The sequence below is a fragment of the Streptomyces sp. CB01881 genome (genome assembly GCF_002953255.1).
In the GTDB taxonomy this organism is placed as follows: Bacteria; Actinomycetota; Actinomycetes; order Streptomycetales; family Streptomycetaceae; genus Kitasatospora.
The window spans coordinates 1,994,060-2,039,770 of sequence record NZ_CP026498.1; the positions used below are offsets into that span (position 1 = coordinate 1,994,060).

The window sequence follows — 45,711 nt, forward strand, 5'->3', positions numbered from 1 at the left end:
GCCTGGGCCGTGGCCGGCGGGCAGCCCGCCGCGTACCGGGCGGCACTGGCGGCCGGCTGGTGGCTGCTCGGCGGCTGCACCCTGACGCTCGCCGCGGCCGGGCTGCTGGGCCGGTACGTGCTCACCCGGCCGCACTGGCGGCTCACCGCACTCGCCGGGGGCGGCGCCGGGCTGCTCGCGGGCGCCTGCGGCCTCGCGGGGAACGCCCTGCTGGGCAGCCGGCTCGACGGGCTGGACGGGCTGGACCGGTTTGGCGGGCCGGGCGGGCTCCGGGCACCCGGTGCCGGCACCGGCTCCGACACCCCGTTCGCCGCCGCGTCCGCACTCGCCACCGTCATGTGGCTGCTGCTCCTGCCGGCCGGGGCCATCGCCGTGGTCGTCGTCACCGCCACCCTCCACCGCGCATTGCGCGGCGTGTTCCGGCGCCCGCCCGAGACCGCCACCGGGCGCACCGGGGCCCCGGACCCTCCCGGGACCCCTGGCGTTCCCGGGGCCGCCGGCGCTCCCGGGGCGGAGGCGCCCGCACTGGTCCCGCCCTGGCCGGTGGCCACCGCCCGCGGCGGGCACTGGCCGACCGGCCGCCGCACGCACCCCCCGCTCGACCACCGGGCCCGCTGGCGCAACGGCGCCGTGGTGCCGCCCGGCCGCGAGCACGCCCGGCTGGGGTTCTGCGTCTCCGGCGGCGGCATCCGGTCCGCCTGCATCACCCTGGGCGCTCTCCAGTCGCTGCGCCCCTGGCTGAAGGAGGCCCGGTACCTGGTCTCCGTCTCCGGCGGCGGCTACACCGTCGGCGCACTGCAACTGGCGCTCAGCGACGCGGCGCCCGGCGGCCCGGTGCGCGCCGTCTCCGGCCTGACGGCGGACGACGTCCTGGAGCCCGGCTCCCCGGAGGAGGACCACCTGCGCCGGAACGCCAAGTACCTGGCGGACGGCACCGGGCAGTGGCTGGTCGCCCTCGGGACACTGCTGCGCGGCCTGGTCGCGGCGCTCACCCTGCTGCTCGCCGCCGTCCTGGTGCTCGGCCTCGGGCTCAGCCGCTTCTACCATCTCGTGCCACTGGCCGACCTGGACGGCCTGGCCGCGGTCGGCCTGCGCACCGGCGGGGGCGGCCCGCCCGGCCCGTTCGCCGTCCGCGAGCCGGCCCTCCTGGCGCTGCTCGGACTGCTCGCGGCCGGCGTCGCCTGCTGGCTGCTCTGGCTGCTGGTCTTCTCGCTGCTCGGCTGGAACACCCTGCTGCCGCGCACGCTGCGCCTGCTCTCGTACGGCGCGCTGGCACTGGCGGCGCTGCTGGCCGCCGGGGTGCTGGTGGTGCCCGGGCTGGCCTGGGCCGCGGTCCGGCTCCAGGAGTCGCTCTCGGTCGGCGCGCGGCAGACCGGTGCGGGGCTCAGCCTCACCGTCCTGCTCAGCTACCTGGCGCTGCTGCTCGGCATCCTGTGGCACGGGCGCCGCGCCGTCGAGCAGGGCGCGGCGGCACTCGGCGGGCTGATGCACGACGCCAGGCGCCTCGGCGGCGGGCTGGGCGGCCGGATCACCGAGTACCTGCTGGTCTGGTCGGCACTGGCCGCGCTGTCGGCCGGCGCACTGCTCGCCCTCGGCTGGGCGGTCGCCACCGGGCACGCCTGGCCCGTCGCCGCGCAGGTGCTGCTGCCGCTCGTGCTCGGGTCGGTCGGGCTCAACCTCGACCAGACCTGGATGGGCCTGCACCCGTTCTACCGGCGCCGGCTCGCCTCCGCGTTCGCCGTCCGCCGCTCCACCGAGGACGGCGAGGTCCTGGCCCGGCCCTACCACTTCTTCCGCGAGCAGACCCGGCTCAGCCACTACGGCGCCCGGCACCCCGGCTTCCCGCAGGTGGTGTTCGCGGCGGCGGCCAACCTGTCCGGCAACTCCCGTACGCCGCCCGGGCGCAGGGCGGTGTCGTTCACCTTCTCGCACGACTACGTGGGCGGGCCGGACGTCGGCTACGCGCGGACCGACCTGCTGGAGCGGCGCACCCGGCGGCACATCGCCCGGGACCTCACCGTGCAGTCCGCGATGGCGGTCTCCGGCGCCGCGTTCTCCTCGGCGATGGGGCGTCAGTCCCGCGCCTACCAGGGCCTGTTCGCCGTCACCAACGCCCGGCTCGGCACCTGGCTGCCCAACCCCGCCGTGCTCGGTCCGCTCTGGGCGGCCGAGCGGGACTGGCGGCGGGCACCACAGCCCGCCGTCCGCCGGCTCCCCTACCAACTGCGCGAGCTGTGCGGGCGGTTCCCGATGGACGACCGGTTCCTGCTCACCACCGACGGCGGCCACTACGAGAACCTCGGGCTGGTCGAGCTGCTCCGGCACGGCGTACGCACCGCGGTCTGCATCGACGCCAGCGGGGACACCTCCTACGCGGCCACCCTGGCGGCGGCGATCACGCTCGCCCGCGAGGAGCTGGGCATCACCATCACCCTGCACGAGCCCGAGCTGCTGATCCCGGGCAGCGCGGGCGGGCAGCCGCTGCGCGGCCTGGCGGCGCGGCTGGCCGACCGGCTCTCCGCCCGGACGGTGATCACCGGCGACATCCACTATCCGGACGCGCTCATCATCGCGGACGAGTACGACGAGGAAGGCGAGGAGGCCAGGCGCGGCGAGGACGGCAGGCACGGCGAGGATGAGGAGAACGACGCGGACCGCCGAGCCCGCGGGGCCTGCGGGGCCTGCGGGGAGCACGGAGGTGGCGGGAGCCACGGCACCCTGATCGTCGTCCAGGCCGTGCTGACCGCCGACATGCCGTACGAGCTGCACTCCTACGCGGTGGCCAACCCGGCCTTCCCCAACGACTCCACCGGCGACCAGTGGTTCGACCACCGGCAGTTCGACGCGTACCAGACGCTCGGGCGCCATCTGGGCGAGCAGGCCGCACCCGTGGTGAAGGCGGCGCTGGCCGGCACCCGCCCGGGCGCGGAGGCCCCCGCGACCCCGCCGCAGGCCCCGCCGGACAGCACGCAGGGCAGCGCGCCGCACATCCCTCCGCCCGCCCCGGCGCCGGCCCCGCCCGCACCCAGGCGCGCCACGCAGGGGTGACGGGCCTCGCTTGACTCGCGCCCTTCCCGTCGGGAAAGATCCGGCGCATGGACTCCGGCACCACTCTGGTCTGCCGCCTGCACGTCGATCTGCGACGCCAGGCGAGTTCCATCTGTGCCTGTTGACCCTGCCTTTCCCCGCCGGTCCCGCCCTGTGACGTCTTCCAGGACCCGCACCGCGCACCCGTACTCCTGACGCGCCCCGCCCGGCGCACCCGTGCCCGTCGGCACCTCCGCGGCCGCACCCGGGTCCGCACCCGAGCACGGCCCCCGCCCTCCACTCGCTCCGCCTTCCCCGAGGACGCCCACATGAGCCTGGACCTCGCCCCCGGCACCGCCGACCCCACAACGTCCGCCGCCACCACCACCGCAGTGGTGGCACCCGCCACCACCGGCGGGGCCCGTGCCCCGCTGACACCCAACGTCCTGCGCGGGATCGTCCGCGAGCTGGCCGAGCAGCCCGACCGGTGGATCCACCACGTCCGCCTCTCCACCGACGAGCGCTGGTACCGCCGGCTGGTGGCCGACGAGGAGCACGAGGTCTGGCTGATCAGCTGGCTGCCCGGCCAGTCCACCGGCTTCCACGACCACGGCGGCTCGCGCGGCGCGTTCACCGTCGCGCTCGGCGAGTTGGAGGAGCTCTCGCTCGGCGGGCCCGAGCAGGGCCTGCTGATCCGCCGGGTGCCCGCCGGCACCACCCGGGCCTTCGGCCCCGAGTACGTGCACGACGTCCGCAACACGGCCTCCGGCCCGGCCGTCACCCTGCACGCCTACTCGCCGCCGCTGAGCTCCATGGCGCACTACGACCTGCGGGCCGGCGGCCTGGTCCGCACCTCCCAGGAAGGACCGGAGCAATGGTGACCACCGTCGACGACCTGGTGGAGCGCGCCCGCGGGGGCGTCCACCGGCCCGGGGCCAGGGAGGCCCGCCAGGCACAGCTGAACGGCGCGCTGCTGGTGGACATCCGGCCGGCGGCGCAGCGGGCGGCCGAGGGGGAGATCCCGGGATCGCTGGTGATCGAGCGCAACGTGCTGGAATGGCGGCTCGATCCGACCGGAAGCCACCGGATCCCGGAGGCGACGGGATACGACGTGGAGGTGGTCGTGGTCTGCTCGGAGGGCTACGCCTCCAGTCTGGCCGCGGCCTCGCTGCGCGAGCTGGGGCTGCACCGGGCGACCGACCTGGACGGTGGCTTCGTCGGCTGGGCGGCCGCCGGACTGCCGACCCGGCCGGGCGGCTGAGGGCCCGCCCGGGTGGTGCGTCAGAGACAGGAGATGATTCAGGTCACAGTCTGATCAGGGTTTCCGCCGGCCCGTTCCTGGGCAGCCACGCGGGCGGAAGAACGTCCGGGCGGTTGATATGACAGACGGACAGCTGCAACACGCACCGTCAACTGTCGACAAGCCGCCACCGACCGACAGACCGCCACCATCGGCGCCGCCACCGCGGGGCGCCGAGACGAGGAAACTCCCCGTGATCAGATTCGACGGCGCCGGCAAGCGCCACCCCGACGGCACCATCGCCGTCGGGGGCCTGGACCTCGACGTGCCCACCGGCCGGATAACCGTGCTGGTCGGCCCGTCCGGCTGCGGCAAGACGACCCTGCTGCGCATGGTCAACCGGATGGTCGAGCCGACCTCGGGCCGGGTGCTGCTGGACGGCACGGACGTCGCCGAGCTGGAGCCCGCCAAGCTGCGCCGCGGCATCGGGTACGTCATCCAGCAGGCCGGGCTCTTCCCGCACCGCAGGGTCATCGACAACATCGCCACCGTCCCCTACCTGCTCGGCTGGGACCGGAAGAAGGCCCGCGCCCGGGCCGCCGAGCTGCTGGAGCTGGTCGGGCTGGCGCCCGAGACCGGCAAGCGGTACCCGTTCCAGCTCTCCGGCGGCCAGCAGCAGCGCGTCGGCGTGGCCCGGGCCCTGGCAGCGGACCCGCCGGTGCTGCTGATGGACGAACCGTTCAGCGCCGTCGACCCGGTGGTCCGCGCGGGGCTCCAGGACGAGCTGCTGCGCCTCCAGTCCGAGCTGCACAAGACGGTGCTGTTCGTGACGCACGACATCGAGGAGGCCGTCCGGCTCGGCGACCAGGTCGTGGTGCTGCGCGAACAGGGCCGGATCGCCCAGCTCGCCGACCCGCACACCCTGCTCACCGCACCCGCCGACGACGACGTGGCCGCCTTCCTCGGCCGCGACCGCGGCCTGCGCGGGCTCGGCCTGCGCCCCGCCTCCGCCGTCACGGTCCGCCCGGTGGCCGACGGGCTGCGCCACGGCGGCTGGGAGTTGGCACTGGACGACCAACGCCGCCCGATCGGCTGGATCGACCGGGACGCGCCCAGCGCCACCCTGCACCCGGCGGCCGGCTACCACCCCGGGACGGACACCCTGCGCAGCGCACTGGACGCCGCCGTCCTCTCCCCCGCCGGGGTCGCCGTCGCGCTGGACGCCGACGGGCGGGCCACCGGGACGGCGAGCCGTGAGGCCGTCCTCGCCGCCCTCACGGACACTCCCGCCGCCGTCACCGGCACCCCCGCCGACCTCCCGGACACGCCCGCCGCCCTCACAGGAACCCCCGTCACGTCGGCGGGTACCCCCGTCAAGTCGGCGGGGACCGTCGTCCAGCCGGCGGCGACCGGCGTCCAGCCCGCGGGGAGCCCCGGGGCGACGGCCGGACCGGACGGCGCCGACCGGGCCGCGACGGACGGGGCCACCGGTGGACGATGAACCGATCGTCCGCTGGTACTGGATCGGCGACCACCTCGGCTACCTCGGCGACCTGCTCGCCGACCACACGGTGATCGCACTGCTCCCGGTGCTGATCGGCCTGCTGCTGGCCGTCCCGCTCGGCCTGGTCTGCACCCGGTACCCCCGGCTCTACCAGCCCTTCGCCGCCGTCTTCAACGTCGTCTACGCACTGCCGTCGGTGGCCGTCTTCGTGCTGCTCATCCCCTACACCGGGCTGGCCACCCAGGCCACCGTGATGATCCCGCTCACCTTCTACGCCGTGGCCGTCCTGCTGCCGACCACGGTGGACGGGCTGCGGGCCGTCCCCGAACCGGTCCGGCAGGCGGCCACCGCGATGGGCTACGGACCCTGGCACCGGCTCGCGGCCGTCGAACTGCCCGCCGCCGTGCCGTACCTGGTGGCCGGTCTGCGGGTGGCGGCGGTCTCCAGCATCTCGCTGGCCAGCGTCGGCGCGCTGATCGGGCGCGGCGGGCTGGGCTACCTGTTCATCGACGGCTTCCAGCGCACCTTCCCGACCCCGATCGTGGCCGGCATCGTGCTGATCGCCGCCCTGGCGCTGGCCGTGGACCTGCTGCTGCTCGGCGCGCGGCGGCTGCTCGCACCGTGGGCCGTCCGGGAGAAGGGGGCGGCCCGGTGAACTGGCTCTCCTGGCTGGGGGACTTCTTCTCCTCCCCGGACCGCCGCAGCGGCCCGGACTCGATCGTGCACCGCGTCACCGAGCACCTGCTGCTCTCCGGCGAGGCGCTGCTCTGTGCGGCCCTGCTGGCCGTCCCGCTCGGCCTGCTGATCGGCTACACCGGGCGCGGCGCCGCCGCCGTCACCTCGCTGGCCGGCGCCGCCCGCGCACTGCCCACACTCGGGCTGGTGACGCTGGCGGTGCTGCTGGCCGGGGTGGGCGACACCGCCGTCCTGCTGCCGCTGATCGCCCTCGCCGCGCCGCCGCTGCTGGTGGCCGCCGTCGAGGGGGTGCGCGGCACCGACCCGGACGTCCGGGACGCCGCGCGCGGAGTCGGGCTGACGCACCCGCAGGTGCTGTGGCAGGTCTGCCTGCCGTCCGCACTGCCGACCCTGCTGGCCGGGTTCCGGACCGCGTCCGTGCAGGTGATCGCAACGGCCACGGTCGCCGCGTACGTCGGCCTCGGCGGCCTCGGCCGGTACGTCATCGACGGGCTGGCCACCCGGGACTACGCCGTCACGGCGGGCGGCGCGCTGCTGGTGGTGCTGCTCGCGGTCGGCGTCCAGCTCTTCTTCGCCCTGCTCACCCGGTACGCGCTCCCGCCCGGGCTGCGCGGCCGGCGCCGGGCCGGCTGATCGTCCCCCACACCCGTGGACGGGCTGATCCTCGTCCACGCCCACGCAACGGCCGCTCCCGCTCACGCCCGGCGGCCGCACCGATCCTCGTTCACGCTCCTGAAGGGACACACATCACCATGTCGACTTCCGCACACCGGAGAAACGTCCGCCGGGTCCTGGCCCTCGGCACCCTCGCCGCGCTCGCCCTCGGCGCCACCGCCTGCTCCTCCTCCGGCGGGGACCCGCTGGGCGGCGGCTCCTCGTCGGCGGCGGCCACCGGCGCGGGCTCCGGCTCCACCGTGGTGGTCGGCTCGGCGAACTTCCCCGAGAACGTGCTGCTCGGCTCGATCTACTCGCAGGCGCTCAAGGCCAAGGGCGTCAAGGTCGAGGAGAAGTTCAACATCGGCAGCCGCGAGGTGCTCTACGGGCAGCTGCAGAACGGCAGCCTCACCGTGCTGCCCGAGTACAACGGCGCGCTCCTCGCCTACCTGGGCGGCAAGGCGTCCGCGCCGACCAAGGAGGAGGTCAACGCCGCGCTGGCGAAGACCCTGCCGGCCTCGCTGGCACTCCTGGACTCCTCCCCCGCCGAAGACAAGGACACCCTGAGCGTCAGCCAGGAAACCGCCGACAAGTACGGCCTGAAGAGCATCGCCGACCTGGCCGCCAAGGCGGGCGAGCTCACCATCGGCGGTCCGCCGGAGTTCAAGAACCGCCAGGAGCAGCCGCTCAAGGACGTCTACGGGCTGTCCTTCAAGGAGTGGAAGCCGACCGGCGAGACCACCGCCAACGCGGTCAAGGACGGCACCATCCAGATCGGCAACGTCTTCTCCACCGACCCGAAGATCTCCCAGCTGAAGCTCGTGCCGCTGGCCGACCCGAAGGGCCTGTTCGGCGCGCAGAACGTCACGCCGCTGGTCAACAAGGCGGGGGTGGATGCCAAGGCCACGGCCGCGCTCAACGCGGTGTCGGCCAAGCTGGACACGGCGGGGCTGCTGACGCTGATGAAGAAGGTCGCCGTCGACAAGGAGGACCCGTCGGCGGTGGCCAAGGACTGGCTGAAGGCCAGCGGCCTGAGCTGAGCCCGGTCTCCTGCGGGCGGCGGCTCCGGGCCTGTCCCGAGCCGCCGCCCTCCCTCCCCGCTTCCGCTCCTGGCTTCCCGCTTCCGGATGCCCGCTCCCGGCTGCCCCCTGGCTGCCGCCCCGGTTCGCGCCCGGTTTCTCATTTCTGAGGATCTTCCCTTGGGCGGCGCGAACATGACAGTGTGGCGGGATGCGCACTCGTCTTCTCGCCGCCACCCTCACGGCATTCGCCGCGGTGAGTCTCGCCGCCTGCTCCAGCTCGGGCTCCGGCACCACCGCAGCCGGCAGCACCGCGAGCGGCACCCCCACCGCCTCGACCGCCGCCACCACACCCGCCGCCACCGCCGCGAGCACCCCCGCCACCGGCGACACCGCCGCGGCCACCCCGGGCACGCCGACCACCCCCGCCGCGGGCGCCTCCGACGGCCCGGCCCCCGGTGCCGCCACACCCGGCGCCCCCGACGCCCCCAACACCCAGGCGCCGTCCAAGCCCGCGCCGCCGGCCGACGCCGGACTGCCCACCAAGCCGGGCAGCGACGTCACCGCCAAGCTGGTCGCCGCCCTGGACGCGATCGACCCGGCGATCGTCGGCGGCAAGTCGGACCAGGCCGTCGACCGGGCCCGCACCCAGTGCCAGTCGATGTACCAGTTCCCCAAGGACCGGACCAAGCTGGTCGAGCTCGCCAACCAGCGCTTCACCGCGCCCGACCACCCCCAGGGCTTCGGCGACGAGAAGGCCGGAAAGATCCTCGACGCGCTGCGCGCCACCCTCTGCCCGCCGGCCTGAACAGACCGGGTGCCTGAGCAGGCCCGAGCGGGCCCGCTCACGCCACCCGATGAGCGGCCCGGTGTCCTGAGCTCCGGGCAGCCGTGGCCGCGCGCGACGCCCGCGCGCGGCCACGGCGCACCATGCCGCCGTTACCGCCGTTACCGCCGTACCGCCATGCCACTCGAACTCCCCTGCAGGGGGCCGCGAGGAACCGCAGCGCGGGCGGTCGCCGACGGGCTGGAGCACCGCCTCCCGCCGGCGGCTTGACGGGGCGCAGGCCGGCCGGAACGACGCCGGGTGAGACCCCCGGACTCGCAAGGCCTCCCACCCGGAAGGCCTCCCACTCGCCATGCCTGACGCCACATCAGGCACGCCGTTTCAGCACGCGAAGCAGGTCACGCGAAGCGCGAGCTGCGGACCGGGCCGCTGGAGCGGCAGCGGTCGCGCGGACCGGCCAGCCACCGGCGCCCGACGGCGCGGGCGAAGGCGGCCACCGCCTCGTCCGGGTCGGCCGGGGTCTCGCCGTCGCCGTCGCCGTCGTCGGGCGTCGGGTCGGCGGCGAGGATGTCCGCCGCCAACTCCTCGGCGGTGCGCCCGTCCGGCTCGCCGCCGAACGGCTCCCAGGGGGCACACACCGTCTGGCCGAGCAGGCCGCAGACGTCGGCGGCAGCGCCCGGCGGGCTGGTCCAGCACGTCGCGTGCTCGTACAGCACCTCACCGGGCGCACGCTCGCGCAGCAGGGCGACCAGTTCGTCGTCCACCTCCCCCAGGTCGTACGCCACCACGACGGAGTTCCCGGTGCCCGGCCGGTAGGGCTGCACGGGCAGGCCGAGCACCTCCGCGGCGGCCAGGCCGAGGGCACGGTCGGCGCGCCCCGGCAGCAGCGAGACCGAGTGCGGGCGGGTCCCGGTCGCCTCCAGCACCAGCCGCAGCCGCTCCAGCGCGCGGCGGCAGAGGCCGTAGTCGTCCTGGATGAACGCGTAGCGACCGGTCATGCCCGCGCTCCAGCCGTACGGCGAGAGCGTGGCCAGCAGGCCGCCGGTGAGGGTGAAGTGCCAGGCGCGCAGGGCCTGGTGGCCGAGTGGGTCAGGACCGCCGGGCCGTGTGGTGGCGACGACGGCGTCGGCGCGCTCCAGCGAGCGGCGCAGCCGGTCGGCGGCGGGCTGCCACCGCCCGGCGTCGGCGGGCAGGCGGTCGAAGTCCGCGCGGGCCGCGGCGGCGTCGCCGGCCATCAGGGCGTTGTAGGCGAGCAGGTAGCGCTCGGGCCAGTCGCGGAGCAGGGCGTCGTGTTCGCGCAGCACCGTGACGGCCTCGGCGTGCCGCTCCTCGTCCTCCAGGGCGGTGGCGAGTTCGGCGAGGACGGGCAGGCGCTGGTCGGTACGCCCGCGGCCCCGGGCGAACAGGCCGCGCTTCGGGGCGGCGGCCAGGCGCAGGGCCTCGGTGAGGGCGGGGACGGCCAGGAAGGCGGCGCCGCGTCCGACGCAGGCGTAGCCGTACTCGTAGAGCGCGACGGGGTCGGCGGGCGCGGCGACGAGGGCGCGGGCGGCTGCGGCGAGGTCCTCGAAGCCGCCGTCGACGGCGAGTCGTTCGACCAGCGGGGCGGCCTTGGCTGCGGGCACCTCCGTTGCGGCCGAGCGGAGTTCGCGCAGGGCCGCGTCCGGGTCGCCGGCCTCGACGAGGCTCCAGGCGGTCTCCAGCGGGGTCGTCGTCACAGGGTTTCCTCCAGGGGATCGAACGGGCGCGGGGCGAATGGGAGCAAGGCGTGCGGGAAGAGCGGCGGACGTCGGCCTCGCGGTCACCGGCATCGCGGCCACCGGCATCGCGGTCACCGGCATCGCGGACGACTCACCGCAGGCGGCCCGCCGCGGGCGGCGGGCGGCAAGGAGTTGGGCGCGAACAGCGAATCCGCCACGGCCCTCGGGGTTCCGGCTTCCGGCTTCCGGCTTCGGGTGCAGGTGCGGGCTTCGAGTGGCGGGTGGCGCGGGGCGCGGGGCGGGCCGTGTGTGGCCGGCGTCGGCGGGTGGGGCTCACCTGCCCGGGCGGCGGTCGCCCTTCCTGTTGAGGTCGCACATGGGAACGATCATGTCGAACGGCACCGTCGCCCGCAAGCGGATTGCCCGCCCCGCAACGGCCGGACCAGTACGCTGACGAACTGTCAGGACTCTTGACAGAGGACTGGTCTAGTCCAACCATAAGCATGTCGATCCGACCGGGATGCACTGTGGGGGTGTGACCACCGGCGGCTGAGGCACTGCCCTGCCCTGTTCCGCCCCGCCCCCGACCGCACCGTTCCGCATGCCCGCACACCGGCATGCCCGTTCCGCCGCGGCTCCCGCACGCCCCCACCCCCCGCAAGTCCGCAGGCCTGCAGGCCTGCGAGGTGCAACTCCGCAACGCCTCCATCCAGCAAGGCCGTTACCGAGCAAGACCGCACCTCCGCATTCCCGCAGCACCGCTCAGTACTTCACCAACGTCCTGCCCCACCACGTCTGTTGGAGAATCCATGCGTCTACGCAGAACGATCCAGGCCGCCCTGACCGCCTGTGCCACGCTGGTCGCGTCGGCCGGGCTGGTCGCCGCCGGGACGGGCCCGGCCGAGGCCGCGACCCCGCTGCCGAGCCGGGTGTTCGCCCCGTACTTCGAGTCCTGGACCGGCCAGAGCCCGGCGGCGCTGGCCGCGCAGTCCGGCGCCAAGCACCTGACGATGGCGTTCCTGCAGACCGCCACCAAGGGCTCGTGCACGCCGTACTGGAACGGCGACACCGGACTGCCGGTCGCCTCGTCCTCGTTCGGCGCCGACATCACCACCATCCGGGCGAACGGCGGCGACGTGATCCCGTCCTTCGGCGGCTACACCGCCGACAACACCGGCACCGAACTCGCCGACAGCTGCACGGACGTGAACCAGATCGCGGCCGCCTTCGAGAACGTCATCACCACCTACGACATCAGCCGGATCGACCTCGACATCGAGGACAACTCGCTGACCAACACCGCCGGCATCGACCGCCGCAACAAGGCGATCAAGCTGGTGCAGGACTGGGCGGCCGCCAACGGCCGTTCGGTCCAGTTCTCCTACACGCTGCCGACCACCACCAGTGGCCTCGCCTCCAGCGGCCTGGCGGTGCTGAAGAACGCGGTCGGCAACAACGCCCGGATCGACGTCGTCAACATGATGACCTTCGACTACTACGACAACGCCGCCCACGACATGGCCGCCGACACCCAGACCTCGGCGACCGGGCTCTACAACCAGCTGGCCAAGCTCTACCCGGCCAAGACCCCCGCCCAGCTGTGGGGTTCGATCGGCATCACCGAGATGGTCGGCATCGACGACTTCGGCGCGGCCGAGACCTTCACCGTCGCCAACGCCACCACCGTCTACAACTGGGCGGTCTCGAAGGGCATCAACACGCTCTCCTTCTGGGCCCTCCAACGTGACAACGGCGGCTGCCCGGGCACCGGCGGGCGGGACGACTGCTCGGGGATCAGCCAGGGCACCTGGGACTTCACCCACATCTTCGCGCCCTTCACCAGCAGCACCCCGGTGGGCAACGACTTCTCGGTCGCCGTGAACCCGAACTCCGGTACCGTCACCGCCGGTTCCTCCACCAGCACGACCGTCTCCACCGCCGTGACGGCCGGTTCCGCGCAGAGCGTCAACCTCACCGTCACCGGCGCCCCCGCCGGCGTCACCGCCACCGTCACCCCCGGCAGCGTCACCGCCGGCAACACCGCCACCCTCAACATCACCACCACCAGCGCCACCACGCCCGGCACCTACCCGCTGACCGTCACCGGCAGCGCCGCGTCCGGCACTCACACCGGCACCTACAACCTGACGGTCACCGGGGTCACCCCGCCCGGCGGCCTGGTCAACGGCGGCCTGGAGACCGGCGGCCTCGCCCCCTGGACCTGCCAGAGCGGCGGCGCGGTGGTCTCCACCCCGGCCCACTCCGGCTCCTACGCCCTCCAGGCGGCGGCCGGCGCCGGCCAGACCGGCCAGTGCTCGCAGACCGTGACGCTCCAGCCCAACACCTCGTACACGCTGAGCGGCTGGGTCCAGGGCAGCTACGCCTACCTCGGCGTGAGCGGCGGCGCCACCGCCAGCACCTGGACGAACGCCTCCGGCTGGACCAGGCTGAGCGTCCCGTTCACCACCGGTGCCTCCGGCACCGTCACGGTGCACCTGCACGGCTGGTACGGCCAGGGCAACGTCTACGGCGACGACTTCGCCATCGCCTGACCCGCCTGACCCGCCTGACCCGCCTGACCCGCCTGACCCGCCTGACAGCATCCTGCCCGACCCGGCAGGCCGCGCCCGGCGCGCAGTAGCCGACCACCCCGCCGGGGGTGCCGCGACCACCCGTCGCGGCACCCCCGGCGGCACGTTCTGCGGGAGGGGGTGAGCGGCCCGGGTCAGCCCGCCGCCGCGGCATCCGCGGCGTCCGGCGCCGGCCCGCGGCCGCAGAGCGCGAGGTAGCAGACGGCGGCGAGGACCGCGCAGACGAGGACGACGGTGGCGAGCAGGACCGCCGAGGGCGAGCCGCCGAGGCTGCTGAGCGGGGCGACGACGGCGCCGCAGACGAAGTTGCCGGTGCCGAGGAGGGCCGAGGCGGAGCCGGCGGCCTGCGGCGGGACGAGGCTCAGGGCCTGGGCGGCGGTGTTCGGGAGGATCACGCCGAGGCTGCCCATCAGCACGAACAGGGCCGAGCAGACCCCGGGCAGGCCGAAGTCCCAGACGGCGGTGACCAGGAGCAGCGCCACCCCGGCGACGATCGCCGCACCGAGCCCGGCGAGCATCAGCGCGCCAGGGGTGAAGCGCCGGGCGAGCACGCGGCCGTTCAGCTGGGTGACGGCGACGATGGCCAGCGAGTTGACGCCGAAGAGCAGGCTGTAGGTCTGCGGCGAGACGTGGTAGACGTGCTGGAGCACCACCGAGGAGCCGCTGATGTAGCCGAACAGCGAGCCGAAGGCAAAGGCGCTCGTCAGGACGAGGCCGAGGAACGGCAGGTTGCCCAGCAGGCCGCCCATGGTGCGCAGGGTGCCGGCGAGCCCGCCGCGGTGGCGGTCGGCGGGCGGCAGGGTCTCGCGCAGGGCGGCGAAGGCGATCAGGGTGAGCAGCAGGCCGAGGGCGGTGAGAGCGCCGAAGGTGCCGCGCCAGGAGGTCACGCGGAGCAGCTGCGCGCCGACGAGCGGGGCGAGGATCGGGGCGAGGCCGGAGATCAGGCTGACCGAGGCGAGGAAGCGGAGCATCGCGATGCCCTGGAAGCGGTCCCGGGCGACCGCGCGGCCGATGACCAGGCCCGCCGCCCCGGCGGCGCCCTGGACGAACCGGGCGGCGACCAGGACGGGCAGGGTGGGCGCGAACACGCAGACGACGCTGGCCACGGTGTAGACGACGAGGCCGACGAGCAGCGGCGGACGGCGGCCGAAGCGGTCGCTGAGCGGTCCGAGGATCAGCTGCCCGGCGGCCACGCCGAACATCGAGAACGTGAGGGTCAGCTGGACGGCCGCCGGCTCGACGGCGAGGTCCCCGGCGATCGCGGGCAGGCCGGGCAGGTAGAGGTCGGTGGTGAGCGGTCCGAGGGCGACCAGGCCGCCGAGGACGGCCACGGTGGCGCGGCCGGGGGCGGTGCCGGTGCGGCCGGAGCCGGCGCGGGTGGTGGAGGCGGTCGACGTCTCGCCGGCGGGGCCGGCGGTCGGACCAGGCATGGGGCTCCTCACGGGACGGTCGCTGGGTTGCTGCTCGCTCCGTCCTACCCCAGTGGGACCGGCCCGCGATACCCGGCCTTCGCCGCCCGGCCTTCGCGGCCCGGCCGGGCCACGCGCTCGGCCCGGGCCCGGTGCAGTGCCGGCCTCAGCACCCGGCCGGGGTCAGTGCTTGGCCGGCTGCCCCGCGCGCTGGGCGGCCTGGACGGCGGCGCCGTCCTGCCAGGCGTACAGCTGGTTGCCGGTCAGCGTGACGTTGTAGTGCCCGCAGCTGCCGGTGATCTTCGAGGCGACGCCCTCCGGGAACCACCCCGCCTTCAGGGTGGCCGGCACCGGGTGGGCGCTGCGGCCCGGCGTGGTGGTGGTGCAGCCCGCGGGCAGCCGGCCCTCCGCCAGGGTGGCGCGCAGCAGGCGGTCGTCGCCCGTGGTGGACCGCATGTACTGGACGGAGGACGCGTTGTCGGGCAGCCAGCCCGGCATCGTGTGCGCGCTCGCCTTGGCGGCGCTGCCGGTGGCGTAGGTGGCCTGCTCCTGGTGGCGGCCGTCGTACCACTCGGAGACCCGCGGGCCGACCGCCACGGCCGCGACGGCCACGACCATGCCCGTGCCCGCGATCCCGAGTGCGACCTTGCTCACGATGCCGTTCATGCCCCGCCCTGCCCTCTCCTGTCCGGTGCCACCGCTGCCGGTGTCCGCCGTCTGACGCGTTTGCGACGCCCGGTCTCCCGGGGTCACTCCATCCTGACCCGTCGTGGGCTGCCGGGGCGTCACCTGGAGGTCGCGGCCGTTCCTCCGACCGCAGGGGTACGGTCTCCACCTTCAGGGGGACACGCGGCTCCCCCCGCCTCAGGGTTCGCCGGCCCGGGCGGGGCCCCCGACAGCCCCTGTGACCAGCGCTTTCAGACGCCTGCCGGGACGGGTCGGGCGACCGGGAACGGGCGGCCGTCCAGAGTCCAGTGCGGGTCGATGGGCCGTCCGAGGGCCGCGTACACCTGGGCTGCGACGTCCGGGTGGCGGATCTCGCCGGCCGGTGGGGCGGCGGGGATGCCGGGGCCGGCGCAGGCCACCCAGGCGGTGCGCTCCTCGGGCGTGCGGCCGCCGTGGCCGCCCCCGTCGACGTGGCCGTGGTCGGTGACGACGATGACCGTCCACGCCTCGTCGGCGTGGCCGGCCCGGGCCCGGACGGCGTCGAGCAGCCGCCCGAGGCGCTGGTCGGCGGCGCGCATGGCGGCCCGGTACTCCTCGCCGCAGCCGAGGAAGTGGGCGGTCTCGTCGACGGCGCCGAGGTAGACGAAGGACGCCTCCGGGTCGGCGGTGGACAGGACGTGCACGGCCTCCCGGGTGACCTCCTCGTCCACGGCCTCCCAGGCCTCGGGGCTGTCCTCGGCGGGGGCGACGTAGGAGAGGCGGCCGGGGGCGCGGAACAGCGGGCCGCCGGACTCGTTGATCACCAGCGGGTCCCAGCCCGCGGCGACGAAGGTGCGCCGGCGGTCCTGCCGGGCGAGGCGGGTGGCGAAGTCGGGGAAGACGTCGAGCCGGTTGCCGGCCAGGTGGTTGCCCCAGACGCCGTGCTTGGCGGGCTCGACACCGGTGACGATGGTGGCCCAGCAGGGTCCGGACATGGTGGGCGTGGACTCCGCCACGGTGACGGGCGCCAGGAACCCGGCCTCGGCCACCTCCGCGAGCCTCGGCATCGGGACCTGCTCCAGCAGGTCGTACCGGACGCCGTCGATCCCGACGACGAGGACACGGGATCGGGGCGGCGGAGCTGTGGCCATGGTGAGGGGGTTCCTTTCGCGGTGCGCCCGGCCGCGCCCCGCAGGCGCCGCCGACCGCGACATGCTGCACCGCCCGGGGTACCGGTTGGTGTCCCCGGATGGAACGGGGGATGTCCGGCCGGTGGCAGGGGCCTGCCGGGCGGCGGGAGGACGGCGGGAGGCCGGCCGGGGCCCGTCAGCCGGCGGTGCGGACGAACCGGCGGTCGGCCGGGCGCAGCGCCGCGGCCGGGCCGGCGGCGCGCAGGACCACGTCCAGTACGCGGGCCGGATCGGCCGCGTAGCAGTGGGCGAACCACGGCAGGTTCGCCTCGACGACGGCCCAGCGCGCGACCGGGTCGTAGGGGTCGAGCAGGGGGCCGACGTCGAGGGCGACGGCGCTGGGCAGGCTCGCACCGGCGGCGGCCAGCAGCCGGCCGGCGAAGGCGGCGGCCCCGGGGGTGAGCGGGCCGGGGTCGAGCCGGCCGAAGCGGGCGTAGCGGCTGCCGGTGACGACCTCGCCGTCGAGGACGAAGAGCCGGTACTCGGTGCCGAACGTCACCGGGTCGCTCACCAGCACCGGGGTGTCGGGGCCGATCCGCTCGCCGTGGCGCGGCAGGCGGGAGCCGTCGGGATAGACGGCCGGCGGGAGGGACTTGTCGGCGGGCGGCTTCACGAAGGCGGGCCGGGTGAGCGTCCACGCCTCGGAGAGGGTGGTCAGCTCGATCCGGCGGCCGGTGAACTCCTCGGGCAGTCCGGGCAGCCAGTCGTCGGCGGGTTCGAGCAGGGCGAGGCCGAGCGGGCCGGCGACCCGGGCGGCGGCGAACGGGCCGCCGTACCAGTGGACGGGCCGCCCCGCCAGCCGGTCGACGGTGGCCGGGCCGGCGAGGACCGCGGTCTCCAGGCCGCGGGCGGCGGCGGCCTCGGCGAGCAGCACGGTGGTGCTCGTCGCCTGGGCCGAGGTGAGCAGCACGGGCGCACCGCCCTCCCGCACACCGCCCTCCCCCGCGCCGTCCGTCACGGCGCCGTCCGCCACGGCACGGGCGCTCACGGCACGGGCCGGAACTCGTGGACGACCTCGATGCGGCCGACGATGTGCCGGTTGAACTCGGGCAGCTCCTCGGCGGGCACCCAGAGTTCGAGGATGGTCCGGCCGCCGGCCTGCTGCACGGGGTAGCGGGCCAGGAAGGCGGTGTCCACCTCGAAGCAGGTGACGTAGCCGACGCCGGACGCGGGGACGTTCCAGTCGCGGGCGATCCGGATCGCGTAGTCCTCGTTGAGCACCGGGTAGAAGATCGGCTGGTCGGGCAGCCGGGGCGGCCAGGCGCGCCGGTCGGCGGCCTCGACCAGCGCCAACTCCTCCGGCCCGGTGGGCCGCCAGAGGGTCGTGGTCGGGGAGGTGGTGGGCGTCCGGCTGGTCATGGGGGGCGACGGTAGCCGGGCCGGTGCCGGCCCGGCCACCGGTTTTCGGGGCGCACCGGCCGTCAGCGGTAGGCCGACTCGCCGGTGATGGCCTCGCCGAGGACGAGGGTGTGGATCTCGCTGGTGCCCTCGTACGTGAGCACCGACTCCAGGTTGTTGGCGTGCCGCAGCACCGGGTACTCGGTGGTGATGCCGTTGGCGCCGAGTACGGTGCGGGCGCTGCGGGCGATCTCCAGCGCGGCGCGCACGTTGTTGAGCTTGCCGAAGCTGATGTGGGCCGGGCGGGCCGCGCCCTCGTCCTTGAGCCGGCCGATCCGCAGCGCGACCAGGTAGGCCTTCTCCACCTCCAGCATCATCTCGACCAGCTTCTGCTGGGTGAGCTGGAACCCGGCGATCGGGCGGTCGAACTGGACGCGGCTCTTCGCGTAGTCCAGCGCGGCGGTGTAGCAGTCGCGGGCGGCGCCGACGGTGCCCCAGAGGATGCCGTAGCGGGCCTCGTTGAGGGAGGAGAGCGGTCCGCGCAGGCCGGTCACGCCGGGCAGGACGGCGTCGGCGGGCAGCACGACCTCGTCGAAGGACAGCTCGCTGGTGACCGAGGCGCGCAGCGAGAGCTTCCCGTGCACGTCGGTGGCCGTGAAGCCGGGGGTGCCTGGCTCCACGAGGAAGCCGCGGACGCCGTCCTCGGTCTGCGCCCAGACGACGGCGACGTCGGAGATGCTGCCGTTGGTGATCCACATCTTGGAGCCGGAGAGCACCCAGTCGGCGCCTTCGCCGGCGCCCTTGCGGCGGGCGCGGGTGCGCATGTTGGCCGGGTCGGAGCCGAAGTCGGGCTCGGTGAGGCCGAAGCAGCCGATGAGCTCGCCGGCGGCCATGCCGGGCAGCCAGCGCTGCTTCTGCTCCTCGGACCCGTAGGCGTGGATCGAGCGCATCGCCAGCGAGCCCTGGACGGAGACGAAGCTGCGCAGCCCGGAGTCGGCTGCCTCCAGTTCCATGCAGGCGACGCCGTAGGCGACGGCGGTGGAGCCGGTGCAGCCGTAGCCGTCGAGGTGCATGCCGAGCACACCGAGGGCGCCCAGTTCGGGGGCGAGTTCGCGGGCCGGGAAGACACCGCGCTCGAACCAGTCGCCGAGGTGCGGGCGGATCCGCTCCTCGGTGAACTTCCTGACGGTGTCGCGGATCAGCCGCTCCTCGTCGGTGAGCAGGTCACCGACGGCGAGCAGGTCGGCCGGGTCGATCCGGTTCGGCTTCGCCATTGAAGCTCCTTGTCGTGCTTGTAGTCTCGGCGGTCACCGGTCCGGGCCGGTGGCGTCCGGGCCGGTCGGGGTGCCGCTCCGGGGCCGGCGGGGGTACCGGCCGTCGCGGGTACCGGCGAGTATTCCGCACGGGGCCCGGCTCCGGACGGTCCGAGGCGAGGGAGTGAGCATGTACACAGTCGAGCTGTTGACGGCGGAGCAACTGGCGGACGCGTCGGGGCGGCTTGCCGGGCTGCTGGTGGACACCGTCGACGGCGGCGCCTCGCTCGGCTTCCTCGCCCCGCTCGACCACGACGCTGCGGCCGCCTGGTGGCGTTCGCTGGTCCCGGACGTCGCGGCCGGACGGCTGCTGCTCTGGGTGGCCCGCGCGGACGAGCACGGCGGGAACGGCACGGACGCCGGGGGCACCGGCACGGAGGACGCCGGGGGCGCGGGCCGGATCGCCGGGACGGTGCAGCTGCGTCCCGCGGCGCCCGCGAACGGCCGTCACCGCGGCGAGGTGGCCAAGCTGATGGTCGATCCGAGGGACCGCGGGCAGGGCCTGGCCGGCCGGCTGCTCGCCGCCCTGGAGTCGGCCGCCGCCCGGCGCGGCATCCGGCTGCTGGTGCTGGACACCGAGACGGACAGCCCCGCCGAGCGGATGTACGAGGCCGCGGGCTGGACCAGGGTCGGCACGGTGCCCGACTACGCGACCGACCCGGCGGGCGTCCCGCACCCGACCACCATCTTCTTCAAGGCGCCCGCCCCGGCGGTGCCTTCGCCCGTCTCGGTAGGATGACCGCTTCCGCAGGCTTCGGAAGCTGAACTGAGGGGTGGGGCATGGCGCGCTGGGCACTGGTCGTCCAGGAGACCACGGGCGTCGGCAACGACCGGATCTGGGGCACCAACGTGCTCGCCGAGATCGAGGGCAGCCGCGAGGAGGCGCTCGCCGAGCTGAAGCGGCTCGTCCCGACGTACACGCCGCAGCACCCGTTCAACCCCCGCCAGCGCACCGTCCTGCGGGACGGCGACACCTACCTGCTGATCTCCAAGGGCAGCATGCGGGACTACCACTGCGTGTTCAAGGCGTGGGAGCTGCTCTGGGACAGCAAGCGGCCCGAGATCCAGCAGGAGCGCCTGGCCGACGGCGCCACCGGCTGAGTCCCGGGCCGCGGCGCTCCGGGCCGTGCTCAGGCGGGCGGGTCCGAACGGCTGCGGAGTTGAAGCCCGCTTGGGGTCAAGGGCCGGGAGGGCGGTGGCGGCAGGCGCCCTGTCAGGCGATCCCGCAGAGCCGGAGCACCGCCGTGGTCGCGGCACCGGCCACCACCACGACCGGGAACGGCGCGCGGCGCAGCGCGAGCACCCCGGCGACCAGCACGCCGGCCGGCCGGGCCCAGCCGGCGAAGCCGTGGCCCTGGGTGAGGGCGCCGGTGGCGACCAAGGCGACGAGCAGCACGGCGGCGGCGACCGCGAGCAGGTGGCGCAGCCGGTCGGACAGGGTGAGGCGGTGGCCGAGGGCGGGTCCGGCGATCCGGAACGCGTAGGTGCCGACGGCCAGCAGGAGGACGGCGAGCAGGGGCATCAGCGGACCTCTTCGGCGATCGGCGCGGACGGCCGGCGGGTGACCGGGTGGTCGTCGGACGGGTGCCGGGCGGAGGACCGACGGGCGGACGACCCCTCCGTGGGCCGGCCGCCGCCCTCGCCCTGCTCCTCCGCCGGGCGGGCGTGGCCCCGGCCGGCGAACAGCAGGCCGAGGAGGGAGAGCAGGACGGGCAGCCCGGCCGGCAGGTACGGGGTGGCGGCCACCGCGACGACGGCGCCGGCCAGGGCGGCGGCGCGGGTGCGGCGGTCGGTGAGCGAGGGCAGGACGAGGGCGAGCAGGACGGCGGGGAAGGCGGCGTCGAGCCCGAGCGCGTCGGTGTCGCCGATCAGACCGCCGGCGGCGGCGCCGAGGACGACGGCGACGTTCCAGACCACGAACAGGGCGACGCCGCAGACCCAGAACGCCGCCCGGCGGCCGCGCCGGTCGGGCTGGAGCAGGACGAAGGCGGCGGACTCGTCGGTCAGCACGTGTGCGCCGAGCAGCCGGCGCCACCAGGGTCCGTCGAGCACGTCGGCGACGGTGAAGCCGAACGGCAGCAGGCGGGCGTTGAGGACGAGGCCGGTGGCGACGGCGGCGAGCGCGCCGCCGCCGGAGAGGACGATTCCGACGGCCGCGAACTGCGAGCCTCCGGCGAAGACCAGCAAGGACATCGCGATCGGTACCCAGAGCGGCAGGCCGCCGGACACACTCATGGCACCGAAGGAGGCGCCGACGAGGGCGTCGGCAAGGCAGACCAGAGCGATGTCGCGCAGCGTGGAACGGTCGAGTGTTCGGAAGAGCGAACGCATGTCCAGTAGAGTGAACCCGATGGCTGTCGTTCGTCAAGGCGAACGCGTGGACCTGTGGAGCGAACGCGGATGAGTGTGGGCAGCAGCGGCACCGGCAGTGACAGCGGCAGGAGCGGGACGGGCGGGCCGACGGCGTCCGGCGTGGAGCTGATCGGCCTGATCGCCGCCTCGATCCGGCGCGAGCGCGAGCGCAGCGGGCTGTCGATGGCCGAGCTGGCCCGGCGCGCGGGCATCGCCAAGTCGACGCTCTCCCAGCTGGAGTCGGGCGCGGGCAACCCCAGCGTGGAGACGCTCTGGGCGCTCGGCGCCGCGCTCAACGTGCCGTTCAGCCGGCTGGTCGACCCGCCCCGCCCGGCGGTCAGGGTGATCCGGGCCGGCGAGGGCCCGGTGACCCACTCCGAGCGCGCCGACTACGCGGCCACCGTGCTCTCCTCCTGCCCGCCGAACGCCCGGCGCGACATCTACCGGATCGAGGCGCAGCCGGGCGAGACCCGGGCCTCCGACCCGCACATGCCCGGCACCGTCGAGCACGTGATGATCGGCGCGGGCCGGGCACTGGCCGGGCCGACGGAGGAGCCGGTCGAGCTGGGCCCGGGCGACTACGTCAGCTACCCGGGCGACGCCCCGCACGTCTTCCGTGCCCTCGCCCCCGACACCCTGGCCGTGATCGTCATGGAACACATCTGACGTCTCCGGCACGCCGCCACCACGGCGCGCCCCGCATCGACGCACGCCGGTAGCGACGACCCACGCCGGTGGCGACGTACGTCCGCATCGACGCACGCCGGTAGCGACGTACGCCCGCATCGACGTGCCGCTACGTCAACAGCCGGTCCAGGAAGGGGTTCCCGAACACCCGGTACGGGTCGTGGCGGTCCAGTACGGCGACCGCCTCGTCCCAGCCGGGGCCGCCGCCGTCACGGAGGCTGGCCGGGATGACCCGGCCGAGCACGTCGGGGTCGGCCCAGGCGGCGTCCGCGGTGTAGGCCCAGCCCTTGGACCACTCGACGCGCAGCCCGGCGCGGGTGCCGTCGAAGGTGCGCAGCAGGAACTGTTCGAGGTCGCGGGCGAAGCGGTGCAGCCCGGGCGTGCCCGGGAACGCGAGGACGTCGAGCCAGACGGCGGTGTCCCACTCGGGGTGGTCGGGGCGCGGGCGCAGCGCGGAGAGCAGCGGCGGCCGGGCGCCGGGCACCCCGCACGAGGCGGGGTCGTCCAGGCCGGTGACCCGGATCTCGACCGCGCCGTTCACCGGGAACTCGCCGCGTGCCCGGTACTCGTCGAGCAACTGCCGGTAGTGGTCGGCGAATTCGGCGAGCACCCACTGCAGGTCGGCGCGCCGGGTGAGAACGGCGTAGCCGTTGGCGGTGACCCGCAGGGTGGTGGGGCGGACGTACTGCATCAGGGTGCGGGAGGGGCCCCAGAGGTCGGACCTCAGGCCTCCGCCGAGCAGGTGGGTGAGCACTTCGCCGGTGAGCAGGTCGCGGATCAGGCCGCCGGAGAGCAGCACGTCGGTGATGTCCCCGGTGAGTGCCACCTTGGCCACCAGGTACTGGAGTTGGCCGAAGAGCGGGGCCGATGCCCAGGCGCCGGTCACGAGTTGGCCGGCGAGACGGGCGACAGGTTCCGGAATGATGTCGGAGAACGGGAAGTTGTACGGCTCCTCGACGGCCCGGGAGCCGAACGGGCGGTCCGGGGCGACGGTCCAGGTCTTCAGCCAGGGGTGGTCGGTGTAGGCGAACCAGATCGCCTCGGCGCGGCCGTCGCGCTCGACGAAGTCGGCGAAGGTGCGCGGGCGCCGGCCGAGGATGCCTGTGCTGCCCGGACGGGCGAAGAGTTCACTCGCCGGGATGTCCAGCCTGCTGACGCAGCGCAGTGGCCGGTCGGCACCGGCCCGGAGCACGACCTCCGTGACGAAGGCCCGGCCGAGGTGGACCAGGAAGGCGGCGCTGTCCGCCTCGGCGCGCTCGAAGGTGCGCAGGGTGTGGCGGCCGGTTCCCGGGTCGTGGACGACGGCGGTCAGCCGGGTGACCTGGTTGCTGAGCGAGCCGTAGCCGTGGCCGGGCGGGCGGGTCTCGCCGGCGGCGGGGACGGCAGTGCCGTGGCCGCCGATGGCGAGCACCCCGCCGACGGTCAGTTCGCCGGGCGCGGGGCAGTTGGCGACGCCGAGGCCGCGGCCGGCCAGGTGGGCGAGCAGGTCCTCCATGGTGGCGCCGGTCTGGACCCGGACGGTGTCCGGCGAGTCGGCGGTGATCGCGGTGAGGTGGCTGGTGGTGTCCAGCAGCAGGACGCGGGCCGCCTCGGGGGTGCCGTCGGCGACGGTGAGCGGGGCCCAGGTGTGCCGGTACCCCTGGGCGCGCAGCCGCCAACCGTTGGCGCGGGCCCAGTCGGCGAGCGGCGGCACCTCCTCGGGCGTACGCGGGGCGCAGGTCCAGAGCTGGTCGGTGCGGACCTCGCCGGACCAGTTCTGGTAGACCCGCTGGTACAGCTCGGTGCCGTCGGGCAGTCCGGGCGGTGCCGGGGTGGTGGCCTGCGCGTGGTCCGGTCCGATCGTGCCGCGCAGCAGCCAGGCGGCTCCGCCGAGTGCGGCCGAGGCGCCGAGCAGCTCACGCCTGCTCAGGCCGTTCCGCCCCCGCTCCCGCTCCCGGGGCCCGCCGCCCGGTTCGTCGCGGAGCCCGTCACCGCTCCCACCACCGTGCCCGTCGCCGGGCCCGTCGCCGTGTCGTCGTGTTTCCGTCATGCCCGCCCCCTGGGTGGTGACCGCGCCCGCGCGTCCTGCGCCGGGCGCCGGCGTCGTCGAGACCGCCGCCGTGATCGCCGTCGTGACCGTTCCCCCGATCCGCGTACGAGCGTACGAAGCCGGGGCGGCGGAGCGGCCGCCTACGGGCCCGCGAGCCGCGTTCTTCACCCGTTCGAATGAAGGTTGCCCGATTCGCCGACCCGCCCCTAGGTTGATCGTGATCGCCGTCCCCTGATCGCCCCCCGATCGCCCCCGGAGGCCCCGCCGTGCCCGCGCCCGCGCCCCTGACCGTCGCCGTCGCCCAGCCCGTCTGCGCCGAGGCCTCCCGGCCGGAGACCGTGGCCGCCAACGTCGCGCAGCACGTCGCCGTGGTCCGGGAGGCCGCCGCCCGGCTGGTGGTCTTCCCCGAGTTCTCGCTGACCGGCTACGACCTCGCCGCGCCCGCCCTGGACCTCGCCGACGCGCGGCTCGCGCCGCTGGTCGAGGCCTGCGCCGGGACCGGCGCGGTCGCCCTGGCCGGCGCGCCGGTGCGCGAGGCGGACGGCCGCGAGTACATCGCCACGCTCGCCGTCACCGGCGAGGGCGCCCGGGTCGTCTGCCGCAAGATCCGGCTGCACGGGACCGAGGGCGACCGCTTCACCCCCGGCGACAAGCCGGCGGTGCTGGAACTGGACGGCCGCCGCCTGGGCCTGGCGATCTGCGCGGACGCCGCCTTCCCGGAGCACGCCGAGCAGCTGGCCGCGCTCGGCATCGACGCGTACGTCGCCTCCACCCTCTACGGCGACGACCCGGTGGCCCTCGCCCGGCGCGACAGCCAGGTCCGCGACCGGACCGCCGTGCACAGGGTGTGGGGCGTGCTGTCGACGTCGGCCGGGGCGAGCGGCGACTACCCGCGGACCTCGGGCGGCTCGGGGTTCTGGGCACCGGGCGGCGCGCTCGTCGCGCAGGCCGGGGCCGAGCCGGGCGCGGTGGTCCGCCACGCGCTCCCGTAGCCCCGTAGCCCCATCGCACTGCGGGCCCCGGCCCCGGACGGCCGCGGAGCCGTGCACCCGCGGAGCCGTGAGCCCTGAGGCCGTGCACCCGCGGAGCCGTGAGCCCTGGAACCATGACCCACGCAGCCGTGAGCCGCGGAGTCGTCCCGGGCGCCCGGGCGGAAATACCCGGGGCCCCCGCGCGGCTGTCGTGATCGGACACCGGTGCCGATACCGGTTCCGGTACCCGGCACCGGTGCCGGGTGCCGACGGCACGACCGAGACCAGGGCCGCCCCCGGGGCCGGCCAGGAGGTGCAGCGCGCGATGGGCGACGAGCAGGAGTACCGGACCGAGCACGACTCGATGGGCGAGGTCCGGGTGCCGGCCGCTGCGAAGTGGCAGGCGCAGACGCAGCGGGCGGTGGAGAACTTCCCGGTGTCCGGCCAGCGGCTGGAGCGCGCTCACATCGCGGCGCTGGCCCGGATCAAGGCGGCCGCCGCCCGGGTGAACGCCCGGCTCGGGGTGCTGGACGACGAGACGGCGAGGGCGGTCGTGTCCGCCGCCGAGGAGGTCGCCGAGGGCCGCTGGGACGCCGAGTTCCCGGTGGACGTGTTCCAGACCGGCTCCGGCACCTCGTCCAACATGAACACCAACGAGGTGATCGCGACGCTGGCCTCGGAGCGACTGGGCCGGCCCGTCCACCCGAACGACCACGTCAACGCGAGCCAGTCCTCGAACGACGTGTTCCCGTCCTCGATCCACATCGCCGCCACCGCCGCCGTCACCAACGACCTGATCCCCGCGCTGGAACACCTCGCGGAGGCGCTGGAGCGCAAGGCGGCGGAGTTCGCGAAGGTCGTGAAGTCCGGCCGGACGCACCTGATGGACGCCACGCCGGTCACCCTCGGCCAGGAGTTCGCCGGTTACGCCGCCCAGGTCAGGCACGGGCGGGAACGGCTCCTGGCGACGCTCCCCCGGGTCGCCGAACTGCCGCTCGGCGGCACCGCGGTGGGCACCGGCATCAACACCCCGCCCGGGTTCGCCGCGGCCGTGATCGAGGAGGTGGCCCGGGCCACCGACCTGCCGCTGACCGAGGCCCGCGACCACTTCGAGGCGCAGGGCGCGCGGGACGGCCTGGTCGAGCTGAGCGGCCAGCTGCGCACCGTCGCGGTCGGCTTCACCAAGATCGCCAACGACCTGCGGTGGATGGGCTCCGGCCCGCGCACCGGTCTCGGCGAGATCAACCTGCCGGACCTCCAGCCGGGTTCGTCGATCATGCCCGGCAAGGTGAACCCGGTGCTGCCCGAGGTCGTGCTGATGGTCTCGGCGCAGGTGATCGGCAACGACGCGACGGTCACGGTGGCCGGCGCGAGCGGCAACTTCGAGCTGAACGTGATGCTCCCGGTGATCGCCCGCAACGTGCTGGAGTCGGTCCGACTGCTCGCCAACAGCGCCCGGCTGCTGGCCGACCGGACGGTGGACGGCATCACCGCCAACGTCGAACGGGCCCGCGAGTACGCGGAGTCCTCGCCCTCGGTGGTCACCCCGCTGAACCGGTACATCGGCTACGAGGAGGCCGCCAGGGTCGCCAAGCAGGCGCTGGCCGAGCGGAAGACGATCCGCCAGGTGGTGCTGGAGCGCGGCTACCTGGCGCAGGGGCTGCTCACCGAGGAGCAGCTGGACGAGGCGCTGGACGTGCTGCGGATGACCCGGCCGTAGGGCCGGCGCGCTCCCCGGCCCCGCAGGTGGCGGACGGGGCCCGGGGCACGCGCCGGGGCGCGGACGGCGGCCTCGCCGCTCCGCGCCCCGGTTCGGACTACCCGGATGTCAGCCCTTCGCACGGCCTGCCCGGCCGCGCCTCATCGACGCTCCGTTCGCCGTCATGGTCGCCATCGAGATCGCGGCGAGCCCCAGCAGGAACATCACGGCGCCCGTGATCATGCAGGTGACGATGTTCTTGCCACGGTCCACCTCACCGGACACCACCCAGGGCGAGATGATCGTCCACGCGCCGAGCAGGGTCGCGGCCCAGGCCCGTGCGTGGGTGCGCTCGTACGCCGAGCCGTACCCTGCCATCAGCAGGCAGTAGGCGAGGCCGACGATGAGGCACGTCACGGTCAGTGTGCTGAAGGCGGTGAAGCCGACGATCCATGGCGAGGCCGCCAGGAAGAGACCGGCCAGAACGGCCAGGGCCTCGACGCCCTGGGCCTGCGGGGTCAGCGTGGCCCGCTCGTACTGCTCCCTCAGTTGGACGATGTCCGGATGGTGCTCCATGCCCATCGGAATCTGGGTAGACACCGATACCACCTCCTAGGTCCGGCACATGGAGGGCGCTAGCCCAGTACCATTCTGGCTCCGATCTGCCGTTTTGCACCTTTTTGCCCGGGCGACTACTCTGCCCGCCCCACACCTGCGGCGGCGGATCGGTTGTGACTGGCAGTGCTAGTTGGCGGAGGTCATAGGCATGCGCGCAGACGGCTGGGTGCCTTGGCAGCGTTAGTTGGCGGTTCCAGTCAGCGGTAGTTGGCGAACGTTCTTCATACTGATCACGGACGGTAATCGCTTGGCGGAGTGGCAGCGGCGAGCGCTTGGGCGTGATCGTTCAGGGCTTCGCGGAGCGCTGTGTAGCGGCGATCACGCCGGGTGTCGATGATGCGGAGAAGTGCGTATTCGGTGCTGGTCTGGTTGACGGTGATCCCGGCCGGGGCCAGCGGGGGCCGGAAGATCGGTGCGTGCGTCCATTCGCCGCTTGTGACCTTGGCCCAGATGTAGGCCGAGGCGCATGTGCGGTGCAGCTCAGGGCTGTAGTGGGGCCGCGCCGAGGTTGCCGGGGGCAGTTGCGCGGTGAGGTTCTCCCAGTCGGATTGGCGAAGGTGCCAGGAGTCCAGGCGTTGGCGTCGTTCGTAGTAGTCGACCGGGTCGGGCAGTTCGGCGATGTACCGGGCGAGCGCCTCGAACGCCTCCGGCAGTCTCTCGCTGATGTGCCTCTGTTTCCAGGGGTGGCCGGTTGTCGGCGTGAGGCTCAGGAACCGGCCGCGAAAAGGGTCTCGGGGGAGCCCGAGGAAGCGTGCGGCGTCGGCCGCGGTGATCCCGTCCGTGGCTTGGACGAGCAGGATCGCCGCAGCTCGGCGGAACTGGGTTCGAACGCTTCGGATCTCGTTCGGGGCGCCGTTGGCCACCAGGATCTCCAGCCATTCGCGAGGGAACCGCTGCGGGATGTGCTCAGGCAGGTAACCGCGCTGGCGGACGGGGATCAGCAGGGTCTCGCCGATCTCCTGGACGGCGGGGGAGAACTGGCGCTGGACTGCCTGTTGGAGTTGCGCCCGAAACTGCGGTGAGCAGTCCCGTCGGACATGCTCCCAGGTCCGGCCCCATCCGGACCCGTCGACGTGGGAACCGCTGCCCAGCCGGCGGCTGAGCGCCTGGCGGAGCTGGGGAACGGGGAGAGCTGGGAGAGCGTCCGCGAGCCGAAGAATGCATGCCGCGGCCGCGCTGGTGGTCGGAGCGCTTCCCCACCGGCCCCCGGTGCTCACAGTGTTCCGGTGGTGGGGGGCGGGAAGAGATTGCGTGACCAGGTCGATCTCTTCTTCCGAAGCCTGTGAGTCGGACGACGACCACGGCCAGGTCGAGGTGACCAGCGCGGCAGCGGCACGAAGATCGGCGAATGCCTGGAACGACCGGACGGGATCGCGGTCGTCGGAGAGCAACTCCAACAACCTGGTCTGGAGGGCCGCCTGCTCCGGGGTGAGCGCCGCAGTCGTGTTGTCGGCCGAGTCGAGCCGGGTTCCGCAGACCGGGCCGTGCAGGGATTTGGCGGTTGTGTTCCGGCATTGGGTGGGATGCAGGACCTGTCGGCCTGATCCCATGATGAGGTCCGGAGTGTTGTTGGTCCGGGTACTCCCGCTCAGCGCCGGGAGGCGGCAGCCGGGGCATGTGTCGGCGAGCAGGCGGTTGTGGTCCGGGCAGCCGAATACGACCGGCAGGCGCCATTCGAGTTTCCAGGGGCCGCCGTGTCGGCGCTGGATATCGCTGTCGTCGCCCGCGAGGCACTGCGGGCAGTAGCGGCTGGAGGCTGGCAGGACCCACTCGCGGTTCAGGAACGGGCGCCGGAGGCCCTGGTCCGGCCGTCCGACCGCGTCGGCGATCGGCGGGTAGTGGGCGGCCCAGCGACGGAGGGTGAGCCGGTCGACCTCCTCCTCGCTCAGCCGGGTCGCCCGGGCGAACCTGGCCCGGACGTCGGTTTCGAGCATGAATAACTGTTTGGCCGACGCCCGGGACGACCATCCTCCGCCGGTGGTGCCCAGGCCAGTGCATCGGACGACCAGACCGGGCCGCAGATCCAGCAGGTGGGAGAGCCGCAGAACGAAGCCGGGCAGGCTCTCGCCCGGCAGCGGGCCCAGGCTCCGGGGCAACGCGGCCGGGAAGCGGTCGTCCACCAGTCAGGCCCCCGTCTGCGCAACCGGGCCGGTGTCGTCGAAGACCGTGTTGCGCCCGCGCCGGCCCGCCCCTGCGGATTCCCGCTTCCGGCCAGCCGCGGCGACGGGCGGGGACGCCGTCGCCGGGATCCGGGGAACTTCACCGGCGGCCGGGTCGCGGCCCGGGTCGTCCAGGCTCAGAACGATCCCATCGAGCAGTTCCTCGTCGATCAGCTCTCTGCCGCTGTCCATCGCCTCATGGGCGCCGTCCTCGATCAAGCGGTTGAGCAGGCCGACGACGCCGCCGGTGCGGCGCATCAGGTATTCCGGCATGCCGCCGCCGACCAGCATGTCCGGGCCCGCATTGAACAGCCGCAGGCCGGACTCCAGACCGACGAGGTGGTTATGGAATGCCTGGATGTGGGCGGGGGTGGTGTAGCGGAAGCGGTCCAGCTCGACGAAGTCGAACCGACGCTCGGTCTGGGTGACCTCCAGGCCGTGGACGCGGCCGCCCTCCATGGCCGGCATCACCCACTGCTTGCCCCGCTTGTCCCAGCTGGCTCGCCGCAGCAGGCCGGACCCGGCGATGTCGACGCCGACCAGCACCAGAGTGACGTTCATGCTCATGAACGCCCGGACCAGGTCAAAGGCGTCCTGGTCATCAACCCGGTGCAGCCGCAGCCGGGTGATGTCATCCAGGATCAGGACCAGGACGCCGTGGTCGTCCAACGCGGCGGCGACCTGACGGACAAGCTGGGGCAGGGTCAGGCCCTTGGTCGGCGCCCCGAAGAAGCCCAGAATCGCCTCGCAGAGGCCCTTCGGCGTCGCGGTGACGGGCGTCTGGACGTAGGCGACCGGGGCGTGCAGGGCCCGAACGCCCGGCCGGGCGCCGGGGTTCACGAAGCCGTTCATCTCCAGCCAGGTGTCCTCGAACTCCGCGGCGACCTCGCAGACCGTCTCCGTCTTGCCCTGGTAGCCCCACCCGCCGACCATCACCCCCGGCCAGGTTGCTGCGGTCCGCTGTAGCGCGTTGCCGAGGATCCTCCGGGACAGCAGCCGTGAGACCTTCATCGCCATCGGCGTCTCCTGCAGCGGCAAGTTGACGTGAGTCGCCGTCCGGTGCAGGTCATGCAAGGCCCGCCCGCGAGGGCTCAGCGCCCGCCACTGGTCCAGCGTCAGCACTGGCGCCGGTTCGAACGCCCTGCGGTTGGCCCGGTAGTGCTGCCAGCCGTCGAAGGTGTCCCGGCGGGGCGGCTTGCCGGCCAAGATCGCGCTGAGCGGGTGCGGCCGCCCGGTGGCGTCGGTCACGAACTCTCCCTGGCCTCGAAGTCGTCGTCCGCCGGCAGGGCGAACAGGCGGCGCCTCCGCAGGCTGTCGCCCAGCCGCGGAGGCTGGGACGGGGCCCGGTCGACGCCGACCGCCTCCCGCAGCCGGCGGCGTTCGGCGTCGACAGCGGCGTCGACAGCCGCCGCTTCGGCGGGCCAGGCCACCGCCCGGACCGAAAGAGCAGCAGGCTCCGCCGGTGCCGGTGGTGCGGTGGGTGTGGGCCGGTCTGTCGCGGCGGCCTCGCTCTGGGCGGTGCGGCGCGATCGGCCGGTCTTCTCCCGCTTGGTCATCCGCGATGGCCACTGCTCGACCGGGATCGCCGAGCCGAGGATCTCCAGCAGGACGGGCAGCAGCTCGGCGTCGGTGCGGGGCACGATCCCCCGTGCGCGGACCTCGGCCAGCAAGGCGGTGGCGGTCGCGTCGGTGAACGCCGGGACCTCGCCCTCGGGCGGAAGCCCCGTCCAGCGCAGGACGTGCCAGCGGCCCGGCTCGTCGGGGTCCTCGAAGAACACCGACCGCCGATCGCGCCGGTCCGATCGCACCAGCCAGCCACCTTTGTGCCGGCCGCCGCGCGCGGACGGCCCGCGGAAACGGTCCTCGTCCAATAGCGGATGGTGATACCAGAGATTGAGGATCTTCACCCCACGGCCCGGGTGGACCTTGACGTGGTGGGCTCTCAGCAGTTGGTAGTAGAGCTCTGGGGAGGGGATCTCCAGGTCGAGGCCGCCCTGCAGAGCTGCGGCCGCGAACAGCGAGTTCGGGCTGTGGCCCTCGCCCGGGCCCCAGGACGGCGCGTACTCGCCCAGCACCCGGTTCTGCCAGACCTTCACGATCCAGGTCGCGATCACGTGCTCCATCTGCGGCATCGTGAGCAGAGCATCCGCCTCCGGATCGGCGCCCCGGTCGGCGACGTCGGTGCCGGTGAAGCCCAGCAGGTGCTCCAGCAGCAGCGTCTTGATCGAGGAGAACGCCCGCTCGACGGCGGACTTGTCGCTCGCCCGCAGAGCCCGGGCCGGCAGGATGTTGCAGCCCAGCACCCGCTGGGCGTCGACCAGGTGGTGGTTCTTGTAGGGGCCGCCATGGTCGGTGGTCACCGTCTCCGGTGCGAAGAACGGCAGCGCGGCAACCCGGTGCCCGGCGAACTCCGCGACCACCGAGGCCGGGACGCCCGGGTAGGGCCACTCCATCTCCTCGCCCCAGCCCTCGCGCATCGGCAGCGGCAGCATCACGTCCCGCAGCAGCATCGCAATGTCCACCGATGTGTCCGACACCAGCGTGAGGCGGAACGCGACCAGGGAGTGCGTGTAGAGGTCCAGCGCGATCGACAGCACCACCGACACCGGCTCGCCGAACACCGACTCCCTCACCTTCACCGGCAGCGGCGTCGAGTCCAGCGCGACCACCTGGCCCGGCCGGTGGACCACCACCCGCTGCCCCGTCTCCGCGGTCTGCGCGGTGCGGACGTAGCGCTGACGCGCCCCGTCCGGCCCGAACCACTCCCGCCAGACCGCCACGAACGTGTTCCGCGACGGCACCTCCGTGAGCGGGAAGTCGGGGAACACCTCGCTGACGTACTGCTGCAGCAGCCGGTGCCGGGCCGCAAAGCTCATCCGCGAGCGCCGCAGCGACTCCTGCCGGACCGCGAAGATCCCCTCCCGGATCTCCGCCGTGACGCTCGGATGCCCGCCGCCGGACCGCGTCCACCGGCCGTCCGCGCAGGCCAGCACCAACTCCCGGCCAGCTTTCCCGGCCAGGCGCTCCAGCGTCCGCTCGCTCATGAACCGGATCCCCAGCGCCGCGGCCTCGACCGGCGCCATCGCGGCGACCTCGGCCGCCTTCGTGCGCCGCCGCTCGCCCACCGTCGTGGCCTCCGGGTCGTAGCCGGGCCGCGGCTCGCCGGGCAGGGCCCGGGACGGGTGGCCGGCCCGGAAACCGGTCTCGGCCTCCAGCACGTGCTCGGCCCGGATCCGGGCCCGAAGCAGCTGCCCCTCCGTCAGATCGCTCAGCACGACCCCCTGTCGGCCGCCCCGGACCGACGGCGACGCGGGCGCCCGCAGCGGACGGACGCGCGGATGGTTGACCAGCCACCGAAGTGACCGGCACTCCCGCTCCCCGTCGGCGTCGACCAGCACGACCCGGCCGACCTGCGGCTCCACCTCCTCGACCGTCCACTCAACCCCGTCGACCTCGACGGCGGACCCGGGCGCCAGGAGCAGGACACCGCGGCTCACGACCCGCCTCCCGCAGCCGCCGCGTCGCCGCCGGCCCAGACCAGCGAGTCGTCGCCCAGCGGCGCGACCAGGTCGACGCCCAGTCGGCGGTGCCAGAGCAGATGGACCGCCTCCGCCCGGGCAGGAAGCGGCCACGGAGTCGAATCGACCAGGTCGCCGAACCGCAACGGACCCTTCGCGGCCCGCTCCAGCAGCAGCGGCTGCAGCCCCAGCCGGTCCGAGCGCGGCCGCCGCCGGGCCGATAACGCGTCCACCACGCCCAGGACGTGCCGCCGCCACTCCGCCACCACGCTGTAGCGCCACCCAGCGCTCGCCGCGGCCGCCCGGGTCGCGGCGAACTTCACCAGGTCGTCGTCCCGGATCAGGCCGGAAGGCCGGACGTCCAGAACCCATCGCCCGCCGTCCGGCATCACCGCCAGGAAGTCCGGAACGTGCGCCGACCGCCCACCGACGTGCTCGAAGTCCAACCGGAACGGCTGCGGCAACACCTCCGCCACTCCGACGAAGTCCAGCGCCAGCAGCAGGGAGCGCTCCTCCAGCGACTCGAAGCCGTGCATCCGCCCGGTCGACACCAGAAACTCCAGCCCCGGCCGGTGCAACTGCCGCGGCAACCAGGTGAACCGCCGCACGGGCTGCGACGAAAGAACCTCCACCGAGTCCAGATCTCGTACGGGCCATACGACTTGAGCGCCGTTCATCGTCCAGGAAGTCGCCCACCGGCCGACCCGTCCGCCGCCGGGCAGCAGCCGGTCCCGGACCGCTGCGTCACCCTCGCACGGCATGAAAAGCGCATCAAGGCCGCATGCATCCGAGCGAATCGTCGAATCCCTGCTGATGTGCATGCACACAGAGAAGTGGCTCTATGTATGCAGATGCGCGAGATCCTCCAAAATGCCCGAAAATGATCGAAGCTGATCAGGAGGACAGGCTATTGCGAATGGATGTCACGAACTCCGAGCCCAGAGCGTGTCGTTGACCGTGTCAGCGGGCTCACTCCCGAAGGTTCTTCGACCAGTCACCCTTGAAACGATAAGCACGGCCGTCACCGACCTGCTTCGTCCCGTCGGGAACGACGTCCCCGTGGTACGGATACTGTTCCGTCACCGCCGCCAGCAGGAACTCCAGGAAGCCGCCCTCGAACAGGTCCCACTCCCGCATCGAGTGGAACTTGGCAGCGACCGGCCACCGGTCCGGGTCCGGGCCCCGCATCAGCCAGAAGAAATGGTCCGAGTTGTAGTTGTTGCCCCACTTCAGCAGCCCTCCCTTGGCCGGGAACAGCGGATACGGGCACTCGTCGAAGTCCCCGTCCCGGTAGACCTCGGCCAGCCAGGCGCAGTATCCGTAGGGCTCCGTCGTGTTGTACAGGAATCCCTCAAAGCCGAGCGGCTGCCCGATCTGGGGACTGGGCGCTTCCGATGGCGTGTAGATGTGCAGTTCGTCGCTGATGCTGACCATCCCGTACCGGTCGGCGAACGCCCGGTAGTCCGCGGGCAGTTGGAAACCGAGCGCCTCGGGCCCCAGCTCCCACGGGACCGGGACCACGCCGTCCGCAGGCGGCGGCCCGATGACCGCGGCGAGCTGGTCCAGCATCTCCTCGATGTTCACGTCCACTCCTGTCAGCCGCCCCTTCTTGCCGGAGGCTATCCGCTTCCGGTGACACCAGAGGCGGTAGGACCCAGCCCCGCAGTGTCCTGGCACCCGAGCCGTCTACTCGGGTTCTTCTCCTTCTGCGGGAATCGTCCAACGCAGCAGCGTGGTGGTGCCGCGCTGTTCCAGAGTGACTGCGTAGACCTGATTCCAGGCTCGTTCGCCGTGGTGGCGCATGGAGTGGTCGCCGGGATCCCAGCCCAGGCCCAGCACCTGGCACCCGTCGATCTCGATCTGTCCGGCGAGCAGGGGGTGAGTCTGGCCGGCCCGGTCGAGAAGGTGGAAGTGAGTATGCGCGTCCACGGAGACCACCAGGCCGATTCGGGGCCCTTCCGCCAACCAGCTCTGGAGCTGACTGGCGAACTCGTGGGCTTCGTGCAGCGGGAGGTCGAGGCGCCCGTAGGGGCCGCGGCGCCCGTCGACCTGGGACATCGGGGCGCCGCCGAATCGGGCGTGGGCGTCGTCCTCGTACTTCCCCCAGTACGTGACGTCGGCAAGACCGTCGATCGACTCGCCCGGCAGCCCGACGAACGAGTCGAGGGCGCGGGCGTCACCGAGGACCATTCCGCACCGGTCGACCGGCAGGTCACCGAGCCGGATCGGCTCTCCGTCGGGGTCTCCCGGCCAGGGCATGCCGAGGTCGACCTCCAGGACCGTGACGACCGGCCCGTCGTACGACTCCCCCGTTTCGGCGCGCACCCTCAGCGGCCGGTCGGCAGCGGCTGGCATCGCGACCGCCTCACAGGACCAATCCCGGCTCGGGCCGTCCACGGGCTCATGTAGATGGCCGCCACCTTGCTTCGCGGCGGCCAGTGCCCGCACGGACAACGGGTCGCCGAGGGCGGGCCAGTGGTCGATCCAGCCGGCCATGCCCAGGACCAGTACGCCAGACGGCGCGGTGACGACTCCCAGGTCGACAGAGGTTTCACTCATCCGCTGATTCAACCAAGCCGGACTGTCACTGACAGCGACGGGCACCCTGATCGCCAAATATCGCTGACAACCGCCAACTATCGCCGACGGTCACATCGGTGAGCTGCGTCTCACCCTGGCGGGGCACTCTTGTGTATGCAACTCGTTGCATAGCAGGATGCCGGTCATGGCACTGGAGCACGCGATCCTCGTCTCGCTGCTGGAGCAGCCCGGCTCGGGCTACGAGTTGGCCCGGCGGTTCGACCGCTCCATCGGCCGCTTCTGGACCGCCACCCACCAGCAGATCTACCGGGTGCTGCGGCGGATGGAGGCGGACGGCTGGATCTCGGCCGAGGAGGTCGCCCAGGACGGCCGGCCGGACAAGAAGGTGTACTCGGCCGCCGAGCCGGGACGCACCGCCCTGGCCGGCTGGCTGCGCGAACCGGTCGAGCCGGAGACCGTCCGGCACGAACTCGCGGTCAAGATCCGCGCGGCGGCCTTCGACGACCCGGCCGCACTGATCGCCGAGGTCGAACGCCACCGCGAGGGCCACGCCGCCCTGCTCGCCCGTTACCTGCACGGCGAGCAGCGCGACTTCCCGGCCCCCGCCGCCCTCGACCCCCGCCAGCAGCTCCAGCACGTGGTGCTGCGCGGCGGCATCGAGTACGAGCGGATGACCCTCGCCTGGCTGGACGACGTGCTCGCCACCCTGCACCGCCTGGCCGGCGGCGGGACGAGCCCCGCCGACGCGGCCGACGCGGCCGGCCACCGGCCGTAGGCGCCGCGCCGCCCGCGCCGCCGCCCCGAACCCCACGCACCCCACGCCACCCTCGAAACCCTCGACCCCCGGGAGCCCGTGATGCTCTTCAACCCGCGTACGTACGACCCCGCGCAGTTCGACGAGCCCACCCGCCGACTGCTGCGCGCGACCGTGGACTGGTTCGAGTCCCGCGGCAAGAAGGCGCTGATCGACACCTACGTCGACCGCACCTGGTACGCCGACTTCCTTGAGTTCGCCGCGAAGGAAGGCCTGTTCGCCGAGTTCCTGACCCCGTCCTCGGCCGACCCGGCCAAGCGCTGGGACACCGCGCGGATCGCCGAGCTGAACGAGATCCTCGGCTTCTACGGCCTCGGCTACTGGTACACCTGGCAGGTCACCATCCTCGGCCTCGGCCCGGTCTGGCAGAGCGAGAACGAGGCCGTCCGAGCCCGTGCCGCCCAGCTGCTGTCGGAGGGTCACGTGATGGCGTTCGGGCTCTCCGAGCGCAGCCACGGCGCCGACATCTACTCGACGGACATGATCCTCACCCCGGACGGCGAGGGCGGCTTCACCGCCACCGGCTCCAAGTACTACATCGGCAACGGCAACGTCGCCGGCCTGGTCTCGGTGTTCGGCCGCCGCTCGGACGTCGAGGGCCCGGAGGGCTACGTCTTCTTCGCGGCCGACAGCCGCCACGAGGCGTACCACCTGGTCAAGAACGTCGTGAACGCGCAGATGTACGTCAGCGAGTTCCGGCTGGAGGACTACCCGGTGCGCGCCGAGGACGTGCTGCACACCGGCAAGGCCGCCTTCGACGCCGCGCTGAACACCGTCAACGTCGGCAAGTTCAACCTCTGCACGGCGTCGGTCGGCATCTGCGAGCACGCGATGTACGAGGCCGTCACGCACGCCCACAACCGGGTGCTCTACGGCAAGAAGGTCACCGACTTCCCGCACGTGCGGCGCGAGCTGACCGACGCCTACGCCCGCCTGGTGGCGATGAAGCTGTTCGCCGACCGCGCGGTCGACTACTTCCGCACCGCCTCGCCCGAGGACCGTCGTTACCTGCTCTTCAACCCGATGACCAAGATGAAGGTCACCACCGAGGGCGAGAAGGTCATCGACCTGATGTGGGACGTCATCGCGGCCAAGGGCTTCGAGGCGGACACCTACTTCGACAAGGCGGCGAAGGACATCCGCGGCCTGCCGAAGCTGGAGGGCACCGTCCACGTCAACCTGGCGCTGATCCTCAAGTTCATGGCCAACTACCTCTTCAACCCGGCCGAGTACGCGCCGGTGCCGACCCGGCTGGACGCGGCGGACGACGAGTTCCTGTTCCGGCAGGGCCCGGCCCGCGGCCTCGGCGCGATCCGGTTCCACGACTGGCGCACCGCCTACGACGCCCACGCGCACATCCCGAACGTCGCCCGGTTCCGCGAGCAGGCCGACGGGTTCTGCGAGCTGCTGGTCAAGCACGCGCCGAGCGCGGAACAGCAGGCCGACCTCGACTTCCTGCTGGAGATCGGCCAGCTGTTCGCGCTGGTCGTCTACGGCCAGCTGGTGCTGGAGCAGGCCGAGTTGACCGGCCTGGAGGCGGACGTCCTGGACCAGGTCTTCGACGCACTGGTGCGGGACTTCTCCGCGCACGCCACCGAGCTGCACGGCAAGGCCTCCACGACCGAGGCGCAGGCCGCCTGGGCGCTGGCGCACGTCCGCCGCCCGGTCGCGGACGGCGAGCGGGCGGCGAAGGTGTGGGCCCGGGTCGAGGCGCTCAGCGGCGCGTACGAGATGCAGCCGTAGCGGCCGCAGCGGGTGACGGACCGGGGCCTTGACGGCCCCGCGAGCGGGGGTGCCGGCGGCGGCCGGCACCCCTTCACCTCGTCACCTCTTGCGGCTCCCCCGGGGGTCGCCTCAGAAGGTGAGTTTCCAGCTGTCGATGTAGCCGGTGTCCTGCCGGCCCACGTCCTGGACCTTCAGCTTCCAGGTGCCGTTGGCGGGCACCGCGGAGGCGTTGACCGTGTAGGTGGTCTGGACGTTGGGCGCCGAGTCGCTGCCGCTGGAGTTCTTCAGCCGGAAGGTGGTGCCGTTCGGCGCGACCAGGTCGATCACCAGGTCGCCGCGCCAGGTGTGCTTGATGTCGACGCCGACCTGGAGGGTGGCGGGCGCGTTGCCGGTCCGCCCGGTCACGGCCAGGTCCGAGGTCACCGCCGCGCCGTAGTCGGGGATCTGCACGTCGGCGGTGTTCTCGAAGACGGTGCCGGTGGGCGGCGTGGTGTCGCCGGCCGAGAGCGTCCAGACCGCGTAGGCGATCGCGTCACTCATCCGGTCCAGCGCGGTGTCGTTGACGTTGGCGCTGGTGTCGCAGGAGGAGTGGTAGCAGCGGTCGAACGGCTGGCCCGCCGTCCCGCCCCACTTCGCCGCCTGGGCACTGGTCTTGGTGTAGTCGGCGCCGCTGAACAGGCCGCCGACCCGGATGCCCGCGTCCTGGAACGGGGCGTGGTCGGAACGGCCGTCGCCCTCGAAGTCCTGCTCGGTGCTGATGCCGAGGCCCGCGAAGTAGTCGCGGAACAGCGCGTCCAGCGCGGTGTCGTAGCGGTAGGTGAAGTAGCCCGGGTTGGGCGAGCCGATCATGTCGAAGTTCAGGTAGGTGTCGATCTTCGAACGCTCGGCGGCGGGAAGGCCCTTGACGTAGTTCGTCGAGCCGACCATGCCGTACTCCTCGGCACCCCACCAGCCGAACCGCAGGTGCTTGGCGGGCTTGAGACCGGCACGGGAGACGGCCAGGGCGGTCTCCAGGATGCCGGCCGAGCCGGAGCCGTTGTCGTTGATGCCGGGGCCGCCGGTGACGGAGTCCAGGTGGGCGCCGGCCATCACGACGTGCGAGGTGTCGCCACCGGGCCAGTCGGCGACCAGGTTGTAGCCGGTCGAGCCGTTGTAACTGAACGTCTGCAGCGTGGTGGTGAAGCCCGCGGCGTCCAACGTGCCCTTCACGTAGTCGATCGAGGCCTTGTAGCCGGACCGCCCGTGGGCACGGTTGCCGCCGTTGGCGGTGGCTATCGACTGGAGCTGGGCCAGGTGCGCCTTGACGTTGGCGACCGGGATGTCCGGGGCCGCGGCGGCGGGCGCGGCGGAGGGCGCGGGGGCCGCGACTGCGGCGGGGGCGAACAGGGCGGCGGCGAGCGTGACGACCGCCCCGGTCGACAGGGCGGATCGGCACAGGCGGGATCGCCGCGAGGCGTGCTCGGTCAAGGCAGGCTCCGGTTTCTGGTGGGGCAGAACGGAAGCGTGGAACCTCGCGGACGGTGGTCGGAGGGCCGGCCGGAGTAGGGGTCCGGTCGGTGGTCGGGCGTGGATCGAGGGCGCGCCCGCGAAGTTGACGCGACCATGATGATTTAGCCAAGCCCGGGTTCCGTCAAGGGGTCCGGGCAACAGCCGTCAGCCGCCGGCCGGACCGCCTCGCACGGCCGCCCGCTCGCCCGGCGCGCCCGCCCCCGGCCCGGCCTGCGTCCGCGGCAGCACCGCCCGGACGAGTGCGCCGCCGTCGTGGTTGACGGCCGTGAACCGGCCGCCCAACTCCTCGGCCCGCTCGGCCATCGAGCGCAGGCCCAGACCGGAACCCGCCCGGCGGCCGGCCCCCGGACCGGGCCGCACCCCGGCCCCTGCGGGGTCGGCAACGGCGCCGGCACCGTCGAAGCCGCGGCCGTCGTCGCTGGCCTCGACCACGACCGCGTCCGGCCGCACCCACAGCGTCAACCTGGCCTCGGTGGCGCCGGAGTGGCGCAGCACGTTGTTCAGCGCCTCGCCGCTGATCCGCAGCACCGCCACCTCGACGGCGGCCGGCAGCGCGGGCGGCGGGTCCGGGTCGAGCACCAGGGCGAGCCGGACGTGGTCGCCGTCCAGCCCGGCGACCAGCCTCCGCAGCGCGCCGGCCAGCCCGTCGCCGGCCAGTGCCGCGGGCGCCAACCCCTCGGTGATCCGCCGCAGTTCGACGATCGCCTGCCCGATCCCGGCCGACACGGCCCGCAGCGACCCGGCCGCCGGGGAGTCCGCGGGGACGCCCGCACGCGCGGTGTCGACGCCGAGCCGCAGCCCGGAGAGGGTGGGGCCGAGCCCGTCGTGCAGGTCGTGCCGCAGCCGCCGGCGTTCCTCCTCCCGGGCGAGGACGATCTGCCGCCGTCCGGCCTGGAGTTCCTCGTACAGGCGCAGCGAGGCGATGGCGGGCGCGGCCTGGTCGGCGAGGAAGCGCAGCACCTCGTGGTCCTGGGCGTCCAGCGCGGGCTGGCCGGCGCGCGGCGGCGCGTACAGGTCGCCGATCACCGCGCCCTCGAACCCGAGCGGGAACACCTGGCTGCCGGGCCCGACCGTGCCGACCGAGGCGAGTTCGTGCGGGCCGTTGCGGGTGTGCAGGACGACCCGGGCTCCCGGCAGGCCGAGGGCGTTGACGACGGTGTCGCAGAGCAGCGGTGGCGCGTCGGCCGGGCTGACGGCGCGGCTGAGCCGTTCCGCGAGCTCGCGCACCACCTGGTAGGGGCGGGCCCGGTCACCGTAGTAGAACCGGTCGACGGCGCGGAGCACCCACCGGGCGGTCGGGCCCAGCAGTGCGCCGATGGCGAGCGTGCCGGCCGCCAGCAGCTGGGCGCCGGCGGTGCTGGCCTCGGGCAGCGCGCGGCGCAGCACCAGGGCGATGCCCAGGTAGCCGGCGATCAGCAGCGCGGTGAGGGCGAGCACGCTGAGCATCCGGCGGGTGGCGCGGTCGAGGTAGTGGGAGCGGTCACGGGTGAAGGCGTAGCCGACGGCGCCGAGCATCCAGATCGCCGATCCGGTGAAGTAGGCGACCGCGCCGAGGCTCTCCGAAGTGCCCATCCGCAGGGCGAGGTTGGTGGTGACCAGCCAGACCAGGTAGGGGACGAGCACCGCCGTGAACGTCCGGTGCGGGCCGGCCGAACGCCGCCACCGCACGGCGGCCACCAGCAGACTGCCCGTGACGACCGCCCAGGAGACCAGGGTGACCCGCCACTCGTCGAGTGGCAGCCCCTCGCCCTGGGGGACCAGCACGTCCCCGAAGTACGGCAGCGGCACGCCGAGCCGCACCACGCAGGCGTGGCAGGCGCTCCAGAGCGCGATCGCGGCAACGAGGAGGCGTCCCCGGCCTCCGGGCAGCCGGCCCTCGGGCAGCCAGAGCGGCAGGGCGAGGGCCAGGAAGATGAACAGGGTGACCGAGACGAGCAGCAGCGCCGCACCGACCGCCTCCGGCACCGGTCCGGCGCCGGCCGATGCGGCGGCCAGCAGGTAGAACCGGGAGAGACAGCCGCCGAGTCCGGCGGCGAGCATCGTCACGCCGAGGCTGCGGCCGGCGGGGAGGGGGGCCTCGGGGGCGGCGCGGGCCGCTCCGGGGGCGGACGTCGCGGCGACGGCGCGCCGGCGCCTGGGGCGGCGGGCCGTGGGGCGCGGGGCCGGGGCAGCGGGTGCCGGTTCGCCCCCGGGGCCCGGGCGGTGGGCGAGGATCAGCAGGCCGGAGAGCGCGAAGGCGAACCCGAGCAGCACCGTCTCGCCGTCGTGCAGGAAGAACGGCTCGGCCCAGGCGGCGTTCTGGTGGGTCAGGGCCAGCAGCACCCAGCCGAGGCCGCAGACCAGCGTCAGCCCGCACATCCAGGTGGCAAGGGTGAGGCCGGTCCGCCCCGGCCGGAGGGCGGTGGCCCGGACGGTGGTGGCCGCGGCCGGTTCACTCATGTGGGCCTCCCTGTTGGCCTCCCCGCGGGCGCCTCCGTGCGGGGCCCGCGGGGCTTCCGGGCTCCGCCGCGGCGGAGCCCGGGCCGGGTCAGGTGTCGCCGAGGCCCATGTCCCGGGCCCGGGCGACCGCCTCGGCGCGGGTCGCCACGTGCAGCTTCTCGAAGATGTGGGTCACGTGGTTGCGGACCGTCTTCTCCGCCACCACCAGCTCGCGGGCGATCCGCCGGTTGTCGAGCCCCCGCGCCACCAGGTCCAGCACCTCGGCCTCGCGGGCGGTCAGGGACGGGAACAGCTGTCCGGCTTCGCGCAGCCGGGCTCCGGCCAGCAGCGCGGTGATCCGGCCGGCCACGTCCGCACCGAACACCGCGCCGCCCGCCGCGACCGTCCGCACGGCGTGCAGCACCTCCTCCCGGCCCGCGCCCTTGACCAGGTAGCCGCGCGCACCTGCCTGGAGAGCGGCCAGCAGGCTGCCGTCGTCGTCGGCCATGGTGAGCATCAGCACCGGCGGGGCCGGCGGCTGGGCGGCCAGCCGGCGGGCGGCCTCCAGCCCGGAGCCGTCCGGCAGTGAGAGGTCCATCACCACCACGTCCGGGCGGTACCGGGCGACCGCGTCCGGCACCGCACCGGCCCGCTCGGCCTCGGCGACCACGGCGATGCCCTCGGCGCTCTGCAGCGCGGCCTTCAGTCCCTCGCGGAACAGCGGGTGGTCGTCGACGATCAGGACCCGGACGGGTGACGCGTCGGTGCCCCGTTCACCGCCCGTCGCATCCTCCCCGGTCCGTTCCCCGCCCGCCCCCTCGTCCGTCCCGCCGGCCGGACGACCGTCGCGCTCCCCGGGCAGCTCGTCCCACCGGCCGGCGGTGGGCGAACCGGCGGTGGGCGAACCGGCGGGCCCGGCACCGGGGCCGTACCGCGGGGCGCCCTGCGGCGCGTCCCGGGGGCCGGGGGCCGGCTGCGGAGCGGGCTGGGCTGGGGAGTGCTGTTGGTCCACATGGCCGACACTACCAGCGATGACGGAGTGACTTTCCGTGACATGCTCGGAGTGTCGCCCGGTCCGTCCGGACCACCCGCCCCCGGGACGAGACCGCTGCCTCATGCGCCCGGGACGGCGGGCCGACGAGACTGTCGTCCATGCCCGGCGAACGGCCGTCGGCGGACCACACACCCCAGCCCGTTGCGAGGCGGTGCCATGATCACGGTGACCTCTGCCCGACCCCGCGCGTCCGCCCGGCGCACCCCCCGCCGGACTCCGGCCCAGCGGCAGCTGACCGCCGCCGCGGTCTGCACGGCGTTCTGCCTCGCCGTCGCCACGCTCTGGATCTGCTACGTCCTGGTGCACCTCGGCGAACCGGGCGTCGCCCGCCCCCGGGACCAGCTCGCCATCCTGCTCTACGCACTGCCCACCGCCGGCGCCGGCATGCTGCTGCACGCCCACCGCCCGGGCAGCCCGCTCGGGTGGGTCATGCTGGCCTACGCCCTCACCTCGATGCTGCCCAGCGCGGCCGGCGCGTCGCTCTGGGTGGAGGTCTCCGACCCGGGGCTGGTGGGCGCGCTCGCGGTGCTGCGCTCGGTCTGCGACACCATCAGCCAGACGCTCTTCTACGTGCTGCCGCTCTGGCTCCCCTCCGGGCGGCTCACCACGCGCCGGTGGTGGCTCTACATCGGCGCCGTCGCGCTCTGGGAGATCCCGGACGGCATGTCGTTCCTCGGCCACGCGACCTCCTACGGCCACCCCAACCCGCTCGCCGACAGCCCGCCCGCCGCCTTCTTCGGGGCGCTCTCGGACCACCTGGACGGCCTCTACGACCCGGTGAACTACCTGCTCGTCGGGTTCTCGGCCGCCGTACTGCTGTTCCGGCTGCTGCGGCCGGCGCCGGACGGCCCCCCGGACGGGCCCGCGCCGCACCCGGCGCACCGGGTGCACGTGGCGGCGATGCTCGGCGCGTACCTGCTCTGGGCGGGCATGCAGGACTACTACAACCGCCGCTTCCAGTACGAGTACTGGCTCAGCTACTCGCTCTTCGCCGCCGCCGGGGCGGTCTGGGCGGTCGCCGTGGCGTACCTGGTGATCCGGGACGGCGGCTGGCGGCTGGACCGGGCGGCCCGGTCCGTGCTGACCGGGCTGCTCCTGGCCACCGGGCTGACCACGGTGTTCGTGGTGTTCGCCGCCGTGCTCTCCGGCTGGCTGGTACCGGGCCGGGGAGGAGCGGCGCTGGTGTTGATCGCCCTGGTGTTCGGGCTGGGCAGCTGCCTGCCCCGGCCTGCCCGGTGGGCGGTCGGACTGGTCGACCGCCTCTACTACGGCGACCGCGCCCAGCCGTACCAGGTGCTGCGCACCCTGGCCGGGCAGGTCCGGCAGACCGTCGACCCCGAGCGGCTGCCGGCGGCACTCTGCGCCACGGTCGCCGAGGAGCTGCGGCTGCCCGGGGTCGCACTGAGCGTCACCACCCGGGCCGGGCGGCGCCGGCTGGCCGCCGTCGGCCGGCTGGACGGGCCCGGGCAGGCCTTCGCGCTGGTCCACCACGGCACGGTGATCGGGGAGTTGACGGTCGCACCGCGCGAGGGCGAGGAGCGGCTGGACCCGGGCGACATCGACATCCTGCGCTCGCTCGCCGACCAGGTCTCGCCCGCGGTCGCCTCGCTGCAACTGCAGGAGGACCTCCAGGCGAGCCGGGAGCAGATCGTCGCGGCGCGGGAGGAGGAGCGGCGCTGGCTGCGCCGGGACATCCACGACGGCCTCGGGCCCGCGCTGGCGGGGCTGCGGCTGCGGGTGGACAACGCCGCCTCGGGAGCCGCCTCGGAAGCCGCCGGGAGCGCCGTCCCCCGGAGCGGCCCGGGCGCGGGCCTTGCGGAGACCCTGCACGGGATCTCGGGGGACCTCGCGATGGCGATCAAGGAGGTCCGGCGGATCACCGACCGGCTCGGGCCGGCCCCGCTCGGCGAGTTCGGGCTCGCGCGGGCCGTCCAGCAGCTCGCCGCCAACTTCAGCGGCGCCGCGCTGGCCGTCACCGTCTCGATGGCCCCGGACCCGTTGCCGGACCTGCCGGCCGCCGTCGAGGTGGCCGCCTACCGGATCACCGCCGAGGCGCTGAACAACGTCCTGCGCCACGCCCGCGCCCGACGCGCCCAGGTGTGCGTCCGGGTGGACGCGGAGACGCTCACGCTGACCGTGCAGGACGACGGGGTGGGGGTGGAGACGGGGGAAACGACCTGGGCGGAGCGCCTGCCGGAGGAGGCCGCGCAGAGCACGGGCGGGACGTCCGGGTGGGCGGGCGGCGGGGTCGGCCTCCGGTCGATGGCCGACCGCGCGGCGGAGATCGGCGGCAGGTGCACGGTGGCGCCCCGGGCGGGGGAGCACGGGACGCGGGTGCTGGCGGTGCTGCCCCGGTTCCCGTCGGCGGGCGGGGCGGCCGGGGCGCGACGGGAGACGGCCGGCGGCTGACCGCCCACCGCGCGACGACCGCCCCCGGCGCTCGCGGCGCCGGGGGCGGGTCTGGCTCGGGGGTCGGGATCGGGGTCGGGGTCGGGAGTGGGGGGGGG

Annotated in this window: 37 protein-coding genes (1 of these 37 running past the window's edge); 17 read left to right on the plus strand and 20 right to left on the minus strand. The window is 74.0% G+C overall.

Going from position 1 to position 45,711, the window contains the following annotated elements:
- The 8 genes from C2142_RS08755 to C2142_RS08790 form a co-directional block, all read left to right on the plus strand.
- Positions 1-3,048, plus strand: partial view of a hypothetical protein gene (locus C2142_RS08755; RefSeq protein WP_162002426.1) — the 3' portion only. The gene continues 174 nt to the left of window position 1, outside the view; 3,048 of the gene's 3,222 nt are visible here — the last part of the coding sequence; the start codon falls outside the window, past its left edge; the stop codon is at positions 3,046-3,048.
- A 308-nt stretch (positions 3,049-3,356) separates the two neighbouring features.
- Positions 3,357-3,908, plus strand: a complete 552-nt coding sequence (locus C2142_RS08760) for a cysteine dioxygenase family protein (RefSeq protein WP_148641867.1) — start codon at positions 3,357-3,359, stop codon at positions 3,906-3,908.
- Positions 3,902-4,288: a rhodanese-like domain-containing protein gene (locus tag C2142_RS08765; RefSeq protein ID WP_148641868.1), complete on the plus strand. Its 387-nt coding sequence runs from the start codon at positions 3,902-3,904 to the stop codon at positions 4,286-4,288. The genes C2142_RS08760 and C2142_RS08765 overlap by 7 nt, the downstream gene beginning before the upstream one ends.
- A 232-nt stretch (positions 4,289-4,520) precedes the next feature.
- On the plus strand, positions 4,521-5,768 hold the full coding sequence (locus tag C2142_RS08770; RefSeq protein WP_148641869.1) for an ATP-binding cassette domain-containing protein: 1,248 nt from the start codon (positions 4,521-4,523) through the stop codon (positions 5,766-5,768).
- On the plus strand, positions 5,758-6,426 hold the full coding sequence (locus C2142_RS08775; RefSeq protein ID WP_148641870.1) for an ABC transporter permease: 669 nt from the start codon (positions 5,758-5,760) through the stop codon (positions 6,424-6,426). The genes C2142_RS08770 and C2142_RS08775 overlap by 11 nt, the downstream gene beginning before the upstream one ends.
- Positions 6,423-7,100 (plus strand): ABC transporter permease, encoded by a 678-nt coding sequence (locus tag C2142_RS08780; protein WP_148641871.1) that lies wholly within the window; start codon positions 6,423-6,425, stop codon positions 7,098-7,100. The genes C2142_RS08775 and C2142_RS08780 overlap by 4 nt, the downstream gene beginning before the upstream one ends.
- A 119-nt stretch (positions 7,101-7,219) precedes the next feature.
- Positions 7,220-8,161, plus strand: a complete 942-nt coding sequence (locus C2142_RS08785; protein WP_148641872.1) for an ABC transporter substrate-binding protein — start codon at positions 7,220-7,222, stop codon at positions 8,159-8,161.
- Positions 8,162-8,351: 190 nt separating this feature from the next.
- Complete coding sequence (locus C2142_RS08790; RefSeq protein WP_194235763.1) at positions 8,352-8,948, plus strand: hypothetical protein; 597 nt, start codon at positions 8,352-8,354, stop codon at positions 8,946-8,948.
- 377 nt (positions 8,949-9,325) lie between these two features.
- Here the strand turns inward: C2142_RS08790 and C2142_RS08795 are convergent, their stop codons facing one another.
- Entirely contained in the window at positions 9,326-10,642 is a 1,317-nt protein-coding gene (locus tag C2142_RS08795) for a hypothetical protein (RefSeq protein ID WP_148641873.1), read from the minus strand.
- A 791-nt stretch (positions 10,643-11,433) separates the two neighbouring features.
- Between C2142_RS08795 and C2142_RS08800 the strand changes: the two genes are divergently transcribed.
- A complete protein-coding gene (locus C2142_RS08800) occupies positions 11,434-13,176 on the plus strand; it encodes a glycosyl hydrolase family 18 protein (RefSeq protein ID WP_148641874.1) in 1,743 nt (580 codons plus the stop codon).
- 173 nt (positions 13,177-13,349) lie between these two features.
- Here C2142_RS08800 and C2142_RS08805 read toward each other — a convergent pair whose 3' ends face one another.
- The 6 genes from C2142_RS08805 to C2142_RS08830 form a co-directional block, all read right to left on the minus strand.
- Positions 13,350-14,645, minus strand: coding sequence for a multidrug effflux MFS transporter (locus C2142_RS08805; protein WP_148641875.1), 1,296 nt, complete (start codon positions 14,643-14,645; stop codon positions 13,350-13,352).
- 162 nt (positions 14,646-14,807) lie between these two features.
- Positions 14,808-15,278, minus strand: a complete 471-nt coding sequence (locus tag C2142_RS08810; protein ID WP_241002460.1) for a hypothetical protein — start codon at positions 15,276-15,278, stop codon at positions 14,808-14,810.
- A 263-nt stretch (positions 15,279-15,541) separates the two neighbouring features.
- Entirely contained in the window at positions 15,542-16,420 is an 879-nt protein-coding gene (locus C2142_RS08815) for an alkaline phosphatase family protein (RefSeq protein ID WP_148641878.1), read from the minus strand.
- A 175-nt stretch (positions 16,421-16,595) separates the two neighbouring features.
- On the minus strand, positions 16,596-17,300 hold the full coding sequence (locus C2142_RS08820) for an ATP-grasp domain-containing protein (RefSeq protein WP_241003150.1): 705 nt from the start codon (positions 17,298-17,300) through the stop codon (positions 16,596-16,598).
- Between the two features lie 143 nt (positions 17,301-17,443).
- Positions 17,444-17,818, minus strand: coding sequence for an ADP-ribosylation/crystallin J1 (locus C2142_RS08825; protein WP_162002427.1), 375 nt, complete (start codon positions 17,816-17,818; stop codon positions 17,444-17,446).
- A gap of 62 nt (positions 17,819-17,880) precedes the next feature.
- Positions 17,881-19,071 (minus strand): acyl-CoA dehydrogenase family protein, encoded by a 1,191-nt coding sequence (locus C2142_RS08830; RefSeq protein WP_148641880.1) that lies wholly within the window; start codon positions 19,069-19,071, stop codon positions 17,881-17,883.
- Between the two features lie 169 nt (positions 19,072-19,240).
- Between C2142_RS08830 and C2142_RS08835 the strand changes: the two genes are divergently transcribed.
- Positions 19,241-19,849 (plus strand): GNAT family N-acetyltransferase, encoded by a 609-nt coding sequence (locus C2142_RS08835; RefSeq protein WP_148641881.1) that lies wholly within the window; start codon positions 19,241-19,243, stop codon positions 19,847-19,849.
- A 41-nt stretch (positions 19,850-19,890) separates the two neighbouring features.
- Positions 19,891-20,211, plus strand: a complete 321-nt coding sequence (locus C2142_RS08840) for a hypothetical protein (RefSeq protein ID WP_148641882.1) — start codon at positions 19,891-19,893, stop codon at positions 20,209-20,211.
- 112 nt (positions 20,212-20,323) lie between these two features.
- Here the strand turns inward: C2142_RS08840 and C2142_RS08845 are convergent, their stop codons facing one another.
- Together C2142_RS08845 and C2142_RS08850 are read right to left on the minus strand one after the other, a co-directional pair.
- On the minus strand, positions 20,324-20,632 hold the full coding sequence (locus tag C2142_RS08845) for an AzlD domain-containing protein (protein WP_174315600.1): 309 nt from the start codon (positions 20,630-20,632) through the stop codon (positions 20,324-20,326).
- On the minus strand, positions 20,632-21,441 hold the full coding sequence (locus tag C2142_RS08850) for an AzlC family ABC transporter permease (protein WP_148641883.1): 810 nt from the start codon (positions 21,439-21,441) through the stop codon (positions 20,632-20,634). The genes C2142_RS08845 and C2142_RS08850 overlap by 1 nt, the downstream gene beginning before the upstream one ends.
- Before the next feature lie 69 nt (positions 21,442-21,510).
- On the opposite strand from C2142_RS08850, the gene C2142_RS08855 reads away from it, so the two are divergent.
- Positions 21,511-22,128, plus strand: coding sequence for an XRE family transcriptional regulator (locus C2142_RS08855; protein WP_148641884.1), 618 nt, complete (start codon positions 21,511-21,513; stop codon positions 22,126-22,128).
- 130 nt (positions 22,129-22,258) lie between these two features.
- Here the strand turns inward: C2142_RS08855 and C2142_RS08860 are convergent, their stop codons facing one another.
- On the minus strand, positions 22,259-24,178 hold the full coding sequence (locus tag C2142_RS08860) for a cholesterol oxidase substrate-binding domain-containing protein (RefSeq protein WP_148641885.1): 1,920 nt from the start codon (positions 24,176-24,178) through the stop codon (positions 22,259-22,261).
- A 266-nt stretch (positions 24,179-24,444) separates the two neighbouring features.
- On the opposite strand from C2142_RS08860, the gene C2142_RS08865 reads away from it, so the two are divergent.
- Both C2142_RS08865 and C2142_RS08870 read left to right on the plus strand, forming a co-directional pair.
- A complete protein-coding gene (locus tag C2142_RS08865) occupies positions 24,445-25,170 on the plus strand; it encodes a carbon-nitrogen hydrolase family protein (protein ID WP_206670944.1) in 726 nt (241 codons plus the stop codon).
- 304 nt (positions 25,171-25,474) lie between these two features.
- Positions 25,475-26,869 (plus strand): class II fumarate hydratase, encoded by a 1,395-nt coding sequence (locus C2142_RS08870; protein WP_148642291.1) that lies wholly within the window; start codon positions 25,475-25,477, stop codon positions 26,867-26,869.
- 108 nt (positions 26,870-26,977) lie between these two features.
- Here the strand turns inward: C2142_RS08870 and C2142_RS08875 are convergent, their stop codons facing one another.
- The 7 genes from C2142_RS08875 to C2142_RS08905 form a co-directional block, all read right to left on the minus strand.
- Positions 26,978-27,448 (minus strand): SPW repeat protein, encoded by a 471-nt coding sequence (locus C2142_RS08875; protein ID WP_241002461.1) that lies wholly within the window; start codon positions 27,446-27,448, stop codon positions 26,978-26,980.
- Positions 27,449-27,696: 248 nt separating this feature from the next.
- Complete coding sequence (locus C2142_RS08880) at positions 27,697-29,586, minus strand: TniQ family protein (protein WP_162002428.1); 1,890 nt, start codon at positions 29,584-29,586, stop codon at positions 27,697-27,699.
- 3 nt (positions 29,587-29,589) lie between these two features.
- The gene (locus C2142_RS08885; protein WP_241002462.1) at positions 29,590-30,873 is read right to left on the minus strand and encodes an AAA family ATPase; all 1,284 of its coding nucleotides are present in this window, start codon (positions 30,871-30,873) and stop codon (positions 29,590-29,592) included.
- Entirely contained in the window at positions 30,870-33,122 is a 2,253-nt protein-coding gene (locus C2142_RS08890) for a transposase family protein (protein ID WP_148641887.1), read from the minus strand. Before C2142_RS08890 ends, C2142_RS08885 begins: the two co-directional genes overlap by 4 nt.
- Positions 33,119-33,964 (minus strand): TnsA-like heteromeric transposase endonuclease subunit, encoded by an 846-nt coding sequence (locus C2142_RS08895; RefSeq protein ID WP_148641888.1) that lies wholly within the window; start codon positions 33,962-33,964, stop codon positions 33,119-33,121. Before C2142_RS08895 ends, C2142_RS08890 begins: the two co-directional genes overlap by 4 nt.
- A gap of 148 nt (positions 33,965-34,112) precedes the next feature.
- Complete coding sequence (locus C2142_RS08900; RefSeq protein ID WP_148641889.1) at positions 34,113-34,727, minus strand: hypothetical protein; 615 nt, start codon at positions 34,725-34,727, stop codon at positions 34,113-34,115.
- A gap of 102 nt (positions 34,728-34,829) precedes the next feature.
- Positions 34,830-35,702, minus strand: coding sequence for a hypothetical protein (locus C2142_RS08905; protein WP_148641890.1), 873 nt, complete (start codon positions 35,700-35,702; stop codon positions 34,830-34,832).
- Between the two features lie 166 nt (positions 35,703-35,868).
- On the opposite strand from C2142_RS08905, the gene C2142_RS08910 reads away from it, so the two are divergent.
- Both C2142_RS08910 and C2142_RS08915 read left to right on the plus strand, forming a co-directional pair.
- Positions 35,869-36,459, plus strand: coding sequence for a PadR family transcriptional regulator (locus C2142_RS08910; protein WP_148641891.1), 591 nt, complete (start codon positions 35,869-35,871; stop codon positions 36,457-36,459).
- 81 nt (positions 36,460-36,540) lie between these two features.
- A complete protein-coding gene (locus C2142_RS08915) occupies positions 36,541-38,241 on the plus strand; it encodes an acyl-CoA dehydrogenase family protein (RefSeq protein WP_148641892.1) in 1,701 nt (566 codons plus the stop codon).
- Between the two features lie 111 nt (positions 38,242-38,352).
- Here C2142_RS08915 and C2142_RS08920 read toward each other — a convergent pair whose 3' ends face one another.
- The 3 genes from C2142_RS08920 to C2142_RS08930 form a co-directional block, all read right to left on the minus strand.
- Positions 38,353-39,609 carry a M28 family metallopeptidase gene (locus C2142_RS08920; protein ID WP_241003152.1) on the minus strand — a complete coding sequence of 419 codons (1,257 nt, stop codon included), beginning with the start codon at positions 39,607-39,609 and terminating at the stop codon, positions 38,353-38,355.
- 267 nt (positions 39,610-39,876) lie between these two features.
- The gene (locus C2142_RS08925; RefSeq protein ID WP_148641893.1) at positions 39,877-42,171 is read right to left on the minus strand and encodes a histidine kinase; all 2,295 of its coding nucleotides are present in this window, start codon (positions 42,169-42,171) and stop codon (positions 39,877-39,879) included.
- A gap of 88 nt (positions 42,172-42,259) precedes the next feature.
- Positions 42,260-42,892 (minus strand): response regulator transcription factor, encoded by a 633-nt coding sequence (locus tag C2142_RS08930; protein ID WP_148642295.1) that lies wholly within the window; start codon positions 42,890-42,892, stop codon positions 42,260-42,262.
- Positions 42,893-43,369: 477 nt separating this feature from the next.
- Between C2142_RS08930 and C2142_RS41475 the strand changes: the two genes are divergently transcribed.
- Complete coding sequence (locus tag C2142_RS41475; RefSeq protein ID WP_148641894.1) at positions 43,370-45,613, plus strand: ATP-binding protein; 2,244 nt, start codon at positions 43,370-43,372, stop codon at positions 45,611-45,613.
- The last annotated feature ends 98 nt before the right edge of the window (positions 45,614-45,711 follow it).

Bases quoted from the DNA above. Each gene is read 5' to 3' on its own strand.
- C2142_RS08915 (WP_148641892.1), top strand. From the start codon at position 36,541: ATGCTCTTCAACCCGCGTACGTACGACCCCGCGCAGTTCGACGAGCCC.
- C2142_RS08925 (WP_148641893.1), bottom strand. From the start codon at position 42,171: ATGAGTGAACCGGCCGCGGCCACCACCGTCCGGGCCACCGCCCTCCGG.
- C2142_RS08870 (WP_148642291.1), top strand. From the start codon at position 25,475: ATGGGCGACGAGCAGGAGTACCGGACCGAGCACGACTCGATGGGCGAG.
- C2142_RS08905 (WP_148641890.1), bottom strand. From the start codon at position 35,702: ATGAGTGAAACCTCTGTCGACCTGGGAGTCGTCACCGCGCCGTCTGGC.
- C2142_RS08840 (WP_148641882.1), top strand. From the start codon at position 19,891: ATGGCGCGCTGGGCACTGGTCGTCCAGGAGACCACGGGCGTCGGCAAC.
- C2142_RS08855 (WP_148641884.1), top strand. From the start codon at position 21,511: ATGAGTGTGGGCAGCAGCGGCACCGGCAGTGACAGCGGCAGGAGCGGG.
- C2142_RS08760 (WP_148641867.1), top strand. From the start codon at position 3,357: ATGAGCCTGGACCTCGCCCCCGGCACCGCCGACCCCACAACGTCCGCC.
- C2142_RS08850 (WP_148641883.1), bottom strand. From the start codon at position 21,441: ATGCGTTCGCTCTTCCGAACACTCGACCGTTCCACGCTGCGCGACATC.
- C2142_RS08830 (WP_148641880.1), bottom strand. From the start codon at position 19,071: ATGGCGAAGCCGAACCGGATCGACCCGGCCGACCTGCTCGCCGTCGGT.
- C2142_RS08825 (WP_162002427.1), bottom strand. From the start codon at position 17,818: ATGACCAGCCGGACGCCCACCACCTCCCCGACCACGACCCTCTGGCGG.
- C2142_RS08845 (WP_174315600.1), bottom strand. From the start codon at position 20,632: ATGCCCCTGCTCGCCGTCCTCCTGCTGGCCGTCGGCACCTACGCGTTC.
- C2142_RS08815 (WP_148641878.1), bottom strand. From the start codon at position 16,420: ATGGCCACAGCTCCGCCGCCCCGATCCCGTGTCCTCGTCGTCGGGATC.
- C2142_RS08790 (WP_194235763.1), top strand. From the start codon at position 8,352: ATGCGCACTCGTCTTCTCGCCGCCACCCTCACGGCATTCGCCGCGGTG.
- C2142_RS08800 (WP_148641874.1), top strand. From the start codon at position 11,434: ATGCGTCTACGCAGAACGATCCAGGCCGCCCTGACCGCCTGTGCCACG.
- C2142_RS08860 (WP_148641885.1), bottom strand. From the start codon at position 24,178: ATGACGGAAACACGACGACACGGCGACGGGCCCGGCGACGGGCACGGT.
- C2142_RS08895 (WP_148641888.1), bottom strand. From the start codon at position 33,964: ATGCACATCAGCAGGGATTCGACGATTCGCTCGGATGCATGCGGCCTT.
- C2142_RS08785 (WP_148641872.1), top strand. From the start codon at position 7,220: ATGTCGACTTCCGCACACCGGAGAAACGTCCGCCGGGTCCTGGCCCTC.
- C2142_RS08835 (WP_148641881.1), top strand. From the start codon at position 19,241: ATGTACACAGTCGAGCTGTTGACGGCGGAGCAACTGGCGGACGCGTCG.
- C2142_RS08910 (WP_148641891.1), top strand. From the start codon at position 35,869: ATGGCACTGGAGCACGCGATCCTCGTCTCGCTGCTGGAGCAGCCCGGC.
- C2142_RS08805 (WP_148641875.1), bottom strand. From the start codon at position 14,645: ATGCCTGGTCCGACCGCCGGCCCCGCCGGCGAGACGTCGACCGCCTCC.
- C2142_RS08765 (WP_148641868.1), top strand. From the start codon at position 3,902: ATGGTGACCACCGTCGACGACCTGGTGGAGCGCGCCCGCGGGGGCGTC.